This is a genomic window from Meiothermus sp. Pnk-1 (assembly GCF_003226535.1).
Taxonomy (GTDB): domain Bacteria; phylum Deinococcota; class Deinococci; order Deinococcales; family Thermaceae; genus Allomeiothermus.
Map to the genome: position 1 here is coordinate 1 of NZ_QKOB01000009.1, position 55,553 is coordinate 55,553.

Here is a 55,553-nt window from a genome sequence, read left to right on the forward strand (position 1 = left end):
CCCCCGCGTTTAGCGTCTGGCGTTTTGCGTATTGCGTAAGACGTACAACGTACGACGTATGACCTAAGTCGCGTTTAGCGTCTGGCGTTTTGCGTATTGCGTACGACGTATACCAACCCCACCCCAGCCCTCCCCTGCTAGGGGGGGAGCACCCCACGTTCAGCGTCTGGCGTTTTGCGTACAACGTGAGGTGATTTACCCGGACGCTAAGCTCACGGTTCGAACAGCTCTTGCGAGGCTGGCAGAGGGTAGCCCAGGTGATGATAGGCCCGCTCGGTGGCGACCCGGCCCCGCGGGGTGCGCTTGAGGAAGCCGAGCTGGATCAGGAAAGGTTCATGGACTTCCTCGAGCGTTGCGGGGTCTTCGGAGAGGGCGGTGGCCAGGGTCTCGAGGCCCACCGGCCCTCCTCCGAAGCGCTGCAAGAGGGTCTCTAGGATCACCCGGTCGCGCCGCTCGAGGCCCATCGAATCTAGGCCCAAAGCATCCAGGGCTTCGCGGGCCCGCTCCAGGGTCACGGTGTCTTCCCCGGCCACCTCGGCGTAGTCGCGCACCCGGCGGAAAAGGCGCTTAGCGATGCGCATAGTACCCCGGGAACGCCGCCCGATCTCGTGAGCGGCCTCCTCGGTGATGGCAAGCCCCATCAAGGCAGCGTCGCGCACGATCCCTTGGGCTAGCTCTTCCTCGGTGTAAAACTCGAGGTGCTCGATGATGCCAAAGCGGCTACGCAAGGGGCCAGAGATCAGGCCGGGGCGGGTGGTGGCTCCGATTAGGGTAAAGCGCGGCAAATCCAGCCGCAGCGTGCGAGCGGCAGGCCCCTGGCCGATGACGATATCGATCTTGAAATCTTCCATCGCCGGGTAGAGGTGCTCCTCGGCAGCGCGGGAGAGACGGTGAATCTCGTCGATAAACAAGACGTCGCCCTCCTCGATGGAGTTGGTCACGATGGCCGCCAGGTCTCCGGGCTTCTCGATGGCCGGGCCGCTGGTGACCCGGATGTTCACCCCGAGTTCGTTGGCGATCACGTGTGCTAGGGTAGTTTTGCCCAGCCCAGGGGGTCCGAAAAGCAACATGTGGTCGAGCGGCTCCCCTCGGTTTTTGGCCGCCTGCAAATACACCGCGAGCTTTTCCTTGAGCCGCCGCTGGCCCACGTAATCCTCGAGACGCTTGGGCCTTAGGGTTAGATCGCCTTCCACCCTAGCATCATACTCCGAAACACGATTATGATTGCAACATAATCAACGCGGCCCTAGTGCACTGGCAACTTATTTGTGCTGACTCAGACGTCGTACGTCGAACGTCATACGAAGGGGATCGGTCCCTCGGGTGTACGGGCGTAGCCCGTCCCGACAGGGGATCGTCCCCTAGGTGTACGAGCTTTGCTCGTCCCGACAGGGAATCTACCTCTAGGTGCACGGAGCTTGCTCCGTCCCGAAGGGAATCTACCCCCGCGTTTAGCATAAGACGTACGACGTAGGACGCAAGTCGCGTTTAGCGTATAGCGTACGACGTATGACCTAAGTCGCGTCTGGCGTTTTGCGTATAGCGTACAATGAAGTTACCGGCGCACTAGCCCTCTCCAGCATCTAGCACGTCTTTTCCCTCCCACTCGAGCAGAAACCGCTGTACGAACGCTTCCATGTACCGATGCCGCTCTTCGGCAATCTTCCGGGCGGTTGGGGTATGCATGCGGTCTTTGAGCAGAAGGAGCTTTTCGTAAAAGTGGGCTAGTGAACTGCCGGACTTGTTGCGGTACGCCTCAAAAGAGGCATGGAGTTCGGGCAGCTCCTCGGGGTCGTACAGGGGGCGCTGCTTGAAGCCTCCGTAGGCGAAGGCCCGGGCAATCCCGATGGCCCCGATGGCGTCGAGCCGGTCGGCGTCTTGCACCACCTGGCCCTCGAGCGTGGGCATCTCGTCGGGAACCCCGGCCCCCTTGAAGCTCACCCGTTGGCAAATATCCAGGACCTGCCGGATCGTCGGGGGAGGCACCCGAAGCTCGGTCAACAAGGGCTCGATTACCGGATCGTGGGGGTATTTCCAGTCCTCGAGGTCGTGGCAGAGCGCGGCCAGCTCGACCAGGTAGAGATCGGCCTGCTCGGCTGCGGCGATCCGTTTCGCCATCCGCCACACCCGCCAGATGTGCCACCAATCGTGGCTGCCTTCGCTCACCGAGCGGGCCTTGACCCGCTCGGCCAGGGATTGGATGTGCTGCTTTATCCTCACCCCGTAATCGTACTTGGGTGGGTAAGCTGTTACTCGTGCTGCGCTTTACCGCTCAAGGCGTTCGCCTCGACCAAGCGTTGGCCTACGAGGCTAAAACCTCGAGGGTCAAGGCCCAGGAGTGGATCGAAATGGGCCTCGTGCGGGTGGACGGTAAGCCGGTAACCAAGGCCTCTTACCGGCTAAAGGGGGAGTGGGTGGAGGTCGAGCCTCCCCCCGAACGCCCCCCCAGCGTCGAGCCGGAAAATGTGCCGCTCGAGGTTCTCTACGAAGACCAGGACCTGGTAGTGGTCAACAAACCTGCGGGCATGATCACCCATCCCGCCCCAGGGGTTACCTCGGGAACCTTGGTGAACGCAATTCTGGGGCGTTATGCCGAGCTAAGGGGGGTGCTAGCGACCCAGCTCGAGGACGAAGAAGCACCTTCACGACCCGAACTCATCCGGCCTGGCATCGTTCACCGGCTCGATAAGGACACCTCGGGGGTGATCCTGGTGGCCCGCCACGAGGCCGCCCACCGCCGGCTCTCCGAAGCTTTCCGGGGTCGCAGCGTTTACAAGCGCTATCTGGCGATTACCGCGGGCCACCCTAAAGAGGGAACCTTCGCCGCCCCTATCGGACGCCACCCGGTGGACCGCACCCGGATGCACGTGGGAGGGATCGCCGCCCGCTACGCCGAGACCGACTTCGAGATCCTGGCGACTTCCGGCCAGTACGCCTTGGTAAGCGCCGTCCTGCACACCGGGCGGACCCACCAGATTCGGGTCCACCTCAAAGCCTTGCACGCCCCCATCCTGGGTGACGAGGTGTACGGCAAGCCCTCAGGGTTGATCGCCCGGCAGGCCCTCCACGCCTACGAACTGCGCATCCAGCACCCCCGCACCGGGAAGTACCTCGAGTTCACCGCCCCAGTGCCCGCCGATATGGTCGGGGCCTGGGAGGCTTTGGGTGGAACCTGGCCGGAGATGCTTGTTTCGGCGTAAGCCGTGAGGCTACAGCTTCAGCTGGGCCAAAGCTTGGTGGGTTAGCTTGGGCGGGTGCTGGCTCGAGTCCTTGGCTACTACAAGAAGCGGGGTCCACTCCTGCTGCTTCTCTTCTTGGGCATCCTGCTCCCCCTCATCGTCTTGGGGGTTTTGTCCGACGAGGTCTTAGAGCGTGAGGACATCCGCCTCGACCGCTGGGTCATCGGTTTGATGCACCCGCTGGCTTCCCCGACCCTGCAGAAGATCGGCCTGGTGTTACGGTTTTTGGGCGGGGTAGAGGTGCTGGGGGCAGCTTCGCTTTTCATCGTGGGGTACTTGTTCCTTAGAAAACGCTTCTGGAAGGCCGTGTTTTTCGCCCTCGCGATGGGGGGTGCGGTGGGGCTGAACCTGCTGGCCAAGGCTTTTTTTCGCCGTGACCGCCCGCTCGAGGCCCTCTTGCATGAGCCCAACTACAGCTTCCCCAGCGGCCACGCCAGCGGAAGCATGGCCTTCGCGATGGCGGTGATCGTCCTCCTCTGGCCGAGCCGCTGGCGGTGGTGGGCGGTGATGGTGGGTATCGGCTTTACGTTGCTGGTGGGGGTTTCCCGGATTTACCTGGGCGCCCACTACCCCTCGGACGTGCTGGGCGGGTGGATGGCCTCGCTGGCCTGGGTGCTCGGGTTGCGTCAGGTGTTGCGCTCGAGGCTCAGGCCCTCGAGACCTGAGCCTCACTAGGGGCTTCGCTCATCCGCCCCCGCATGCTCTCCAGCCTCCCCCTCACCTTCACGGCTTTGGTCGCCTGTGCGAGGCCGTAGGGCGGCATGTTGATATAGACGTTCTCAAAGGCTCCGGCCTCGACCTGGTACGTTTCGTGCCAGATCCCCACCGCGCCCCCCTTGAAAGACTGGCGGAAAAACTGCTTCCAGGCTTCGGGGTGCAGATCGGGCTCCTGGCGGGCGAAGCGCTCCAAGTCCTCGGTGCTCCTCCAGTACTGCACCATGACGGTCTCACGAAAGTTCAAGCTGAGGAAGGGGCCATTCGCACCCAGAAACCCGCTCTCGGGATGCTGGTAAAGATATCTCACCATGGGCTCCATGGCCCTCGCTACCGGCAGCCAATCGCGCCAGCGCAGCCAGTTGTTGACCCGCATTCCGATGAGGAAAACCACCAGCGGGCCTTCGTGTTTTGCCGTGAAACGTCCAGTTTGGGGGCTCATGCTGACTCCCGGGCAGTTTTCAGGGTGGATGGGAGGGGGTGCCGCCGGTACCACTCGAGCGTCCGCCGTAGGGCTTCTTCCATCGGCGTATGCAAGTCTCCGAAAGCTGTTGCGAATTTTGACGAATCTACTACATAGGGCCGCTCGAACTGATAAAGCATCTCCTGCATCTCTTGTAATACCGGCATGAACCTACTGACCACCCTCAAGGCTAACCCCCCTAGGGTGCGAATTCTGAGCGGTTTCCCGGCGAGACGGGCAGCGAGTTCCAACACCTCGCGCCTAGTCTGAGTGGGGGGATTGGGCACGTGCCAGACTTTCCCGAAAGCCTCTTCGTGTTCACCTAGAGTGACCAGGGCCTTTCCAAAATCTTCTATGTAGGTAAGGGTGTGGGGCAGATCGATATTGCCGATTTGCAAAACCGCTTGGCCGCGCAGCAGAGCGGGAAATACCCGACTCCCCAAGATAGACTGATCGGTGGCGTAGGGGCCGAAGAAGTTTGCGCCGCGTCCGAACGTGACCCGGACTCTACCTTCACGGTGAGCTTGCAGCATCGCCTCCACGGCCTTGGCCCTGGCCCGGCCTTTGCGGGTGGTCGCGTTCATGGGCCGGTCTTCGCGGATGGGGCCTGCGGCCTGATCGTACATGTAGAGATTGTCCCCGATCACTAGCCGGGCTCCGGTCTCTTTGGCGGCTTCCAGAATGTTCTTCCACATCCGGGGCAGGTCGGTTTCCCAGGCCGCGCCGGAGTAAGCCGGGGCCACACAGTTGTAGATCACCGCAGCTCCGTCCGCAGCCACGCGAGATTGTGTGGGGTCATATACGTCTACGGCCACCACCTCGACCCCAGCAGGCAGGTCACCCATGCGACCGCTGCGGTTGACCATCCGCACCTTTTGGCCGCGTCGTAGCAGCTCCCTCATAACCGAGCGCCCTAAGGGGCCAGTGCCGAACACCACATGCAGTTCCTTCGACATGTTTCCTCCTTAAGCAGGTTTGCACACCATGAAGTAGAGATTCAGCAGCGGCAAGACCGTGGCGACAATGCCGAACACGCCCCATAGGTTGGCCAGCCGCCAGTACGCTGCGGGGATGCTCTCCTGGTTGGCAAAAGCCCTGGCCATGCGGGCCTGGACGAGCTGGATGGGGACGAGCCAGATTACCCCCGAGGCCACGAACAGTGCCCGGCCCCAGCCCACCCAGGTGGCCCCCTCCCAGCGTCCGGCCATCAGCTCGCCGGTTACGATGATCAGCCCCACGCCCAGCGCGGTGAAAGCGAAATCGGTGATGGTCACCAGCCGCTGGGCATGGGCCACGATGGTCGAGTGGCGGGTGCGGTCGGCCAGCACCTTCCACAGGGCGCTGACGAGGATGTTGCCCAGGAAGATGACCGCGCCGAGCACGTGGAGCGACTTGAGCAAAAGGTAGCCATCCATGGTGTTTTCCTTTCGATTGATTACCGCATTCACGCAACTTAACACCGTAAACCTCGCGGGCAAAAAAAGAGCTATGGACCCAGGCCCCGGTCGGTCATCTCGAGGTAATTCCTCATCAACCGCCGGGCTTCGGACTCTTCCCATTTAGGGATGACCCCTCGCATGGATAGTGCCAGCGAGACGATCCCGTGGACCCCTGACCACAGCAGGTTGGTGGTCTCTATGGGGTCACCCATGCGAATGGCCCCCGCTTTCATCGCCTCGATGACGGCATTCATCAAGATCGTGTAGGAGTTGGAGCCCTGCACCTCCCCCTTGGAATCGGTCGCTTTGGTCACCCAGTCGCTCCTTTGCATGAACATCACCTGGTAGTGCAGGGGGCGGGAAAGGCCGAACTCGAGGTAAGCCCAGGCTAGAGCATGCAGCCGTTGGAGGGGGTCGGGGTTTTGCCGATAGGCCCTGCCCAAGGCTTCGGTAAACTCGGTGAAGCCTTGCTGGCAAACAGCAAACAGCAGATCCTCTTTGTCTTTGAAGTACAGGTAGATGGTGGTGGGGGTATAGCCTATAGCTTCGGCTACCTGACGCAGGCTGAAACCTTCGTATCCTTCCCGCTCGAACAGCTGAGTGGCGGCCTCGAGGATGGCCTGGCGCGTCTCCTGCCGCCGTCGCTCGCGACGTTCTACGCTTTTCTGGCGGATGCGGGTTTGGCGAGTGGCGGCAGCTTTGCTCACGGGTTCAATTTACTTTACAATGTTATTTTCGTCAATCCCTCAGCGCCTGCAATAGCCCCCAAAGTTCCCTCGCGTCTATAAGATAGCATTTTCCCAACCCAAATTTCGCGTTGTGGGAGTATCGGGTAAACAAGCCGACGTAGAGGGAAAACAGCACAGCAACAATTGGGGGCCCCAGTCTCTCTGATAGTAGGGGAGGCCCAGCGACGATTGTGTGGTAGGAGCTTTATGGCTCTACGGGCCACCCAAGGCGGGGTTCTGCTCACCCTCCCTACCCCGTGTCGCCCACCAGACTACCATCAACCCGAGGATCGCCGCCACCACCGAGGAAGCGAGCACACCCAGCTTGGCCTGGTCCAGCAGCGCCGGTGCCTCGGCAAATCCCAGGGCGGCCACGAACAGCGACATGGTGAAGCCAATCCCACCCAGGAACCCCGCGCCCAGGATCATCTGCCAGTTGACCCCGGCGGGCAAGGCGGCCAGACCTAAGCGTACTGCAAGCCAGGACACCAGGAAGATACCGAGGGGCTTGCCCAGTAACAGCCCCCAAAAAGCCCCCATTCCCACGGCACCGAGACCCGCCCCGGAAAGCGTCACCCCGGCGTTGAAAAAAGCGAAGACCGGCATGATGAGGTAGGTAGACCAGGGGTGTAGAGCGTGCTCGAGCCGGTGCAGCGGGCTTTGTGCCCGCGCCAGGGTTTTTTCCAGGTGTTCCATCTCGGCTTCGAGCATCTCGGGCTCTTTTCGGGCAGCTTCGTCGAGCTGGCTTTGCAGGTCGGGCAGGCTGATACGGCGGGTCACCGGCACCGCCAGGGCCAGCAGCACCCCGGCCACGGTGGGACTCACCCCTGACTCAAGCATGAAGTACCACATGAAGGCCCCGATCAGCAGGTAAATGCTCAGCCGGGTCACCTTGAGGCGGCCCGCCAACAAGGCTAGAGCGAAAAAGCCTAGCGAACCGAGTAGGGCCACGAGGTTGAGCGAGGAGGTGTAGAAAAAGGCGATCACCAGCACCGCCCCCAGGTCGTCCACGATGGCGAAAGCGGTCAGAAAGACCTTGAGCCCCAGCGGCACCCGCTTGCCCAATAGGGAAAGCACCCCAAGGGCGAAGGCTATATCGGTGGCCATCGGCACCCCCCAGCCTGGCTGCCCCGGCCCCCCCGCGTTGAGGCTGGTGTAGATCAGTGCGGGCACGATCATCCCGCCAATGGCTGCCACAATGGTGAGGGCCGCCCGGCGGGGGTTGGAAAGCTCGCCCATCACGATCTCGCGCTTGATCTCGAGCCCCACCAGCAAAAAAAAGAAGGCCATGAGGAAATCCTTGACCCAGGAAGCCAGCGTCTTTTCCAAGCTCCACCCACCCACGCTCAGGCTTATGAGCATCTTTTTGAGGTCGAAGTACCAGCTTGAGGCTGGAGAGTTGGCCAGAATGAATGCCGCCAGCGCGAACCCAAAGAGGATCAGTCCACCCCGGGCCTCGCTGTCCCAGAAGCGCTGGATCGGACTGAGTAGGGTTTGGATCATACCTCACCTCGCTGCTTTGCAATTAAATTAGGGGGAAGACCTTTGACAGTCTCCACCCCACCGGCTGTCGGAGGCCGGACTCCTGCTGCGGGCAATAATACCCTGGCAGCACGTTTGTTACAAAAGAATATACCATAGACCCCAGGATAAGGAGCTTTGTGGGGCGAAATTGGGCGATGAGCAATGGGCCAAAGAAATTTGGGGGTGCGGCATGACCAATGCCCTGCAATCGAACCATGCGCAAGGATAAGCTCCAGCGAAAGCTGGAAGAAATCGCCCGGCTGCGTGAGGAAGGCCCCTCGGCCTCGGCCTGGGTCGCGCTCGAGCGGGTACTCGAGAAGGAGCCGGGGCTGGTGGTGGCGAAGGCCGCCCACCTGGCCGCGGAGTGGGAGGCCAGCGAACTCGGCGGGGGACTGGTAGCCGCCTTCGACCGGCTCATCATGGGTGGTTCCGCCCTCGATGCCCAGTGCTGGGGCAAGGTGGCGCTGCTCAAGGCCCTACGCCAACTCGAGTGGCCCGATTACCGGGTCTACGCCCGGGGCTGCCGGGTGCGGCAGATGGAGCCGGTATGGGGCGGGCGGGAGGACAGCGCGGCCAGCCTGCGAGTCCTCGCGTTCCAGGGCTTGGCCGATTGCCTGAGCGCTCCCGAGCAGGCGGTGCTCGAGGCCCTGGCCGACCTCTTGGCGGACCCGGTGGGGTTGGTGCGGGCCGATGTAGCCCGGGCGGCTCCGGGCACCGGATACCTGGCTGCCGCTTACCCACTCCGCTTGAAGGTGCGGCTGGGGGAGGAAGACCCTCGGGTGCTGGGCGCTTGTTTCGATAGCCTGCTGGCCTTGCAGCGTTCGGACGCGGTGGGGTTCGTGGCTGAGTACGCCCAGACCGAAAAGCCCGAGGTCCGGGCCGAAGCGCTCACGGCGTTGGCTGCTGCCGATCTCGAGGAAGCCGTGAACGTCGCTCGGGAAGCCTGGGGCCGACTGTCCGATCCCCGGTTCAAAAAAACCTTGCTCTTGGCCTTCGGGAGTTCTCCGGTCGCATCGGCACGAGAATTTTTGCTGGGGATCTTGGCGGAAGCACCGCTGCCACTGGCCGCCCAGGCCCTCGAGGCTCTACGGCCTCGCGCCGACGCCGAAACCCGCCGGGTGATTGGGGAGAAAGTGGAAGCTCGAGGGGACGAACGGCTGCTCGAGGCTTTCCACAAACAGTTCGGGTGAGGCCCTTGACCCCACCCGATGGTATCTTCTAGCTTTCAGCCTTTTGCCGTGAGCAGCATCGAGCGTACCACCTGGCCCAGCCGCTCGATCCCCACCCGGATGTCCTCCGGCGAGGCATTGGAGAAGGAAAGCCGCATGGTGTTGGCCCCCGAGCCGTCGGGGTGGAAGGGCTGGCCGGGTACGAAGGCCACCTTCTGCTCTACCGCTTTCTTGAGCAACTCGGCGGAGTCGAGGCCCTCGGGGATCTCGAGCCACAAGAACATCCCTCCCTCGGGCTTGTTCCAGTGGGCTTCCTTGGCGAGGTGCTGCTCGAGGGCGGCGAGCATCAGGTCCCGACGCTCGCGGTAGGTGTTGCGGATCTTCACCACCAGCTCCGGCAAGACCGTCTGGGCCAGCTCGTACAGCAGCATCTGGTTGAGGGTAGGGGTATGCAGGTCGGCACCCTGCTTGAGCTGCACCAGACGGCTTACCACCTCGCGCGGCCCTACCACCCAGGCCACCCGCAAGCCCGGCGAGAGGGTCTTGGAGAAGGTGCTCTGGTAGATGACGTTGCCGCCGCCCAGTTCCTGGTCGAGCTCGTAGAGGGTGGGCAGGATCTGGCCGGAGAAGGCCAGGTGGTGGTAGGCGTCGTCCTCGAGGATGGGCGTCGCGTAACGGCGGGCTACCTCCACCAGCTTCTTACGCCGGGAGAGATCCATGTGCCGCCCAGTGGGGTTTTGGAAGCTGGGCAGGGCGTAGATGAACTTGGGCTGGTGTTGTTTTAGGATCTCCTCCAGCGCCTCCACCACCATTCCGCCCTCGTCCATCGGCACGCTGAGGTATTCGGGTTCGTAGGGGGTGAACGACTGCAAGGCGCCCAGGTAAGTGGGAGACTCCACCACCACCGTGTCCCCCGGCCCGAGGAAGAGCTTGCCCACCAGGTCCAAGGCCTGTTGCGATCCCGTGGTGATGAGCACCTGGTCGGGCGCGGTGTGGGGTAGCCCGGCAGCTACCCACTCGCGCAGGGGCGGGTATCCCTCGGTGGTGCTGTACTGCAAGGCCAGGGTTCCGTGCTGGCTGAGCACCTTGTCGGCGGCTCGTCGCATCTGCTCCACGGGGAAGAGATCGGGCGCGGGCAAGCCCCCCGCGAACGAGATGATCCCGGGCTGTTGGGTTACCTTGAGGATTTCGCGGATGGCCGAACTTTTGATCCGGCCCATGCGCCCCGCGAAGCGCGATTCCCAGTTGTCCATGCCTCGAGTATAAACCTAACGGGCGTTCGTTGTATTTTGGAGGCTATGACCAAGGGTCGAAGAGGCGGCTGTATTCCTCCAGGGCGAATCGGTCGGTCATGCCCGCGATGTAGTCGCACACTGCCCGGTGTAGCCCTTCCCGCTCCGCGGCTTTACGTACATTTGGCGGCAGCATCTCGGGGAGTTCGGTGTACTGGCGGAAGAGCTCGGTGAGCACCCGCTTGCTCTTGCCGACCTCGCGCACGACGAGGTGATGGCGGTAGAGGTTGGCGTAGAGGAAATCCCTCAGCTCAACGAGCTGATCTTTTAGCTTTGGGGAGTAGCAGGCCAGCGGGGTGGCGTGGTTGCGCACGTCCTCGAGGCTTTGGATCTTGCCCGCCTCGAGCGCTCCCTGGGTCGCCAGGATAGTATCGGTGATGATGAGGCCCAACAGCTCGCGGATGAAGACGCGGCGGTGGAACTCGGAAAGCCTCTCCAGGTCTAGGCCCAGTTCCTCGGCCAACTCGCGCAGCAGGGAAACCTCGACGAGCTGGGCGGGAGAGAGGATGCCTGAGCGCAATCCGTCATCGAGATCGTGCGCGTTATAGGCGATCTCGTCGGCCAGGTTGACGATCTGGGCCTCGAGGCTAGGCCGTTTGTCGGGCTCGAAGGCGCCATCCGGCACGTCGTAGGCGGTTTCGTGCTTCATGATGCCTTCGCGGGTCTCCCAGGTCAGGTTGAGCCCGCGAAAGCCGGGGTAGCGCTCTTCCAGCTGGGTCACGATGCGCAGGCTCTGGCGGTTGTGGTCGAAGCCGCCGTGCTCCGCCATCAGCTCGTGCAAGACTCGCTCTCCGGCATGTCCGAAGGGCGGGTGGCCCAAGTCGTGGGAGAGGGCGATGGTTTCACAGAGATCCTCGTTGAGGCCCAGGGCGCGGGCGATGCTCTTGGCGACTTGGGCTACCTCGAGGGTATGGGTGAGCCGGGTGCGGTAGTAGTCGCCTTCGTAGTTGACGAAGACCTGGGTCTTGTACTCGAGCCGCCGGAAAGCGGTGGTGTGGATCACCCGGTCGCGGTCTTTTTGAAAGGCGGTGCGGTAAGCCGACTCCTTTTCGGGGAACTCGCGCCCCCGGCTCTGGCCGGACTTGGAGGCGTAGGGGGCTAGGATTTGGGCTTCGCTTTGCTCGAGGCGTTCACGAGGAAAAAGCATGGCCTGGGTGTGGGAGTTCTGGGCGATACTAAACGCGCTTGAATAGCAGCGAGGCGTTCATCCCCCCGAAGGCGAAGGAGTTGGAGAGGACATAGTCCACCTTCTGTTCCCGTGGGGTGTTGGGGATGAAGTCCAGGTCGAGTTCGGGATCGGGGTCGGTGAGGTTGATGGTAGGAGGCAGTACCCCGTGGTAGAGGGCTTGGATGCTGGCGATGGCCTCGATGGCCCCCGCTGCCCCCAGCAGGTGCCCGGTCATGCTCTTGGTGGCGGTGATCGGGATACGGTAGGCGTGGTCCCCGAAAAGCTGCTTGATGGCCTTGACCTCGGCCTTGTCCCCCACCGGGGTAGAGGTGGCGTGGGCGTTGATGTGCCCCACTTGCTCGGGGCGGATACCCGCGTCGCGGATCGCGGCTCGCATGGCCAGCGAGGCCCCTAGCCCTTCGGGGTGCGGCTCGGTGACGTGGTAGGCGTCGGCGCTGCGGCCAAAGCCCACCAGCTCGGCATAGATGCGGGCTCCTCGGGCTTTGGCGTGCTCGTACTCCTCGAGCACCAAGATGGCTGCCCCCTCCGAGAGCACGAAGCCGTCGCGCGAAGCGGAGAAAGGGCGGCTAGCTTTTTCGGGTTCGTCGTTGCGGGTGGAGAGGGCCCGCATCACGTCGAAGCCACCCATGGCCATCGCCGTCACCACCGCCTCGCTTCCCCCGGCTACCATCACCTCGGCCTCGCCAAGCTGGACGATCCGAAATGCGTTGCCAATGGCATCGGCACCGGTGGTGCAAGCCGTCACCGAGGTGGAGGAGGGGCCCATGAAGCCATAGCGCATGGCGAGCTGTCCAGAGGCCATGTTGGCGATGATCATGGGGATGAAGAAGGGAGAGAGGCGGTCCGGGCCGCGCTCGAGGAATATCCTTGACTGTAGCTCCCAGGTCTCCATCCCGCCGATCCCCGAGCCCACCAGGGTGCCGATGCGGGTTTTGTCTTCTTTTTCCAGATCCAATCCAGAATCTTTCAGGGCCAGCTCCCCCGCGATCAGGGCCAGCTGGACGAATCGGTCCAGGCGGCGCAACTCCCGCTTGTCGATGTACTCCTCGGGGTTGACGTCTACCTCTCCCGCGATCTGGCAGCGCAATTTGGAAGGGTCAAAGCGGGTAATGCGGCGGACGCCGCTTTTACCCTCGAGCTGGGCTTTGTGAAAGGCCTCGTTGCCGATGCCGATCGGCGAGACCGGCCCCATGCCCGTGATGACGACTCGTCGCATAGAGAAGATTATAGCCGAATGCCCGAGGCCCGGCGCTGAACAAAAAAGCCAGGGGTGGGTCCGCTCCTGGCGTACGAAGCAAGGGGATCTAGCCCTTCTTGCTTTGGATGAAGTCGATAGCGTCCTGGACGGTACGAATTTTCTCGGCCTCCTCGTCGGAGATCTCCAGGCCGAACTTGTCCTCCAGGCCCATGATCAGTTCTACCGTGTCGAGGCTGTCGGCCCCCAGGTCCTCGATAAAACGGGCTTCCGGCGTGACCTTGTCGGCTTCCACGCCCAGCTTGTCCACGATCACTTCCTTAACGTCGTCGAGAATGGCCATGATTAAACCTCCATTTCCTGTTGGAGCCACGGTCGAGCCCCCGGCTCGACTTGAACCACGAGCCTCCGGCGTGGGATTCTACCATAGCGCTAAGAAAAGTATGGTAAGGGGTAGGAGGCTGGGGTGCAAGTGTCTTCAGTGCGGAGTCATCCCGCCATCCACACAGAGGGTCTGCCCGTTGATATACGCGGCTTCTTCCGAGGCCAGGAAAGCCACCGCCGCTGCGACTTCCTCCGGCTTACCAAAGCGGCCTGCGGGGATCTGTTTGAGGTATTCTTGCCGCAGGTTTTCGGGGAGCTTAGCGGTCATGTCCGACTCGATAAACCCGGGCGCCACGGCGTTGACGGTGATTCCTCGGCCAGCGTATTCCTTGGCGACGACCTTGGTAAAGCCGATCAACCCGGCCTTGGCCGCCACGTAGTTGGCCTGGCCGGGGTTGCCCAAGATACCCACCACGCTGGCGATGTTGACGATGCGTCCCCACCTGGCGCGCATCATGATCTTCACCGCCTCGCGGGTGGCGTGGAAGATAGCCGAGAGGTTGGTCTCGATCACCGCGTTCCAGTCTTCGTCCTTCATGCGGATGAGCAGGGTATCGCGGGTGATGCCGGCGTTGTTAACCAGGATGTCTAGCCCTCCCAAGGCGGCGTGAGCCTCGGTGACGAGCTTACCTGCCGTGTGGGGGTCGGATAGGTTAGCCCCCAGCACCACCGCTTGAGGCGCGCCAAGCTCTCTGGCCTCGGCCGCTACGGTTTCCGCGGCTTCCCGGTTGGAGCCGTAATGAATGGCGAGGGCGTGGCCCCGCCGGGCGAATTCCAAAGCGATGGCCTTGCCGATCCCTCGTGACGAACCGGTGACAAGTGCTTTACGCATACCCTCTCCCTAAGGCTTCGGCAATTTCCGCCGGGTTGGTCAGGCTGTTGGCCTCTACCCCCTCGAGCGTCCTTTCGACCAGCCCGGTGAGCACACGCCCCGAGCCAAACTCGAGGAACTTCGCTACCCCATGGGCCTTGAGGCTTTGCAGGATCTCCACCCAGCGTACTGAGTGGGTGATCTGTTCGAGCAGCAGGGTTTTGATGCGCTGCGGATCGGTCTCGGGTTGGGCGCTGACGTTGGAGTAGACCGGGAACTTGGGGGAGGAGAAGGGCACCCCCTCGAGGTCTCGAGCCAGCCGCTCGCGGGCCGGGTGCATCAGGGAGGAGTGAAAGGGCGCCGACACCGGGAGGATCACCGCCCGCGCCCGCCGGGCCTTGAGCCGCTCTACCGCTTGGTTCACCCCCTCCGCCCTTCCCGAGATCACGGTCTGTTCGGGGCTGTTTAGGTTAGCCAGCTCCACCCCTGCTATCCCTGCGATCTCCTCCAGGATGACCTCGAGGGGAACTTTGAGGATGGCGGCCATGGCCCCTTGGCCTAGCGGTACGGCCTCCTGCATGTATTCGCCGCGTTTACGCACCAGCCGCAGGGCATCCTCGAGGGCGAGGGTGCCTGCGGCCGCATGGGCCGTCCACTCCCCCAAAGAATGCCCGGCGGCGTAGGCGGGCTCCGGGCCTTCGGCCTCGCGGTAGGCCTGATAAGCAGCGTACCCTACGGCTAAAAGCGCAGGCTGTTGGTTGGCGGTGAGCTTGAGCTGGTCTTCGGGGCCCTCCCACATCAGCCGGAGGAGCCCGGGAAGGGTAGATTCTGCGCGCTCGAGGGCTTCTCGGGCCGCTTTGGAGCCTTCATAAAGGGCCTTGCCCATGCCGACCTCTTGCGAGCCCTGGCCGGGGAACAGCGCTGCGATCATCGTCCCCCTCCGCCCCACCACGTCAGCACGCTGGCGGCCCAGGTGAGCCCGGCCCCGAAGGTCACGAAGAGGATATGATCACCATCTTGGATCCTTCCGGCGTCGAGGGCCTCCTGCAAGGCGATGGGCATCGAGGCGGTGGAGGTGTTGCCATAGCGGTCCACGTTCACCACCACCCGCTCCCAGGGCAGCCCTAACCGCTCGCGGGCCGCGTCGATGATGCGCAGGTTGGCCTGGTGGGGGATGAAGACCTCGATATCCTCCGGGGTGAGGCCGGCTTTCTCGATGGCCTCGAGGGTAGCAGTGTTCATCACCCGCACCGCGAACTTGAAGACTTCCCGCCCGTTCATGTAGGTGTGCTTGGCCAAAGCAGTACCGTCGGGCAGGCGGGGAGCGATACAGGCCATGGAGAGCTCCTTGGCTCCGTCACCGTCTGCGCCGAGCACGAAGCTCTTGAAGCCGTACCCCGGCGGTACCCGACCTACCACGGCAGCCCCGGCTCCATCGCCGAATAGCACCGCGGTAGAGCGGTCGTTCCAGTCTAGAATCTTGGAAAGAGCCTCCGCCCCGATGGCCAGCACCTTACGGGCCAATCCGGAGTGCACCATGGCGTACGCCTGGGCTAGGGCGTACCCCCAGCCGGGGCAGCCCGCCAGCAGATCGTAAGCCCCGGCTTGCAGGCCGAAGCGGGCTTGTACCAAGGCTGCCGTTGCGGGGAAAAGGGCATCTGGGGTGTTGGTGGCGACGATCACCAGATCCACCTCTTGCAGGGCTTCCCGGCCATGCCGCTGAATGAGATCCTCCACCGCCCGGAAGGCCAGGGTCGAGGTGAATTCGTCATCGGTGGCAAGCCGGCGTTCCTTGATGCCCGTACGGCTCACGATCCATTCATCGGAGGTATCCATGATCGCCTCAAAGTCCTGGTTGGTCATGACTTTGGGGGGAGCGTAGGTGCCGAGGGCGAGGATGCCGATGCCCGAGCGGTTCTCGCTGAGAAAAGGCGTCTCTTGGGCGGATGCGTTCATAGCTCTAAAAAGTATACCGGGCGGCCCTGCCAGCGCCGACCCGGTAAGCTTGAACCCGGTTTAGACTTTTCCCGCCTAGACCATAAAGACACCAGCAAAACCCCCATGAGGGGATTGCCGTTGGAGGCCTTGGCTGTTTTCCGATAAGTTTAGACCTCGAGCACCTTTCTCCCGTCGTAATACCCGCAGCTGCTGCAAACGGTGTGAGGGGGCTTGAGGGTTTTGCACTCGGGGCAGGCCACCAGGGTAGGGGGGGTGAGGGCGTGGTGGCTGCGGCGGCTATCGCGCCGGGCCTTTGAGGTTTTTTTCTTCGGTACAGGGTGCTTGGCCATTGCAGTCCTCCAACTTTACGAGCCCTGGGGCAGCCAGGGCTGCTTCGGGCACACGGCTTGCTAGTATAGCAGACTCGAGGGGTTTTGTCAGACCTCGTCGAGGAGCCGTCTCAAACCAGCCAGCTGGCCGCTTCCGTGGGCTGGCTCATGGCCGCAGTCCAGCACGTTTCGGTTGGCACCACAAACCGGACATAGCCCCTTACAATCCTCCTTGCAGAGCACCGTAAAGGGCATCGCGGTGATGTAGGCTTCACAGAGGAAAGGGGAGAGGTCGAGGTCGGGATGCCCAAAGAGGTATATCTCCTCCTCGTCTTCCTCGATGAGCTCTACCTGATCCCGGCCCGGTTCGTAGCGAAGCATGTGTTGGAAGTAAGCTCGCACCGCAGCCGGGGTGGGCTCGAGACAGCGAGCGCACTCCATCACCACCTTCCCCGCGATCTCGCCCGACAGCCAGAACTCTCCATCCCCCAAGGCGGTGACCGAAGTTTTCCAGAGGGTGCGTCCGTCCAGCTCGAACCTCTCTTCTCCGGCGTGTATAGCCCCTTGCATTTCTCCCCTGCTCTCGGCGGTGCCCCCTTCGCGCAACAACCGGGACAGGTTGATGCTCTGTATCTCGAGAGGATCCATAGCTTTCGAGTCTACTCCCTCGCCCTGCTTTGGGTCAAGAAATGTGTGTAGATATGCATAACTGAATAAAAAAGATCCAGACGGCAAAAACCGAGATTATAGTGGGGGCATGGGTAAGCGGATTGGCGTGCTAGGGGTACCGATGGACCTGGGGGCTGGGCGGCGTGGGGTGGATATGGGGCCCAGCGCGCTGCGGTATGGGCAGCTTCACGAGGCGCTAGAGGCTCTGGGCCATGCCGTGGACGATTACGGCGATATTGATGTGCCGGTGGTGGAGAGCATTCGCTCTGAGCACGGGCGGAATGGCCTGGCCTACCTCGAGACCATCCGTAAGGCCTGCCAAGACACCCTGGAGAAGCTCCTAGAGTTCCCTGCCGATGTCTTCCCCATCGTGCTGGGGGGAGACCACTCGATCGCCATGGGCTCGGTGAGCGGGGCCAGCCGCAGGGAGCGCATCGGAGTGATCTGGGTGGATGCTCACGCCGATTTCAACACCCCTGAGACCTCCCCCAGCGGGAACATCCACGGTATGCCCCTGGCCGCCTTGTGCGGCCTGGGCGACCCCCGCTTGGTCAACCTGGGTTGGGAAGGTCCCAAGGTGCGCCCGGAAGATGTGGTACTTATCGGCGTCCGCAGCCTGGATAAGGGCGAGGTGGCCCTGCTGCGCGAGCGCGGGGTGACGGTATACACCATGAAGGAAATCGATACCCTGGGCATCTCCGCCGTCGCGGGGGCCACTTTGGAAAAGCTTAGGGGCATCTCCAGGATTCACCTCTCCCTGGATGCCGATGTTCTCGACCCCGAGGTAGCCCCTGGAGTGGGCACGCCGGTCAAGGGGGGGCTGACCTACCGCGAAGCGCACCTGCTGATGGAACTGTTGGCCGACGCGGGGGTCGTCACCAGCTTGGACTTGGTGGAGGTCAACCCCATCCTCGACCGGGAGAACCGCACCGCGCAGATGATGGTAGAGCTTGCGAGCAGCCTTCTGGGGAAGAAGATTTATTAGCGGTTTGACCGTAGCCGACCAGGCCGAGGGCCAGGAAGGCTAAGCAGGGGAGGGTTGGGGTTGCGTACGCAAAACGCACGAGAGACCGGCGCGAGCGTTTCCGGTAGAATCCCGTTGTGTTGGTGATCCCTGCCGTGGACATCCAAGGGGGCCGCGCGGTGCGGCTTTTGGGGGGCGACCCCGAGCAACAGACCGTTTACTTTGAAGACCCGCTCGAGGCCGCATTGCACTGGCAAGGCCAGGGGGCGCAGTTCTTGCACTTGGTGGACCTGGACGCGGCCACCGGGAGAGGGGAGAACCGGGCTGTCTTGCGGCGGATTGCCCAACACCTCTCCGTTCCCTTTGAGGTGGGGGGAGGGGTGCGGAGCTTGGAAGCTGCCCGTGAACTGCTTGCTTTGGGGGCCGCGCGGGTGGTGGTAGGTACGCTAGCCGTGAAAGCCCCTGCGCTGCTCGAGGCCATGCTGGCCGAGTTCGGCCCCGAGCGGGTAGCGGTGAGCTTGGATGCCAAGGGCTTGGAGGTAGTCGTCGCAGGATGGGCTGAGGGCACTGCCCAGGACGTGCGGGATCTAGCCAAAACCATGTACCAGATGGGGGTGAAGACCCTCATCTATACCGACGTCCGCCGCGACGGCACGCTGGCGGGGCTCGACCTGGAAATGGTAAAGAGCGTCCGGGCGGCCTGGCCCGGCTTCCTAATCGCGGGCGGGGGAATCGCCAGCGACGCTGACCTCGAGGACCTACACAAGCTGGGGGTGGAGGGTGCCATCACCGGCAAGGCCGTGTACGAGGGGCGGATTGATTTGCGGCGATGGGTGTAAAGGAGTATAGGACGTGCGGCTATTCTAAAACGTTTAGACTAAGGCCATGAAGATCCTCAACTGGCTGACGGTGCTGCTCACCCTGGGGGTGATCGGGACGAGCTATGGCCTATATCGCCTCGAGCCAACCCTGGTGATAGGGACTCCCTGGGGGAGTCTGCACGTGGCCTACCTGCTGGCCGGGGGTTTCGCCGCCGGGGGGTTGGTGATGGGGTTTTTTCTGCTGGCCAACTGGTGGGGTTTTCAGCGCGTTTTGCGCCGCCGGGGAGCGGAATTGCGTAAGTTGAGGGGCGAGCTCGAGGCCTTGCGCCAGGCCCACCCCGAGGAAGTAGTGCGGATCCCGGATCGTCCCGAAGCGCCGTGAAAGGCCATACGCCCTGCGCCGCAGGCCGTACCTCCAAAGACTGCTCGTCGCCGACCGCGTAGTGTGTCGCTATCCCTGCCGTACGACCCCCTGGAGTGTTGGATGATCTGGAAGTTCCGTCCCTGGCCTGCTCGAGCCGAGCTCGAGCCCCTGATGTTCACCTTGGGAATTCCCCCCTTGGCGGCGGCCGTGCTCTATAACCGGGGCTTTCGCGATCCTAAGCTGCTTGACCCCCCCCTGGAGTTGCTGCCGATTAGGGGCTTGGAGGAAGCCGCTGGGCGGGTGATTCAGGCCCTTGAGAGGGGGGAACGCATTCGCATCCACGGCGACTACGATGCCGACGGCCTGACCGGGACCGCGATCCTGCTGGGCGGGCTGGCGCGGCTGGGGGCTAGGGTGCACGCCTTCGTACCTCACCGGCTCCACGAGGGCTACGGGGTGCTGATGGACCGGATCCCCGAGCACCTCGAGGCCTGTGAGCTCTTCATCACCGTGGACTGCGGCATCTCTAACCACGCCGAGCTCAGGAGTTTGGTGGAAAACGGGATCAGCGTGCTCGTCACCGACCACCACTCGCCGGGCGAGGTCCTGCCCCCCGGCCTCATCGTCCATCCGGCCCTGACCCCCGAGCTCCACGGGCTTCCCCACCCGACGGGGGCGGGGGTGGCCTATTTGCTCTTGTGGAAAGTCAGGGAGTTGTTGGGGCTGGCGGCCCCGGTGGAATTCGCCGATCTAGCGGCCATCGGAACCATTGCGGACGTGGCTCCGCTGTTGGGTTTCAACCGGGCGTTGGTTAAAGAGGGGTTGCGTCAGCTGCGCCAATCGGCTCACCTGGGTTTACGTGAGTTGGCTGGCCAGCACTGCAAGGACTACACCGCGGTGGAGGTGGCTTTCCGCATCGCCCCTCGAATCAACGCCGCTTCGCGGCTGGGAGAGGCTGAACTCGCCCTCGAGCTGCTCACTACCGATAATCCCTGGGCCGCTCGACGGTTGGCGGAGGACCTGAATATCCTCAACGCCCGCCGCCAGAGGATCGAGGAGGAGATGCTCAACCGGGTGTTGCCCACCCTTGACCACGCCGCCCCGGCCTACGTAGTGCACGATCCAGAGGGAAATGCAGGGGTGATGGGAATTGTGGCCAGCCGGATCTTGGAGCGGTTTTACAAGCCGGTCTTCATCATCGCCGAGGGAAAGGGCAGCGTGCGCTCGACGCCCGGCATCAGCGCGGTGGGGGCATTGCGGGCCAGCGCTGGCTTCCTCAAGCGCTTTGGTGGGCACGCGCAGGCTGCGGGGTTTGCCATCGCCGAGGAGAACATCCCCCTCTTTCGGGAAGCCGTCTACCGCTACGTGGCCCAGCATCCGGCCCCGATCCCCGAGGTTCACCTGGACGGCAGCCTCAGCGGAGAGGACTTCGCCGAGCTGTACGAGGCTTTGCAGTTCCTCGAGCCTTTGGGTCAAGAAAATCCCGAGCCCCTTTTCTACCTCAGGGGCAAGCCGGAGAGGGTGGCCACGATGGGCGAGGGCCGTCACCTGCGGTTTTACCTGGATGGGATCAAGGTGGTGCGCTGGAAAGACTCGGGCGAGAATCTGCCGCAGGCCGAAGTCGAGCTAGCGGCCAGCCTGACCGTTAACGAATGGCGGGGAGAACGGGCGCTCGAGCTGCGGGCCCTCGCCTACCGCGCTCCACAGCCAGACGAGGCCCCCCCCGACGACGCGGGCTGGGCCAAGCCGGTCGCCTTTCGGAGCGTTTTGCAGGAGGTTGTAGCGGCGAAGTTACCCGTGTATGTGGCCCCCGAGGGAGCAGCCTGGTTCGCCGCTCGAGGGGTTCCAGTGGTCTGCCCAGAGGAAGCCGAAGTGTGGTTCGGCCTCCCGGAGTCGGCGGTTTCCCCCCCCAGCGTCGTACGGGTTGCCCTTTCCGAGAAAGCGCTGAACGGGCTCGTTCCCCAGGTAGGTAAACCCCATTTCCGCAAGGTTGTCGCAGCCTGGGAACGGGGTTTGGCCCCGGGCGAACCCTGGGCCACGGTCTTCCACGAGCTGGGCCTTAGGGATCCGGCTTTGGCGGAGGGCGCCAACCTTTACGCCTCCGCTACCTATCGCTGGCTCAGCTTGCGGGCGGCGTTGGGGCGGCGACTGGCGACGGCTTACCGAATCCGCTCGGTGGAGATGTTGTCCGAGGCCATTGAGCGTTGGTGGGAGCTTGCAGTCAACTTGAAGGAGGGCAGGCGTGTACCGGCGCTTCCGTGAGGCCCACGAGGTCCGTATCCACACCATCCACTACCGGCTATACGGGATGATGTACCTGATTCCCGGCGGGGGCACCGCAGACCTTCTCAACGCCGAGGGGAAAGACTACCTTCCCACCACTGGGGTCTTGCTCTATGAAGCCGGTTACCAACACCCTCCCGACCCCAAAGACCTCAAGGCCAGCGCCGACTTCGTGGCGGTGCAGAAGGGCCATATCCGCTGGCTTGTGGGAGGGCGCCCCGCCACCTTGCGCACTTCGCGGGCCATGGTCGAGCGGCGGCGGCTGGCCCTGCTCTACGCCGGCTATTTCCTTGCGGGGGAGCTCGAGCTTCCCAAAGGGGTCCGGCTCTCGGACTTTCTCTCCACCACTAAGCCCTTTCAGACCCTGTACGACGTAGGGCTCTACCTCCTGCAACCCCGGCGCCCGGTGATTGAGCTCGAGCCTTACGAACGCTTTGAGTTCGTGACGGTAAACCTGGCCCAGGTCGAGGGGGTGCTCGAGGCTCCGGCGGGCTCGCCTGAGGATACCCGGTTGACGCTCTTCGGGTGAGGAAAGAGCGCCTCAGCGGTTAGGGTCGCCGTAGGGGAAGATGGGGTCGCAGTGGGGGTCGCTGCTGGGGGTGATGGCGTTGTCGGCCCTTACGAAGGCGCTGCCCTCGGTTCCGTTGAACCCGCGCACCCACAGCCGGTGAGCGACCGGAGTCACCACGATGGTCTGGGCTTCCACCCCGAGGCGCTGGATCTGCCCGTCGCCGTCGGTATCGGCGGCGATGTAGGAGACGATGTTGTTGTTGCCCAGATCGAAAAACTGCACGTCGCCTAAGTATTTGGCCTCGGGGTCATCGGTGGGAGTCTTCAGGTTGGGGTCATCCTTGGTGACGTAGACCTCGAGCCGGGTCAAAAGCCCGCTCTTGTTGAAGCGGAAGTCAATCAGGGTATCGCGGTTGGTGCAGAATGTCGCTTGGCTTTGAAGGTTGCTGATGACCGGAGGAACCAGCTTGACCTCAACCACCCCACAGCTCGCCAGCAGCGCGCCCACAATGGGAAGCAAGAAGGCTTTTTTCATGCTTCTCAGGCTATGCCTCGAGCGTGAGACGGCCTTAGGCGGGGTGTTAAGTCAGGGTGCGGCTTCTCTCACCCCGCTTTTTCGCAAGTCCAGCACCTCTTTGCGCAGGTTCTGCCGGGCTCTGGCCTCGAAGCGTTGGCGGAAGGGGGCGGTGTGGTAGATGTAGGGGCGCTCGAGGAAACCCATCAAAATCCGCGCTCGCCCCTCTTGGTAGCGTTCCTCGGGCATCCAGGCGTACTCGAGGCGGATGGCCCGGGCGTAAGCGGCGTAGGCCCCGGGCGGGAAACCCAGGACCGCTAGATCCGCGTCGAGCAGCCAGGCGGCGGCCTCGTCGGGGGCCTGGTGGGTCTGGGTCGCCAGGATTAGCCCTCCCACCCGCTCGCCCAGCGCTTCCTCGAGCCCCAGAGCGTTCAGCTGGGTTTGGGCTAGCTCGGCGCTGCGCTTCTCGTTGTCGGTGCGGGCGGGGTCATATACGGCATCGTGAAACCACCCCGCCAACTCGACGGCGGAGCGCTCCGGGATGGCGTATCCCTCTAGCAGAGAAAACAGCACCTCGAGATGGGACAGGTTGTGGTAGGCCCGGTGGATTTCGCTGTAGCGTCGGCAGAGGTCTTCGAACACCCCCCCGGCGGTGCCCTTCGCGAGGCCAAGGGCGTCCATCAGCCGGCGCCACCGCCAGGCCAGCTTGTTACGGATGCGCACAGCCGGGCCTCCTTTGCCCCGAGTGCGGCTAGCCTGAACCCCGCCTACTGGAGCCGGGCCAAGTTGTCGCGGATGCGCTCGAGCTGGGCCCGGTGCTCGGCCAGCCGCTCGCGTTCGGCCTCGACCACCTCGGGCTTGGCCCGCTCCACGAAGCCAGGGTTGGCCAGTTTGCGCTCGGCGCTCTCGACAGCCTTCTCCAGCTCGGCTAGGCGTTTTTTCTGGCGCTCGAGGAAGCCCGATAGGTCCCCCTTCGGTTGCAGGTAGACGGTCACGCTGGGGGTCACCTGGGCAATGGCCTTCTCGGGGGTGCCCAGCGTGGCCTCGGCCCTGGCGAGAAAGCGGAAGAGGGCCAGGTTCTCCATGACCAACCCCGCGCCCGGGCCGTCGAGGTGGATCAAAATCTCCTGCTGGGGGGCTACGCCCAGCTCCGCGCGCAGGTTGCGGGTGGCGGTGATGGCCTCTTGCAGGGTCTCGAAGGCCCGCTCGGCCTCGAGGTCGCGCCCGCCGGGCGTGGGCCACTCTTGCAGGGCGAGTTGCTTGGGGTCGCCGGTCAATGCCTCGTATAGCTCGGAGGTGATGAAGGGCATGATGGGGTGCAGCAGCTTGAGCAGCGTGGCGAGGGTGGTCTCGAGGGCCTGCATCGTGGCCTGGTTGCCCTCGCGCAGCGCGGGTTTGGCCGCCTCGAGGTACCAGTCGCAGAACTCGCTCCAGACCAGCTCGTAGATCAGGCGGGCCGCGCGTCCCAGGTCGTAGGCCTCGTAGGCCTCGGTGATCTCGGCGATGCCCCGGTTGAGGCGGGAGGTCATCCAGCGGTCGGCCAGGGTCAGGTCTTCGCGTTTTGCGTCTTGCGTTTGGCGTATAGCGTCTTTGTTCATCAGCACGAAGCGCGCCGCGTTGTAGAGCTTGTTGGCGAAGTTGCGCCCCTGCTCGTAGCGCCGGGGGTCGTGGCGGATGTCCTGCCCGCCGGTGGCCAGGTAGTCCCAGGCGAAGCGGCAGGCGTCGGCCCCGTACTGGTCGATGAGCTCGAGGGGATCGATGCCGTTGCCCTTACTCTTGGACATCTTCTGGCCCTTGGCGTCGAGGTAGAGGCCATGCAGCACGATGGTGTGGAAGGGGGCTTGGCCGGTGAACTGGTAGCCCGACATCTGCATGCGGGCCACCCAGAAGAAGAGGATGTCGTAGCCCGTCACCAGCACGTCGGTGGGGTAGAACTTCTTCAGGTCCTCCGTATCGTCGGGCCAGCCCAGGGTGGAAAAGGGCCACAGCGCCGAGGAGAACCAGGTGTCGAACACGTCCTCGTCGCGCCTGAGCTTGAGCCCGGCGTAGCGGGGGTCTTGGTCGCAGTCGAGGTCGGGGTTTTCGGGGTCGGGCACGTAGACGTTGCCCTCCTCGTCGTACCAGGCGGGGATTTGGTGGCCCCACCAGATCTGCCGCCCGATGGCCCAGTCGCGGATGTTCAAGAGCCAGTCGCGGTTCACCTTCTCCCAGCGCTCGGGCACCAGGCGCATCTCGCCGCGCTCGAGCCCCTCCAACACCTTCTGGGCCACCGGCTTCATGCGCACGAACCACTGCGTCAGCAGCATGGGCTCGATGGGCTCCTTGGTGCGCTCAGAGAGGGGAAGCTGCACGGTGTGGGTCTCCACGCCCTTGAGGTAGCCCTCCTCCTCGAGCCGCCGGGCCACCTTTTCGCGCGCCTCGAAGCGGTCGAGGCCGCGGAACTCCTCGGGCACCAGCTCGCCCGTCAGCTTGGCGTTCAGGTCGATGACGCTGGGCATCTCCAGGCCGTGTCGCAGGCCGATCTCGAAGTCGGTGGGGTCGTGGGCCGGGGTGATCTTGAGCGCGCCGGTGCCGAACCCGCGCTCCACGGCCTCGTCGGCGATGATCGGAATGAAACGGTCGGTGAGGGGGATGCGCACCCGACGGCCCACCAGGCCTTTATAGCGCTCGTCCTCGGGGTGCACCGCCACCGCCACGTCGGCGAAGATGGTCTCGGGGCGCTGGGTGGCGATTTGAATTCCACCCGGCTCGTCCTCGAAGGGGTACTCGAGCACCCAGAGCTGGCTAGGGCGCTCTTCGCGCTCGACCTCGAGGTCGGAGAGCACCGTCTGCGCCACCGGGTCCCAGTTCACGATGCGCTTGCCGCGGTAGGCCAGCCCCTGGTGGTAGTACTCGATGAAGGCCCGCCGTACCGCGCGGGAGAGGCCAGGGTCCATGGTGAAGCGCTCGCGGCTCCAGTCGCAGCTCGCCCCGATGCGGCGAAGCTGATAAAGGATGGTGCCGCCGTTCTTCTCCTTGAACTCCCACACCCGCTGCAAGAACCTCTCCCGGCCCAGGTCGTGGCGGCTCTTGCCCTCCTTGGCCAGCTCGCGCTCGACCAGCACCTGGGTGGTGATGCCGGCGTGGTCGGTGCCGGGGAGGTAGAGCGCTTCGTAGCCTTGCATGCGCTTGAAGCGGATGATGGTGTCGATGAGGGTGTTGTCCAGCGCGTGCCCTAGGTGCAGGTTGCCGGTCACGTTGGGCGGGGGGATCACGATGGTGAAAGGCCCCTTGCCCTTGCCCGCGTTGAGCTCGGGCCTAAGCGGGTTTTTGGCCCACTCCTCGGCCCAGCGGGGTTCTACTGCGTGTGGATCGTAGGTTTTGGCTAGCTCTGCGTGTTCGGTCATAGCCCCTCCTCGTGGTTGAGCCTCGAGCGCAGCGTCTCGAGCTTGGCCTCCAAATTCCAGTTCGGCCGAACGTCCCCGAGAGGTACGAAGCGCTGGAGATAGGCCAACCCAGCGCCTTCCTCTCCGCTCAGGACAGCCCACTTCCAGGCGTTCGGGGTAGCTGCTGGCGCCTCCAGCCAGAAGAAATACCAGCGCTCCGGCTGGTTTCGCCCGGAAGGTGAGTTCAGGGTCGAGCTTCCCAAAAAGCGGGGGTTCTCCGGCTTTAACCCGGCTTCCTCCCAGCTCTCCCGCACCGCGGCTTGCGCAGGGGTTTCTCCTGGCTCGATGCCGCTTGCGACGACCGACAAACCGGCTTCCAGGCTGGCGTCGCCGTGCTCAAAGACAAGCCCCTCGCTTCGACCCCTGGTGATGTAGCAGACTGCCCGGTTGCGCATACCCCCTCCCAAAGCGAAAACGCCCGCACAGATACCCTGCACGGACGAGGAAACCCCCGCGGTACCACCGCGCTTCTCGGGCCTTAGCCCAAGCACTCGGACGTGCTGTGACGGGCACTCCCGGAGGGCTCTACTTGGCCAACGGCCTTTCTTCCCCCTGGCTCGCGGGCGACGTTCGGTCTCGCAACCTTCGGATTCTCTCTCAGCCCCCCTCGCGGGTGGAAGAATCCTCTCTGTGAAGTGGGAGAGACCTACTCTTCCCGGTCAACGCCTGAGTTCAGTATACACGGAGGGTGACCCGAATGCTGCGGCTGGTGGGCGGATCTCGAGGGCCTATCGGGCTAACTTTATTTCATCTCCACCATGCCGCAGGCGATGCTGGCTCCCACCGGTTGGGGGCTGTTGGAGTGGACGTTGACGTAGGTGGTGCCCGAGGGGTACTTGACGCTGGCCGGGAGCTTGGTGAAAGCCACCGCGTTGCCGTTGGCATCGGCTACCAAGCTGGCGAGACCGAGGAGCTTGTCGCCGTTTTGGGCTTGGCAGTTGGCGTCCCCCTTGTCGTTGTAGTGGATGTGGTTGGCGTAGCTGCCGGAGCTTGGCTTGAGGCCCTCGAGCCGCACGAAGACCTCATGCTCGCCCGAAGGCAGGGTCAGGATCACCGCGGTACCCTTGAGCCCCCCCTCTCCGGTGAGCATGGCGTAGCGCACCTCCGGCTTGCCCATCTGGGCCAGGGCAAAAATCCCCACCATCCCTGCTATCGCCAAAATTGCCATGATCCGCTTCATGCTGGACCTCCTTCCCCAAGGGGGCCTTACCTTGGCTGGGCCAGGTGCTATAGGATGCTCGAGGTCTGGCTCAAGCTTCAGTGTCTCAGAATTTGCCCTTGACGAATGTGGGCCAGCTCGAGGTAGAGGCCCGCGGCTTTGCCTTGCCCTTCGCTGTGGAACCCGAGCCCCCTTCAATGTGACCCCCCCCCCTGTTAGCGGGCGCACCCTCTGTTTAGGCTGATCCCGATGGGTACGATTAGCGAAGCCTCGGTGTTGGAGGCCCTCAAAACCGTCAACGATCCTGAGCTGCACAAGGATCTGGTGACCTTGGGAATGGTCGAGAAGATCGTGGTGGAGGGGGCTAAAGTGGGGGTAAAGATCAACCTTACCACCCCCGCCTGTCCGCTCAGGGAGCGGATCGAGTCCGATGTGCGGACGGCCCTCGCCAAAGTGGGGGCCCACCACGTGGAGATTCAGTTTGGGGCGCAGGTGCGCTCCCCCGGGCAGATGGCCTTGCCGGGGATCAAACACGTCATCGCCATCGCCTCGGGCAAGGGCGGGGTGGGGAAGAGCACCGTGGCGGCTAACCTGGCGGTAGCGCTGGCCCAGGAGGGGGCCAAGGTGGGTTTGCTCGACGCCGACATCTACGGCCCCTCGCAGGCTCAGATGTTCGGTACACAGTCCCAGAAGCTCATGGTGGACGACCAAAAGCGCATCGTGCCGCTCGAGCGCTACGGGATCAGGCTTCTCTCCATCGCCAACATTGTGCCCGCTGGGCAGGCTTTGGTCTGGCGCGGACCTATCCTGCACGGCACGGTGCGGCAGTTCTTACAGGACGTGGCTTGGGGTGAGCTTGATTACCTGATCGTGGACTTGCCTCCCGGTACTGGAGACGTGCAACTCTCGCTCTCCCAGCTGGCTAAACTCTCCGGGGCGGTGATCGTCACCACCCCCCAGGATGTAGCCCGCATTGACGCAGAGCGCGCTTTGGATGGGTTCAGGAAAGTCCAGGTGCCGATTTTGGGGATTGTCGAGAACATGTCGTTCTTTGAACAGGCGGGGCAAAAGACCTATATCTTCGGGCAGGGGGGTGGGCGCAGGATGGCCGAGACCTACCAGACCGCCTTTTTGGGGGAGATTCCCCTGGCCCCCTCGGTGCGCGAGGGGGGGGACGCGGGCACCCCGGTGGTGGTATCGGCTCCCGATTCCCCGGAAGCTCAAGCCTTTCGCCAGATCGCGCGCAACCTAGCGGGGCAGATGTCGGTGCAGACTTTTATGTCGCTGCCGATGGCATAGCAACCCGGCTTCCAGTTACGAATTGGAGTTGTGGAACAATAGCTAGGGTAGAGGTACTCACTCTGCCATTTGCGCTTTATGGGCCAAGCCCATAGCGGGAGCCCTGAATGGTTGGTCTGGGTGATACCAAGCTGAAAATCCTCGAGCGCCTGCGTACCCAGGCGGCCAGTGTCACCGATCTGGCCGATGAGATGGGGATTAGCCGGGTGGCAGTGCATAAGCACCTGGAAGACCTTATGCGCGAGGGCTTGGTGCGGGCTAGAGTGGAAAAGTGCGAGGGGCGGGGTCGCCCTAAGCAGGTCTTCGTAGCGGTAGACGAGCAGGCCGGTTATGTTCGGCTATGCGATGAGGTGCTCGTACACCTCAAGGAGCTGTTCGGCGCCGGGGCGGTGCTTCAGGTGCTCTCCCGGCGCAACGAGCGGCTGGCCGAGACGCTAGCCCCGCGGCTTGCGGGGCTTTCTTTGGAGGATAAGCTGTGCGTGCTCGCAGGCTACCTCACCGAGCAGGGGTACCAGGCCCGCTGCTACGAGGAAAATGGGCACTGGTACCTAGAGCAGGGCCGCTGCCCCAAGCTCGCCCTCTCCTCTGGCCACGCAGAGCTATGCCAGGCTGAGCTACAGCTTTACGAGCGGCTCCTAGGGGTTCCGGTGGTGCGGGAAGAGCGCATTGCGGCGGGGGGAGAGTGTTGCCGGTACCGGATTGGCTGAGCAGGGCTTTAGCCATCCGATGGTGTGGGATCGGATCCTTTCGCCTGCAACATGAGGCCTGGAGCGTCTAGAGGTTATGACCCACAAAGCTAGGTTCTACGTGGTCTGGAAAGGCCGAAACCCCGGTATTTACGCCACTTGGGTTGATACGGAGGCTCAGGTCAAAGGCTTCGCTGGCGCCAAATTCAAAGGTTTTGATTCGCTGAAAGCCGCACAGCTTGCTTTTGAGGGTGCTGCCCAACCTAAAGCCGAGCAGGGGGCCCTTTGGCACCTGACTTCGCCCGGCGGAGAGATGCCGGAGCAGCCCATCCCTGACTCCCTCTCGGTGGATGCCGCTTGTAGTGGGAATCCGGGATGGCTCGAGTACCGCTGCTTGGATAACCGCACCGGTCGGGTCGTGTTCAAAGAAGGCCCTTTCCAGGATGGCACCAACAACGTGGGTGAGTTTTTGGCCATCGTCCAGGCGCTGGCTTGGTGTAAGGAAAAGGGCCTGAAGCTGCCCGTCTATTCGGACTCGAGGGTGGCGATCTCCTGGGTTCGCCAAAAAAGGTGTAAGACCAACCTAAAGCCCACCGAGCACAACCAAAAGCTCTTCGCCCTGATCCGCTGGGCCGAGCGCTGGTTGGCCGAGAACCCCTACGACAACCCGGTGCTCGAGTGGAACTCCAGGCTATGGGGCCAAATCTCCGCCGACTACGGGCGGAAGTAGGGGCCCTAGGGTTTCGGCTTGCCGACCTCGAGCGCTTTAGGCTGGCCTCTCAGGTTGCGAATGGCCGTCCAGATCAACACTGCGGCGAAGGTCACCCGCAACCAGACTTCGGGCAGCTGGTTAGCTACCAGCCCCCCTGCGAAGGCCCCCCCGATGATCCCTATGACCAGCCCAGGCACCACTTCGCGGGCCAGGTGGCCGTGTTTGTAGTGGGTGTAAGAGCCTACCAGGGCCGAGGGAATCATGGCCAGAAGCGAAGTCCCCTGGGCTACGTGCTGCTCCAGGCCTGCCAGCAGGACCAAAATCGGCACGATGATGGTTCCGCCTCCCACTCCCAACAGCCCCGAGGCAAACCCGGCCAGCAGCCCTGCCGCTCCCATCGGCAACACCCGAAGCCACCCCTGGAGCGGTTCTTCAACGTGGGGGATGTAGGGTTTGAGGATCAACAGAAAGGCCACGGCGATCAAATACCAACCGAAGATGCGCTTGAGCCGCCGTTCGGAGAGCTGGTTGGCGAAGAGGGCTCCGGCCCTCGCGCCGATCATCGCGGTAGGGATGATAAACAGCGCTGCTACCCAATCCACGGCTCCCTGGCTGGCGTAGGTGAAAGCTCCGGCGAAGCCGGTGAACGCCACGGCTACCAGGCTGGTGGCGGTGGCCCGGTGCTGGCTGAGCTTGAGCAGGCTCACCATCAAGGGTACCGCGATGACCCCGCCGCCCAGGCCCACCAACCCGCCGAAAATTCCCGATAAAAGACCGATCCAGAGGCTTGGCAGATTCACCCGTTCGTTATACCACTTTTAGATTCAAATTCAGGGTGCAAGAGGAAGGGGATCAAGTGCTGATGCAGAAAATCTTCCACCTGAGCATCGTCCTCGAGCTGCCCGGCTTGCTGATATAGGTCGGCCACCGCATCGGCGTAGCGGTCCGGGTAATCATCCAAGGCCAAACCTTGGGGTTCCCACTGGGCCTCCGCCTGACGCACGGCTGCGTTGTGTTGGGCCACGAACTCGGCCCAGCCGGCCAGCAGGTCTAACAGCATCTGCACCTTAGAAAGCGCCATGCCTTATCCTATCCCAGCTCCCAGGCCGCGGGCACATCACCGCCAGCCAGGGCAGCCCCCGCGCCTTCATTCAGCGCTCTGGTGCGGGTTACACCACGGGGTTGGGGGGTTCTTGGCCGGATAGAACCGCCAGCAGGTTCCTTACCGCGACCTCGGCCATGCGCTCGCGGGTTCGGCGGCCCGCCGAGCCCAGGTGAGGGGTCACCACGACGTTAGGGAAAAAGAGCAGGGGGTGATTCGCCGGCAGAGGCTCGGGGTCGGTTACGTCGAGCCCGGCTCCGCCCAGATGCCCTGAGCCAAGCGCCTCGAGCAGGGCTGGGGTATCCACGATGGGGCCTCGAGCGGTGTTGACCAAAATGGCCCCAGGTTTCATCCGAGCGAAGCGCTCGCGGTTTAGCAGCCGGTGCGTATCGGGAGTAAGGGGGGTATGGAGGGATACGAAATCACTGTCGGCGAGCAAGCCCTCGAGGTCGCGGTACTCGGCGCCCAGCGCCAGGGCCTCGGGTTTGGGGGTGCGCGAGTGGTAGAGAAGGCGCATCGAGAATCCCCTAGCCCGCCGGGCCATGGCCTGCCCGATGGCGCCAAACCCTATGAGGCCCAAGGTAGCGCCGTGAAGTTCGCTTCCGAGCAAAAGCTCGGGATGCCAGGTCTTCCATTCGCCTCGGCGCACGTAGTCCACCCCCTCCACGATTCGCCTGGCCACCGCGCACAGCAGCGAGAAAGCCAGATCGGCGGTGGCCTCCATGTTTACCCCAGGGGTATTGGTGACCCGGATGCCCCGGGCTTGGGCCGCGTTGAGATCTATGTTGTTGACCCCTACGGCGTAATTGGCGATCACCCGCAGGCCGGGCCCCGCCGCGTCCATCACGGCGGCGTCAACGAAGTCGTCCACGGTGGGAATCAGGCCGCAGATACCCTGTACCCGCTCGAGCAAGACTTCCCTCGGCGGCGGTAGAAACTCGGGCCAGATGTCGAATTCGAAGCCAGCCCGCCGAATCTCTTCCAGGGCAGGACCAGGGAGGTGGCGGGTGATGAGTACGCGCATCTTCACCCCCGGTTGGCTTCCTGCCAGAGGGTCTGCCCGACCATCCGCACCTGCAAGGCCCGCAGCAGATCGGTCTTGGAGAGGATCCCCACCATCTGGCCGTTTTCCAGCACCACCAGCCGGGAGAAGTGGCACTCGGCCATCCGCTTGAGGGCCTCCAGGGCGCTCGCATCCGGGGAGATGGCCTCGAGCTTACCCATCCGCTCGAAGACGGGGGCTTGCGGGTCGGCCCCGTGCAGGTTCTCCAAGCTCACCAGCCCCAGCACCCGCCCCTCCTCCACCACCGGGTATCCCATGTGGCGCTCGAGCAACATCCGCTGGAGCAGCTCACCTATAGGTAGGGTCGGGGGTACGCTTTTCACCTCGCGGGTCATCAGGTCGCGCACCCGCACCCCCCTTAGGGCCTCGCTCGAGACAGCCTGCTCGGCTTCGCTGCTAGCCGCCATATACACGAAGAAGGCCACTAGCACCAAGAAGAGGTTGAACACCAAGAGTCCGAAGAGGCCCAAGGCGAAAGCGATCAGACGGCTGATCCCGGTGGCGATGCGGGTGGCCTCGAGGTAGGGGCGAGAGAGGGCCAGCAACGAGCGCAAGACCCGCCCACCGTCCAGAGGAAGCGCCGGGAGCAGGTTGAACAGGGCCAGGCTCAGGTTGATAAAGGCCAGGTACCCCAACAGAAACTGCCACCCGGCGGCCTCCGGTAGCACCCCGCGCAGCAAGGTGAAGACCCCTGACAGGGCCAGGCTCACCAGCGGCCCTACGATGGCGACGACCGCTTCGGCCCCACGGGTACGGGGCATATCGCTGAGCTGGGCTACCCCACCCAAAAGCCAAAGGGTGATCTCGCGGGTCTCTACCCCGTACATCCGCGCGGTGACGGCGTGCCCCAGCTCGTGGATGACCACGCTGGCGAAGAGCCCCAAAGCGGCTAGTAACCCCAGCAGGTAGGGGGTGTAGCCCTCGAGCAGGCCAGGGTCGGGCCTGACCCCTAAGAGTTGCAGGTAGGTGGGAAGCCGGCTCCCGATCAGGAAGGCGAAGAGGGGCAAGACGACCAGAAAGCTCACGTCCAGCGAGATTGGAATGCCAAGGAGCTTGAAAGGGAGCCGCAGGGCACTTCTGGACATAACCTCAGTCTAGCGAAGTCCGGGCGGGAATAGCGGAAGAGCGCAGGGCTCGAGCTATGCTACAATGCGCTCGAGCGTATGACCCAGCCCACCTAAACTTCCCAAACCGGGCATCGGCAGCCCCTAGATGGGGCGGGTTCTGGTTTGTTTGGGGGTTTGTGTGTGGAGTTTGCTGCGGGACTCTACTATCCGTATCGTTTGGGTTGGGGAGGTTGTCAACGAGTTTGGTAATGCCCTCCACTACTGGGCGCTGGCCTGGCTGTTATTCCGGGCTTACCCCGAGCGGCCCTGGGTGGCGGCTAGCGTGTTATCGCTGCAGGCTTTGGGCCTGTTGGTCGGCGCCACACTGCTCGGCCCAAATCTAGATCGCTGGAACCGCCGGAGGCTTTTGGCCGGGAGTAACTTCGGGTTGGCGGCGCTGGTAGGGCTGATTCCGCTTTTAATCCAGGCCGATTTTGGACTGGCGGGGTTGTTCGGGGCAGCCTTGGGGATCGGCTTTTTAACCAGCCTGAGCGTTCCCTTGCTGCAGGCCATATTGCCCTCGCTGGTTATCCCGGAGCGCCTGCAACCCCTGCAAGCCCTTTTCGGCCTGACTGCCTCGCTCAGCAGCCTCACCGCGCCCTTGATTGCGGGCCTGCTCATTGCTGCCATAGGGGCGGGGCCGGGGATGTGGATCAATGCGGCCACGTTCGCCTTCGCCGGGCTGTGCTACCTCTGGGTGCGGTTTCCCCCGCAGCGCTACCCCGAGCGTTCCGAGGGTTCGGCTTTCCAGCGGTGGTGGGGGCAGGTACGGGTGGGGCTGGAGTTTGTTCGCTCGAGGCCCGCCGTGTGGGGGATCATCCTGATGGTCGCGGGGCTCAACGCCTTCGCCGACACCTACAACTCCTTGTTCTTGCCCCGCCTCGCCGAACGCTTTTTCACCGACCTCCAACTCCCGGCTTGGCTCGGTTCCGACCCCCAGGCAGCGGGGCGCAGTTTCCTGAGCGCAGCAGCGGTTCGCTATTTGTGGGCAGGCGCTTGGCTAGGTGCGGGGCTAGCCCCGAATCTCGCCCTGGCACTGTGCTTCTGCTTTTTGCAGGGGCTGGGGTTTGCCCCGGTCTCGGTGCTGGTCGGCACGCTCTTGGGCCGACTGGTGCCCGAGGAGCTTCGTGTACTCATCTCCCCGCTGGGGCTGGGAGGGGCGGTGCTATGGTTGTTCTTGGCGGTGGCCCTGCCGGTGGGGGTCGAGCGGCGAAAGCTTTACAGCCAGCTTCTGAGCCAGCGTAGCCAGTTTTCGCCCAGCACCCCGGCCCTGGCCCCCTCGGGCAACAAATCCCCGATCTTGGCGAGGTCGCCGGGCTGGTCTAGCCCCTCGGGGTTCTCGTCCCGGCCAAATCCCCCGTCGAAGTCCGAGCCGATGCCGAGGTGCGCCCACCCGGTGAGCCGGGCGTTGTGCTCGAGGTGGGTTTGCACCACGCGCAAGGGCACCCGCGGCATCCCCCGGTGCCAGGCGGGGTCGAGGAAGAGGTTATAAAGCACTACTCCCACGATCCCCCCCCGAAGGGCAATGGTTCGGATCGTCTCATCGCTCAGGTGACGGTTGGCTAGGGGTGAATCCCATCCGCCCATCAGGGCCCGAGCGTTGGAGTGCGTGGCGCAGAGCGGCCCCCGCCAAAGCTCGAAAGCCTCCCCTACGGCCTGCTCGTCCATGTGCGAGAGGTCCAGGGCCAGGCGGTGTTCTTGCATCGCCGCCAGGAGTTCCCGCCCCAACTCGGTGAGGCCGCCAGGCTCGCGGGTTCCTCCGGCGTAGCGGGTGCGGTTCCAGGAGGGGCCGATGAGCCGCACGCCCTGCTCGGCCCAGAAACTTACCTCCTTGGGTTCGCGCACCGGTTCCGCCCCTTCCATCAGCACCACCAGGCCGGTCACCCGGTCCGATTCCCAGGCTGTGAGGTGAGCCTCGAGTTCGGCCTTGTTCGTAACCAGCCGCACCCACCCGGCCTCCTGCCAGCGCCGGTACACGTCCAGCTGGGCCAGCGCCGCCCGGTGGGCCGTTTCGGGGTCGGAGCACTTCCTCGGCGGGGCGAACAAGGTGGCAAAGACCAGCGCCACGCCGCCCTCCTGCAGCGCCGGGAGGGTAACGGTAGGCATACCCTCGGTACCCGGGTCGCGCTTGCGGATCTCCGCGAGGGGCAGGGTGAGGTCGCGGCCAAGCTCGAGGGCGCCATAAGCGAGGTCGAGGTGAGCATCCACGATCATGGGCCTATGCTACTAAACGCAGGGGGAGGCTTTGGCTATGTTTCGGTGTACCGCTAAACGCGACTTGCGTCGTACGCTATACGCTGTACGCAAAACGCTAAACGCGGGGTGCTCCCTCCCCTAGCAGGGGAGGGCTGGGGTGGGGGTGGTATACGCCCTACGTCGTACGCCATGCGCAAGACGTGACTTAGGTCCTACGTCGTACGTCGTACGCAAAACGCTAAACGCGGGGGACGGGCGGTGCCCGTACACCCGGGGGGCGATCCCCTTCGAGCCCTCTGCGCTCCCTAGGCGCGTCGCTTGACCCCCAGGGGGGCAGGTTGTAACCTAGCCTGCAGTAGGAAAGGAGGCCCTATGAAGCGCGTTGTTCTATACTTGGCTACCCTCGCCTTCGCCTTTGGCTTAGGGATGGCCCAGGACGCTCGCCAGACCACCCTCATCTACGGGGGAGACTGGTCAGACTTGATTACCCTCGACCCCCAGGTGTCGTACGAGTTTACCGGCGGGCTCATCACCGATAACCTCTATGAGACCCTGGTCAAATTCGAGGGCACCGACCTCAGCACCCTCAAGCCGGGGCTGGCCGAGAGCTGGAAGGTAGAGCGGGGCGCCAACGCCTGGACCATCACCTTCAACCTGCGCAAAGGGGTGAAGTTCTCCAGCGGTAACGAGTTCACCGCCAAGGACGTGGTCTACACCTTCGAGCGGGCCTTGGCCCTCAAGGGGCCGGGGTCGTTCCTCTTCACCGACATCGCCGCCCTTCAGCCGGGGGCCACCAAGGCGCTGAGCGACTACGTGGTACAAGTAAGCCTGCCCAAGACCTCCTCGCCCAGCACTTTCCTCTCGATCCTGACCTTCAACATCGGGGGCATCGTGGACTCCGCCGAGGTGCAGAAAAACGCCAAGGGGAACGACTACGGCAAGGAGTGGCTCACCGATCACTCCGCAGGCTCCGGGCCGTTCCGCCTGGTGCGCTGGGACCGGGGCTCGCAGGTGTTGCTCGAGGCCAATCCCAATGCGCGCAACAAGCCTAAGCTCCAGCGCATCATCATGCGCGAGATCAAGGAGGCCACCGTGCTGCGCACCGCGCTCGAGTCCGGCGAGATCGACATCGCCGAGGGTCTCACGCCCGAGGCGGTCAAGGCCCTCTCGGGCAACCCCCGCTTCAAAATCATCAAAGCCGACAGCCTGCGGCTCAACTACCTGGGCATGAACGTCAAGGAAGGGAGCCCCTTTGCCAACCTCAAGGTGCGGGAGGCGGTGCGCTATGCCATCAACCAGGACGAGCTGGTGAACGGGCTGGTGCAGGGCAACGGCACCAAGATCCAGACCATCATCCCCAAGGGCCTCTTGGGCTATAACCCGGCTACCCCCTACAAGTTCGACCCGGCCCGGGCCAAGAAGCTCCTGGCTGAAGCCGGTTACCCCAACGGCCTCGAGTTTGAGCTGCTGGTGAGCACCGGCATCTGCGGCGGAGGGGTTCCCTGCGCCGATATCGCGGCCAAGCTGCAATCGGACTTCGCCAAGGCCGGGCTCAAGGCCAACGTCAAGGCCATCGCCAACGCCGAGGTGCTGCGCACCTACCGCGCCCAAAACCACCAGATGGTGCTGGTGGGCTGGAGCCCCGACTTCCCCGACCCCGACGGCAACGCCACCCCGATGGCGGACTTCGCCGCCAAGAGCATCGCCTGGCGCAACGTCTGGAACAACCCCACCGCCTCCAAGCTGGCCAACCAGGCCTCGCTCGAGACCGACCCCAACAAGCGGGCCGCGCTCTACAAGCTCCTCACCGAGCTGGTGCTGCGGGAGGGCCCCTACGCGATCCTCTACCAGCCTGCGGTGCCCATCGGTATGTCGGCTCAGGTCCAAGGCTTCGTGCGCAGCGCCATCGGCACGGTGCGCTTCGAGAACCTCAGCAAGGCTCAGCCCTAGCGAGGCTCCGTATGGGAAGCCGGAGGTGAAGGCTGCTCCGGCTTCTGCTTTCTAAGTCTATGTTTTCCTACCTCGTTCGCCGGTTGTTTTTTGTCATCTTCGTCGTGTGGGGGGTCACCTTCGCTACGTTTTTCATCGCCCAGGTGGTTCCCATCGACCCAGCGGTGGCTGCGCTGGGCGATAACGCGCGGGAAGAACAGATCCAGGAGTTCCGCGAGCGCTACGGCCTGAACAAGTCCAAGCCCGAGCAGTACCTCATCTACATGAAACGCCTGTTCGCGGGGGACTTGGGTAACTCCCTACGCACCCAGCGCCCCGTACTCGAGGACCTTCGGGAATTCTTCCCGGCTACTGTCGAGCTTTCCGTGGCCGCTTTTTTGGTCGCGCTCGCCCTGGGAATCCCTATGGGGATCTGGGCAGCCATTCGGCAGAACTCCTCGGTGGACGTGGGGGTGCGGATCTTGGCGCTGTTCGGCGGGGCTACCCCGGTCTTCTTCCTGGCGGTGCTGCTGCAGTATGTGCTGGCCCAGCGGCTTGATGTACTGCCGGTGCAGGGCCGCCTGGACGGCTTTTTGTTCCCTCCGCCGCGCGTCACTGGAATGGTGGGGGTTGACGCTTTGTTGGCTCGAGACTGGACGGCCTTTTTTGACTCGCTCAAACACCTGATCCTTCCGGCTTTCGTGCTGGGGGCTTTCTCGGCGGCCATCCTAACCCGCATGACTCGGGCCACTATGCTCGAGGTGCTCTCGCAGGATTACATCCGCACCGCCCGGGCCAAGGGATTGGCGGAGCGGGTGGTAATCTTTCGCCACGCCCTCAAGAACGCCTCGCTGCCGGTGTTGACCCTGCTGGGCGGGCTTTTGGGCGGTTTGCTCTCGGGGGCGGTGCTCACCGAGACCATCTTCAGCTGGCCCGGCATCGGGCGCTACGTGACCCAGTCCGCCACCAGCCTGGACTTCCCGGCAGTGATGGGCGTGACCTTGCTGGTGGGGCTGGTCTATGCCCTCATCAACCTGGTGGTAGACCTCCTATATGCCTTTCTCGACCCCAGAATTCGCTACGCTTAGGTGAAGCATGGCCGTCGCTATCCAAGCCCCGACCTCTCGACGTTCCCGCCCGCTGCGGCGCTTCCTGCGCAACAAGGGCGGGTTGATCGGCCTGGGACTTTTGGTATTGCTGGTGCTGGTAGCCGTGCTGGCTCCGGTGATCACCCCCGACCCCATCGCGCAAGACATCTCCGCCCGGCTCCAGCCGCCCTCCGCGCAACACCTCCTGGGCACCGATCAGCTGGGCCGCGACGTGTGGGCTAGGGTGGCCCACGGGGCGGGGATCTCGCTCAGGGTGGGCTTTGGGGTGGTGATCCTGTCGGTGTTGATCGGGGTGGTGGTGGGGCTGTTGGCCGGTACCCTGGGCGGGGCCTGGGACAACCTGCTGATGCGCTTTACCGACATCTTCTTCGCCTTTCCTTCGCTCATCCTGGCGATGGCCATCGCTGCAGCCCTGGGTCCCAACCTCAACAACACCGTGATCGCGGTGGCGTTGGTGAGCTGGCCGATTTATGCCCGGCTGGTGCGGGCCAACGTGCTGGCCCTGCGCGAGCGCGAGTACGTGGAAGCGGCGCGGGCCTTGGGGGCTAGCAGCCTGCGCCTGATGCTGCGCCATCTCCTGCCCAACACCCTCACCCCCGTTTTCGTGCAGGCCAGCTTTGATGTGGGCGGGGCTATCCTCACCGCTGCCGGACTCTCCTTCATCGGTTTCGGGGCCCAGCCCCCCACCCCGGAGTGGGGTGCGATGGTTTCCGAGACGCGCAATTTCATCGCCGAGGCCATCTGGGCTCCGACGGCCCCAGCGGTGGCGATCCTGCTGACGGTGCTGGCCTTCAACCTGTTGGGGGACGCCCTGCGGGACGTGCTCGATCCCAGGGCGAGGGACTGAGCGCGATGGCGGGAATTTTTCAGGGCTCGAGCACCACCTTCCCGGTGCTGGCCCGTTGCAGTACGTACTGGAAAGCCTGAGCGGCTTCTTCTAGCCGGAATACCCGGCCCACTACTGGCCTCACGTGGCCCGCGGCCAGCAGGGGGGTGAGGAACTGGGTAGCCTCCAGCATGGCCTCGCGGTCGGCCAGGAAGGGCACCAGCCACACCCCGATCACCGATAGGTTCTTTTTCATCAGCTCCACCGGACGCAACGTGGCCTGCTGCTGGCTGGCCGAGCCGATCACCAATAGACGCCCGCGCGGAGCCAGCATCCGCAGGCTTTGGGCGAAGCCTTCCCCGCCGACCAACTCCATCAGCACATCCACGCCCTTGCCGCTGGCCTCGCGGACTTTGGCCTCGAGCTCGGGGTCGGTGGAGAGAAAAGCGTGATCGGCCCCCAGGCTGCGGGCTAGCTCGAGCTTCTCCTCCCGCGAGGCGGTGGCGATCACCTGCAAGCCCATCGCCTTGGCCACCTGCACCGAAGCCGTGCCCAAGGCCCCGCCCGCGGCCTGGATCAGCACGCTCTCGCCCACTTTGGCCTGCCCCAGGCTGTGGAGGGCGAAGAAAGCGGTGTAGAAAGAGACTGGCAGGGCAGCCGCTTGGTGGGGGCTCAGGTTGGGAGGAACCGGCAGCACGGCCTGGGCCGGCACGGTCGCGTATTCGGCAAAAGCCCCGCTCCCCAGGGCAGCTACCAGCTGGCCGGGCTGCAAGCCCTCCACCCCTTCGCCCAGCTCCTCGATCGTCCCGGAGAACTCCATTCCCGGCACGTAGGGCAAGCGGGTGCGGGTGAGGTACTCCCCCCGCACCGCCAAGATGTCGGCAAAGTTGAGCCCGATGGCCCGCACCCGAACCAAGACCTCGCCTGCTTTGGGCGCGGGCTTGGGGAGCTCAGCCAGCTGCAACACCTCAGGGCCGCCCAGTTTTTGCACCACGATGGATTTCATCTTGCCTCCTCTGCGATGCGCTCGAGCTGCCCCAGGTGGTTGAGATCGTGCCCGGCGACGAAGCGCAGGAGCATCCGCAGGCTTTCCCACTCCTCCCGCTCGGGGTGGTAGTAGGTGCGCTCCAGGTCTTCCTCGCTCAGGCCGCGCAAGAGTGCGAGGTTCCAGGCCCGCAGGGCCTTAAAGGTCTCATAGGCTAGCCCCATGGGCAAGCCCCCGTAGCGTACGGCCCAGGCGTCCTGGTCGAAGGGCTGTACCGTGTGGTTGTCCTGCGCGAGGGTCTGGCGGAAGCGAAAGCCCATGGCTAGCTCGGTGTCGGCCAGGTGGCACAGAATTTCGCGCGCGGTCCACTTACCCGGAGCATAGCTCCTCTCGGGCTCGAGCCGGGGCAAAAGTGCCTCGAGCTGCTGGGGGGTGTCTGCTAGGCAAGCTAGCGGGTCACGCTCCCCCAGCAGGCCGATTATGCGGGCAAGATAGGGATTCATGCTTCCATGCTATCGCGCCGCTAACCCCTCGCGTCTTGCGCTCAGCTACGCCCCCGCAAACGACAGCTCCGCCACCTCGACCATGGGGGCCCCCAGGGCCATGCCCCAGTACTCCCACTCGAGCTCACCCCCTACCGCGCTGATGCTTTGCAAAAGCGTGAGCAGGTTTCCGGCCACGGTGAAGTTCTCCACCGCGTAGGCCACCTCACCCCCCTCGAGCTTGAGGCCCAGGGCCTGCAGGCTGAAGTCGCCCGAGATGGGGTTGGCCCCGGCGTGGAGGCCCATCATCTCGGTCACCAGGACCCCCTCTTCCAGCCGGACCCCGGATCCGGGCTTGAGGAAGAGGTTGGAGTAGCCCACCCCCAGCACGCCCTTGTAGCCGCGTTGGGCGTGGCCGGTGGACTCCACGCCCATCTTCCGCGCGGTCTCGGAGTTGTGGGCAAAGCCCTTCAGCACGCCCTGCTCGATGATGACCAGAGGGCGCGAAGGCGTCCCTTCGGCGTCGAAGGGGCGCGAGGCGATGCCGCCCGGCAAGGTGGGGTCGTCCACGATGGTCACCAGCCCGGAGGCCACCCGCTCCCCCACCCTGTCCGCCAGCAGGCTCTTGCCCTCGAGCACGTTCTTGGCCGAGAACAAGAAGCTGATGACGCCCAGGAGCTGGGCGAAAGCCTTGGGCTCGAAGTAGGCGCGGTATTTCCCGGTCTTGAGGGGCCTAGCCCCCAGCAGGCGGGCGGTGCGCTCGATGAGTTCCAGGGCGGTCTTGCCGGGCTCGAGGGCGTGGAACTCCCGGCTCACATCGACGTTCCAGCTCTGCTTGGGTGCCCCGCCCCTCTCGAGGATGGCCGAGCCCATCAACACGCTCACCCCGGTACGGTAGCCTCCGCTGGCCCCTTGGGTCGAACCCAACACCACCTCGACCTCCTGCTCCCGGTAGGCGGTGCGGGGCACCTGCTTGACCCGCGCGTCCTGACGCAAGGTGGCCTCCACCGCCAAGGCCGCGGCCTGCTTCTTTTCCAGGGGGGCCGAGAGCCCCTCGCCCAGCAGGTCGTGCTGTCCCAGCGCCTGCCCTGCCGGGATAAAAGCCTCCCCTCCGGCCTGGAGCAGGGCGTTTTCGTAGGCTTCCTGCATCGCCCAGTCCAGGGCCTCGGGGGTCTTCTCCTCGGTGTAGGCGTAGCCCACCTTGCCCTCCACCACCACCCGCACCCCGAGGCCGCCCTGGGTGGCCTGGGTGATCTCCTCCAGCCGCCCCTCGAAGGCGCTGAGGCTCATCTCGCGGGTCTCGGTGGCCAGCACCTCGGCCTCGAGGCCTATCTGGCGGGCTTTTTGCAGCAGGTAGTCCTTGGCTTCTTCGAAGTTCATGCCTGACCTCCCACCACGATCTCGGAGATCAGCAGGTGGGGCTGGCCTACCTCTACCGGCAGGCTCCCCGAGAGGCTGCCACACATGCCGGGAGCGGTCTCGAGGTCGCTGGAGACCGCCGCGATCTTCGAGATGCTGTCGGGGCCCTTGCCCACCAACATGGCTCCTCGCACCGGCTCCTCGATGCGGCCACGACGGATGATGTAAGCCTCCTTGACCCCGAAGTTGTACTCCCCCGAACCCGGCTTGACCTGCCCCCCGCCCATGTCCTTGGCGTAGAGGCCAAACTCGATCCCCTCGAAGAGCTTCTCTTTGGGGGTGTCGCCGGGGGCGATGAAGGTGTTGCGCATGCGGCTGGTGGGGGCGAAGGTGTAGTCCTGGCGGCGTCCGGAGCCCGTGGGGCGCAAGCCGGTACGCAAGGCGCCCCAGCGATCGACCATGTAGCCCTTGAGCACGCCGTTCTCGATGAGCACGGTACGCTCGGTGGCCAGGCCCTCGTCGTCGAACTCGGAGGAGCCCCAGCCGTGGGGGGTGGTGCCGTCGTCGATGTAGGTGACGCAAGAGCTGGCCACCTTCTCGCCCAGCCGGTCGGAGAGCACGCTGGCCTTCTTGGCTACCGAAGTGGTCTCCAGCAGGTGCCCCAGCGCTTCGTGGAAGATCACCCCGCCGAAGGCGTTGCCGATGACCACCGGCATGGTGCCCGCCGGGGCAGGCTTGGCCCGCAGGTTGGTCATGGCCTGCTCTCCGGCCTGGCGGCCCACCACGCTGGGGGGGTAGAGTTCGAAGAGCTCGAGACCCACGCTCTTCCCCGGCCCCATGCTCCCGGTCTGCATCCCACCCTCACCCTGGGCGATGGCGGTCACCACGTAGCGGGTGCGCACCCGGCGGTCTTCGACCCACTTCCCCTCGGAGGTCGCCACCAGCACCTCCTGCTCCCACTCCAACAGTTGGGTCTGCACCTGTTTGATCTCGGGGGCCACGCGGGCCGCCGCCTCGGCCTCCAAGAGCCGCTCGAGGCGGTAGCGCCGGTCCTTGGCCAACAGCGGGACCTCGGGCGCGTGCAAGCCCTGCGCGGCCTGCTTGCGAAAGTCCAACCCGCCCCGCCCCTGGGCGTCCACCTGCCCGGCCCGACCCTTGAGCTTGACCAGGGTCTCGGTCAGCTCCAGCAAGCTCTCAGCCGAAAGGTCGTTGGTGTAGGCGTACACCACCTCGGTGCCGTAGAAGAGGCGCAGCCCCGCGCCGTACTCGAGGCCGCTGGCGGCCTCCTTGACCTCGCCGTTCAAGACCCGCATGCCCCGCCGCTTCCAGCGCTCCACGTATAGCTCAGCGAAGTCCGCCCCCCCGGAGCGGGCCGTGCGGAGTACGTCGCTGACCAAAGTTTCCGCTAGCATTGGTTCTCCTTTCGCCTCAAAATCCCCTAGAGTCTACTAAAAACTGACCCGCCGGTCATCCACCGGGAGTACGATTGGAGCGGCTGTACGCGCGCTAAACGCGGTGGATCATCCGCGTGCACCAGCGGGATACCGTCCTCGGATAGGGCCAGTGCGCCAGGCGGCTGGCCCGAAGGGAGCGGGGCTATGGCGGCGAGGAACCGTATGGCCTGAGCCGCCGGACCTGGGCCGATAGCTCGGCCACGGCTTTCTCCAAGGCCAGCCGGGAGTCGCGCCCGGTCTTGGCGGCTTGCTCGGCTTTGACCAGGATCTCGAGGGCTTGGTCCAGCACCTCTGGGTTGACGGTCTTGGCGAGGGCCAGGGTCTGCTTGGCCGCGTAAGGATGCATCCCCAATAGGCCCGCGGCCTCACGCTCGCCCAAGAGCGGGTTCTCGTAGAGCTGTGCCCAGGCCTGGGCCAGCTTGGCGTACTGCCACGACAGCGCGCCGAGAATCCGAATGGGATCCTCCCCGCGCTCCATGAGCCCCCGTAGCTGCCGGAAAGCTGTCGAGGTCTTGCCCTCGGTGACCGCGCGCACCAGGTCGAAGCCGGAGAGGGGGGCCTCCAGCGCAACCAGGGCTTGCACCTTCTCAAGCGTGACCGGTGGGGTAACCAGGGTGAGCTTGTCGAGTTCCCGCTGGAGTGCTTCGAGCCCCAACGCCGGGTTCTCCGCGGTGCTTCGGCCCCCTAGCAAGCTGGCCAGGTACTGGTGGATGGCGGCGTTGGTCTTGAGGCCCATGGCCTTGGCCCGGTTCTCTATCCAGCGCACCAGGTCTTTGCCCTGAGGGGTGGGATGCTCGCGGATGCGTTCTTTGCCGTACCACTTGCTCCGGGCGGCGGTGGGCTTGGGGTCTAATAGCAGCACTATGGCCATCTCCGGGAGGGGCTCGAGGGCCTCCTTGAGGAGCTTCCACTCCCCCTCGCCGATCTCGCGCAAATCCACCAGCGCCCCGCTCGGCCCGAACAGGCCGCCGCTGGCCTCTTGCGCCACCAGCGCTGGCTCCGGGGGCAACAGGCGGGGGGAGAGGCCCCGCACCCTGGCCTCTTGCAGCAAGGCCTCCCGGGCCAGCAAGGGATCGCCGGTAAACGCCAGGAGCACGGCTCGGCCACCCCTTCCCGCGATGATCAGCCGAGCGCGTTGTGCCCGGTGAACTCCCGCCCCAGGATCAGGGTATGGATGTCGTGGGTGCCCTCGTAGGTGTCCACGGTCTCGAGGTTCAGCATGTGCCGGATGCTGTGGTACTCGAGGGTGATCCCGCTTCCGCCCAAGATCTCTCGGGCCGAGCGGGCCGCGTTCAGCGCCGAGCGCACGTTATCCCGCTTGCCGAGGGAGACCTGGGCCGGGCGCAGCTTCCCGGCGTCCTTGAGCTGGGCCAAGCGCCAGGCGAGCAAAAGCCCCTTGGTGTGGTCGGCGGCCATCCGCACCAATTTTTCCTGCACCAGTTGGCGCGCGGCGATGGGTTTGCCGAAGGTGGTGCGGCTTTGGGCGAAGGCGAGGGCTTCGCTGTAGACGGCCTCAAGCGCCCCCAAAGCTCCCCAGGCGATGCCGAAGCGGGCTTGGGTGAGGCAGGAGAGCGGGGCCTTGAGCCCTTCGGCCTTGGGGAGCATCAGGCTAGCGGGGAGGCGCACCTCCTGGAGCACCAACTCGCTGGTCACGCTGGCGCGCAGGCTCATCTTGTGCTTGACCTCGTTGGCCGCGAAGCCCTTGGTATCGGTCGGCACGATAAAACCGCGCACCGCCCCGGCTTCGTCCTTGGCCCATATCACCGCGATGTGGGCCAGGTTGCCGTTGGTGATCCACATCTTGCTGCCCGAGAGGACGTAGTGGTCGCCATCCCTATAGGCCCGGGTCTTCATGTTGCTGTCGGGGTCGGAGCCCCCGTCCGGCTCGGTGAGGCCAAAGCAGCCGATCATCTCGCCGCGGGCCAGCTTGGGCAGGAACTCGCGCTTTTGCTCTTCCGAGCCGTAGGCGTAGATAGGGTACATCACCAGGCTCGACTGTACGCTGGCGAAGCTCCTGAGGCCCGCGTCGATGCGCTCGAGTTCGTAGGCCATCACCCCGTAAGTGGCGCTGCTGGCCCCACCGCCCCCGTACTCGGTGGGGAGGGTAGGGCCGAAGAAGCCCAATTCGGCGAACTTAGGGATGAGGTGACGGGGGAATTCCCCCGCCTCCCACCAACGGTTGATGTGGGGCAAGGCCTCGGCCTCGAGGAAGCGCCGGGCCGCTCGCTGAACCTCGCGCTCCTCGGGGGTGAGGAGCTCTTGCACCTGTAGGAAGTCGAACATAGCAGGAGAATACCAAAGGGGGTACACCCTCGTAGAGCCCCTATTCCCCTTAGCCGGAGCCAGGCCCGTTGTACGCGGCACAAGGCATTGCCCCAACGCGAGCCATCTTTGCCACGCTGCGAAGCTCAGCGCTGTGCATCCTGAGGATTTGGGCTATGGGCGAGCTCCCGCCGCAGGAAGAAAAGCAAGCACGCTACCAGCGGAACGAAGCCCATCCACAGATTGGGGTAAGGGTAGAAGAGGGACATTGCCAGCAGGCCCATGGCCCAGCTTTCCCAGCGCCGCAAGGGACGGCGGGTATAGCCTACCGTGGCGGCGGCCAGGAAGAATATGGCCATAGCGGTAAAGAAGAAGCGCTCGAGGATGATCAGCCACCCCCCGAGGCCCGGTACGTTTTGTAGCACCGGCAGGATCAGCAGACCGGTGCCGGTGAAGGAGAGCAGGAAGAAGAAGCCGATGATGTATTTGGCCAGCGCTACCCGCGCGGCGTAGACTCCGGTGGTGATGGGGTCGGTCTTGAACACCGAGGCCGAGGCGTACGCCGAGAGCGCCACCGGGGGAGTCACGTCGGCCAGCACCGCGTAGTAGAAGAGAAACATGTGGGTGGCCAGGGTTGCGGCCAGGGCAGCTTGCTGCTCGGGCAGACCGTAGCCGGCGAAGTTGGCCTTGGCCAAGTTGATGATGGCTGGGGCGGTGAGCGAGGAAGTGAGCACGTAGGTGGCGGTGGGGGGCACCCCCATCCCCAGGATCAGGCTGAAAAGGGCCGTCACCACCGTGGCCAGGATCAGGCTTTCCCCCGAGATCTGCCCCAAAAAGATGGAGAACTTAGAGGGCAGCCCGGTGATCACCATCATGGCGAAGATCAGGTTGGCCGCCACGATGGCGGCGCCGATAGGGACGAGCTGGCGGAAGCCCTCGGCCAGGCCGTCGGCGATGGGCGCGAAGGCCGCCATGAACTTCCCTTCCATCGCCGAGGGGAAGGCAAACGTGCCCAAGATCAGTCCCAAAAAGGCCAGCGTGAGGTGAAAGAGGGGGATTTCGCCGTATCCCACACCCAGTAAGGGAGGCAGAAAGAACCCCGCCAGGGCCAGCAGGACTCCTAGCCCCAGCCCCAGCGGATACCAGCGGCTTTTCATGGCTTGGCGGAGCGGTTCGGGGCGCAGGGTGGGGTCTAGGTAGCACACCAGGATGAAGGCCAGCGCGGCCAGGTACACCGCAGTGGCCACCTCGGCCCCCCGGTATAGCAGGACCACGATGACGAGGATGGGCAAGAAGATCGTGCTGTAGCGCAGAGCGTAGCGACGGTGCAGGCTTTCGTCGGCCCCCACCGGAGGTAGCTGGGCCTTGCGGGCATAGAACTCGTTGTAGGTGAGGATCGAAAACAGGTAGAGCAAGCAAGGGCCGATGGCCATCACCATCACCCACAGGTAGCTGATCTGCAGGATTTCTACCATGATGAAGGCGATGCTGCCCAGCACCGGAGGGGTGATGAGGGCGATGGTCCCGGCGGTAGCGACCAAGCCGGCGGCGGTCATGCGGTCATAGCCCGCCTTCTCGTACAGCGGTTTGGTCAGGGTGGCTACAAACTGGGTGTCGGCAGCCCCCGAACCGCTAAACATGCCCATAAAGACCGAGGCGATACCGGTGACCCGGCCTGGGGTCTGCGGGGTGCGGCCCACCAGCGCCAGGGCGATGTTGGCGACTACCCGGCCCAGCCCCAGCGCCCCGATCAGTCCCGAGAGAATGGTGAAATAGACCAGGTACTTCGCCGACACCCCGGTGATGAGGCCGTAGATCCCGGCCTCGGTCTCGTTGTAGGTTTTGCCCAGCAAGAGGTCGATGCCGTTCTTGGCCCCGCGGAAGGTGCCGGGGACCAGGTGGCCGTAAAGGTTATAGGCTAGGAAGATCAGCACCAGCGAGGGCATCACCGGCCCCAGCAGGCGGTAGACCAGCCCCAGCACCAGGATGATCAGGCTAAAGGACATGGTCATATCCCAGCCGGTAGGGATTACCGCGCGGTAGACCAGTTCCTCGTAGAAGCGAAGCTGGTAGGCCAGCGGGGCGATGGAGAGCAGGGCCGCCAGCAAGTCGGTGTAGCGACGGGTGGTGGGGAGCAAGGCTGGGAGCACCGCCAGGGCCCAGGCCAAAGTCCCGGCCAGCCGGCCCTCGAGCGGGATCGCTACCCCCGGCACGTTGGGCACCCAGAAGGTATAGAGGAAGGGCAGGGTGAGCGCCACGAAGACCCACGACCCCACAGTGCGCCGCTGGGGGAGCCCCTGGGCGGTGAGCAGGTATCCGGCGAAGACCAAGAAAAACACGTGCACTGCCCGCTCGAGCTGCACCACGTCGAGGATCGAGATGTCGCTGCGGGAGAATGGGGTAAAGGGGTGAAGGACCAGATAGAGGCTGTAAAGGGCGGCCACCAACAGCACCACCCAGGTGAACCGCCGTAGCGGGGTCTTTTGCGTGCTCTCCTGAGATAGCTCCATATACCTCACCTCTGTTGGGGTAACTGAGCCGATTGTACTCGCTTGCTAAAGAAAGCCTCCTCGCCCTGAGCAAGCGAGGAAGGCCCTAAGCGCTGGAGGTCGGCTACTTGATAGCCCCCACCTCGCGGAAGTAGCGCACCGCCCCCGGATGGAAGGGAATCACCGTCTTGGCGGCGTAGAGATCGGCGCTACTTTTGAGGGTGGTGTCGCGGGCCGCGGTGGTGGCGGTCTCGAGGGTTTTGATGTTGTCGAAGACCGCTTTGGTGATGGCATAGGCTAGGTTATCGGGCATCGAGGCCGGGCATACGAAGACGTTGCCGGTGAAAAGCGCAGGGGTATCGGTGGCGGTACCGTAGACGCTTTTGGGCACTACCCCGGTGCTTACGATGCCGGGGAAACGCTTGAGGAGAACCTGAGCGGTGGTGCTTTGCGGGGTTACGGGCACTAGGCGGATGCGGTCGCCCTTGCGCAGCAGGGACTGGCCCAGCTCCACGACGCTGGAGGTAGGCACCCCGCCGACCCAGAAGTAGGCGTCGATGGTCCCTTCGGCCAAGGCCTTGGCGCTCTCGGCAGCGGGCAGGCGTTCGCGCTTGCTGAAGCTCTCCGGTTTGACATTGGCCCCTTCGAGCACCAATAGCGCCAGGTTCTCGGTGGAGGAGCCCGGCTGCCCGGTGGAGACCCGTTTGCCCTTGAGGTCTTGCACCACTTTGATCCCGGTCTTCTCGGTGGTCACGATGTGGATGAGGCTGGGGTACATGTAGAAGAGGATCCGTTGGCTATCGGCTCGCTTCTCCTTGAAGCGGGGTTCTTGGCCGGTATAGGTGACCAGCGCCGCATCCGTGGTGGTGAGGGCGCAGTAGTAGGTGTTGGCGGCGGGATCGGTGCGGTCACGCAACAGGAGCAGGTTGTCGTAGGAACCGCCGGTTTGCTGCGCGGTGGCATCGGCTACGCCGGTTTCGCTCAAGATCTTGGCGACCGCTTGGCCGTAGAAGAAAAACACCCCGCCGGTGCTGCCGGTAGGCACCACCACGCGCGGCTTCTGGGCCAGGGCGGCCCCAGATAGCAAGCAGAGGGATACACCGAGAAGCACTCGCGAAAACCCGTGTTTCACACTTCACCTCCAGGGTATAAATGCACCCCCACACTACGGTTCGGTAACCGGGCTGTCAAGGGTGAGGACGCGGCTCTGCGCCTGATGTTTTGTGAGCTGGATCTTCGGGCTGTGAGCCCCCACACTGACCCATCGGTCAGCATCGGGTGTAGCATGGGGAGGTGCTTGTCTGGCAACTACTAGGAGACCCCCGCTACCGCACCTACTGGCTGGCCCTCTTCACCTCACAACTCGGCACCTGGATGCAGTCCGCTACCCAAGGCTGGTTGGTGCTCGAGCTGACCGGTTCGGCCGCCAAGCTCGGGCTGGTGGTGGCCTTACAGTTCCTGCCCTCGCTGTTGTTTTCCCTTCCCGCCGGGGTGCTCTCGGATCGCTACCCAAGGCGCAACCTCCTCTTCCTCACCCAGGGGGGGATGGGGCTGTTGGCTTTTGCTATGTTTGGCCTGATCATCACCGGGCTGGTGCGTTACGAGCACGTTTTGGTGTTTGCCTTTCTCTACGGGGTGTTCAACGCCATGGACCTGCCGGTGCGCCAGGCCTTCACGGTGGAGCTGGCGGGGAAAGATCGCTACCCCGGAGCCATCGCCCTCAACTCTTTCGGCTTCAACGTCTCGCGGCTTACTGGGCCGGCCCTGGCCGGGATCCTCATCGCGGGGGTAGGGCTGGGCTGGAGCTACTTGGCCAATGCCCTCTCCTTTCTGCCGCTGCTGTGGGTGCTGCTGGGGGTACCCCGGGTGAGCCAAGAGGTCAAGCGGGGCGGGGTGTTGCAGGATGCGCTCGAGGGGGTGCGCTACGTCTGGCAAGAACCCCTGGTGCGCCAGATCGTGCTCTTGGTGGGGCTTACCAGCATGTTCGGCATGAACTTCCAGACTATCGTTCCGGCCTACGCCCGGTTGGTGTTGGGGCTCGAGGCCCAGGGCTTCGGCTTTTTGATGTCGGCGGTGGGGTTGGGCGCGATCGTCGCGGCGCTCATTCAGGCCATCGCCTCCCAGGTCAGGCCCTTCCGCTCGATCCTCGGCAGCTTCGTGCTGGGGATCGCCCTGCTGGTTTTGGCCCTGCCTATATCGGCCTCCTGGACAGCTTTCTTTTTAGGGGTGGCCGGTTTCGGGATGATCACTACCCTCATCAATTGCAACACCACCGTCCAGCTCATGTCCCCCGATCGCATCCGGGGCCGGGTGATGTCGGTGTACTCGATGGTGCTTCTTGGGGTGGGGCCGGTGGGGGCTTACCTGTCGGGCCTTTTGATCGACCTCTTCGGCGGGCGCTGGGGGGTGGCGGTGATGGGGGGCCTCACCCTGCTCTCGGCCTTGGCCCTGGTGCGCTTCCCCTGGCCGCGCAACCTGAACCCGGTGCAGGCGGAGCCTTCCCCGGCTTCGGATTAGCGGGAGGCGCAAGCAGCTAATACCCTTTCATGCAGATTCCCTCACCCCCCGGGTGCACGGAGCTTGCTCCGTCCCGACAGAGGATCGTCCCCCGGGTGTACGGAGCTTGCTCCGTCCCGTAGGGGATCGTCCTCAGCGTTTAGCGTCTGGCGTATTGCGTACGACGTACGACTTCGCTCGGCTACGGTCACGAAGGGGTATAAACCCAACCAGAGGGGCCCGCTTCCTTCCACCGCGTAAAACGCCCCAAAATGCGTTCACCCCCGCGCTGCAATGCTGTCAGCAGAACCGAGGAGTGCCGAAGGGGCCGGGGCGTACCGCGGGTTTACGGTTATCGCCCAAGTTCGCCGCCGTCGGCGGGGTTTGCCGAAGCTCGAGCAGGGTCTCGCCCAGCCCATGGCAAGCCTCACGGCTGCCAGTCCTCCGGGCGCTCGGCCAAGCCCAGCCGCCAGGCTACGCCCTGGGCTACGCGCTGGGCAGCCTTACCATCGCCGTAGGGGTTCTTGGCGCCGGACATCCTCTTTCGCTCCGCCGCATCCGCCAAGAGCCCGCTCACGATCTGGTACACCTGTCGGGGATCGGTCCCGGCCAGGCGCAAAATGCCCGCTTCTACCCCTTCAGGGCGCTCGGTAACGTTGCGCAACACCACCACCGGCACGCCCAGCGCGGCCCCTTCTTCCTGTAGGCCGCCGGAATCGGTGACGATGAGATCGCTCTTGCCCATCAAAGCCGACATCGGGCCGTACTCGAGCGGGTCTAGGAGAAAAAAGTTCGGTACCCCCGCGAGCACCGGCCACACCGCCTCGCGCACCACCGGGTTGAGGTGCACGGGGAAGACAAAGGTATAGTCGGGGTGGTCGTAGGCAGCCTTGGCCAAGGCTTGGGCCAGCTCGCCCAGCACCTCCCAATTTTCGCGGCGGTGGAGGGTCACGGTGACGAGCCTCTCGCGGGGAATTCCTTGAGGAAGCTGCCCCACCTTGGCGGCGAAAAGCACCGCATCCACCCCGGTCTGCCCGGTGACGAGTATCCGCCGGGGGTCTTTGTGCTCGGCCAGGAGGTTTTGTTTGGCCAGTGGGGTGGGGGCTAGGTCGAGATCGGTGAGGGTATCGGTGAGGCGGCGGTTGGCCTCCTCGGGGAAAGGCTCGGCCAGGTTAAAGCTGCGCAAGCCCGCCTCCACGTGCCCCACAGGGATTTGCTGCAAGAAAGCGGCCCAGGCCACCACGAAGGTTGTGAGGGTATCACCGTGCACCAGCACGTAGTCAGCCCCCAGATCCTCGAGCGCCCTGGCCGCCTGCGGCAGAATGCGGGCGGCCAGTTCGGGCAAGGTCTGCCGCTCGGTCATCACGTCTAGGTTGCGTTCGGCGGGCACCTCGAACAGGGAGAGGGCCTGGGCGAGCTGCTCGCGGTGCTGCCCAGTGAGCAGCACCACCGGCTCGAGGCCGGACTGCCCTTTGAGCGCGTGGTACACCGGGGCCATCTTGGTGGCCTCGGGGCGGGTTCCAAAAGCGAGTACGACGCGTTTCATTTTAGCCCCCCTCGGCCTGCGACTCTCGCCACACTGCCCGCAGCTTGCGCCATACCGTAAACGCCAATAACCCCGCGGTAATCAGAGCGGTGACCGCCACCACCCGCCCCGGCACGCTGGGCTGCACGGTCATGGCGATCAGGTTGAAGACCAGGGTCAGGGTCCACAGGGTAAGGGTGGTGCGCCGTTGGGAAAAGCCGCGCTCGAGCAGCCGGTGGTGGATGTGGTCCTTACCGGGGGTGGACATGGGGTTTTGCCCGCGCAATAGCCGCCGAATGACCACCTGAGAGGTATCGAGGATCGGCAACAGCAAGAACAACACCGTAGGGATCAGGCTAAACACCGTGGTGAGCTTGAGGTTGCCCAACAGGCTGGTGGCGGCCAGCACGTAGCCGAAGAAATAGGCCCCGGCGTCGCCCATGATGATCTTGGAGGGGTGGAAATTGTGCCGCAAGAACCCCAGCGCGGCCCCCGCCAGGGCGGCCAGCACTAGCGTCCCGGCGGCCCACTCGGGATTTTGCGCCGACACCGCCAGCAGGCACATCGCGGTGATGTAACTAATCCCCCCGGCGAGCCCATCTACCCCATCCATCAGGTTGATGGCGTTGGTGATGCCCACAATCCAGAAGACGCTCAAAAACACCGAGAGCACCGGATCCAAAGCGGTGCCAAAAGCCGCGTTGAAGCGGATTCCCACCGCGATCAGCAGCAGCGCCGAGAGCAGCTGGACCACGATACGGAACAGGGGGGGAAGCCCGAACTGGTCATCGATAAATCCCACCATCACCAGGATGGCTCCGCCTAGCAAGATCGCCAGCACTTGCACCTGGACCTGCTGGATCAAGATCGGTCGAAGCGCGGTCGCTACGGTCAAAGCGGCGATCACCCCGGCAAAGATAGCTAACCCCCCCGCGTTGGGCAAAGGCTCTTTGTTGAGCCTGCGGGCGTTGGGTTGGTCAGCCCAGCCTACCTTCAGGGCGAACTGCCGCACGCGAGGGATGAACCGCCAGGTCACCGTCCAGGCCACGATAAAGGTGAAGATCACGATCAGCCAGCCGGAGCCGCCGGGATCGGCGATGCCCAGGGATTTGAGAAAATCGGTCATACGTTATTTGGGATCGCGGGCCTACTTGGTTCCGTAGATTCGATCCCCGGCATCTCCCAGCCCCGGCACGATATAGCCGTGGTCGTTCAGGTGATCATCGATGGCCGCGACCACCACCTCCACGTCGGGATGCTCGCGCTCGAGGCGAGCGATCCCTTCCGGCGCGGCGATGATGCTCATCAGCTTGATATGTTGAGCGCCGCTATTTTTAAGCACCTGAATGGCGTGCACCGCACTCCCCGCGGTGGCTAGCATGGGGTCGGTGAGGAAGACGCGGCGGCCCCTGATGTCCTCGGGTAGCTTGGCGTAGTACTCCACGGGGCTTAGGGTTTGGGGGTCGCGGTACAGCCCGATGTGGCCCACCCTGGCGGCCGGTACCAGCCGAAGAATCCCATCTACCATGATCAGCCCAGCCCGCAAAATGGCCACCAGGGCCAGCTTTTTCCCCGATAGCATGCGGGCTTCCATGCGGGTGAGGGGGGTTTCGATGGTCACGGGATCGAGTTCCAGGTCTCGCATGGCCTCATAGGCCATGAGCATGCTGACCTCTGCCGTTAGCTCGCGGAAATCCTTGGAACCGGTGTTTTTATCGCGCAGAATGGCTAGCTTGTGCTGCACCAGCGGGTGGTCTACCACGGTGACGTTCATCGGGAGAATCGTAACACCGCCTCCGGGGATGGGCTAGGGGGTGGATCGCCAGAGTTTGGGGGCTTAGGGAGCATCGAATAGCGTGGGAAACTCCTGGTAAAAACGCCAGGCCTTGGGCATCTTGTCGGCCACCGCGGCGGCGAATCCGGACGGTTCCTTGGTGCGAAACCAGTGCATGTCGTGGAGGTAGGTGAGGGGTACCCAAAAGCGCAGCCTGGGCCACAGGGTTTGGGCATCGGGGTAGCCCCGGACGATATGGCGCAGGGCCTCGAGCGCGGCTTGTTCTCCCAATAGGTCCAGCGTCCCGGTGGTGAGGATGGCCAGGTCGCGGGCTGGATCGTCGGGCTGGGCCCGTACCCAGTCCACCACCAGGGCTTCGGGGATCGCGCTGTTTATGCCGGAGTTTTTCAGCAGGATGTTGCCCGCGTGGGGGTCGCGGTGGCAGAAGGCCTGGGGGGTGCCGGCGACCTCGTCAACGTGTCGGTGTAGAGCTTCCACTAGAGCACAAGCTTCGCCTAGGTCGCATAGCGTGCCGCCGAATTGGGCGAGGCGCTCTTCCAGGCGGGTTCGGCTCACCACGCCGGGCTCTTTGATTCTATGCAGGCGGCGAAAAAACTCCGCCAGGGCCTCCAAGGCCGCTTGGCTGAAGCGGTCGGGGTGGAAGTTTTGGCCGGGGTAGCGGCGGGTGACGAGAACTCCGTGCCTGGCGACCTCGAGCGCCTCCACCACCCAGCTTCCCAGGCCAGCTTTGGTCATGTTGAGCGCTTCCAGCCGCGCGGCATAGATGCCCGCCGGTTGGTTGGGGTGGGGGGGCTCGGGAGCATAGATCTTGAACACCAGGCCGTCCCCCGCGAAGGTGCGGGCTTCAGCCCCACCGGCCAGCGGGGTGAGCCGGGTACGGTAGTGTGCCTCGAGCTGTTTTTTGACCTCGGGATTCACGCTGCACAAAGCATACCCTAGCCTCGCGGCGCGGATGTCAGGGAAAGCGAAACGAGCGCCCAACCTCGCCAGTCTGGGCCGTAGCTCGAGCGCCGCAGCGCGTAAAGCCCAGTTCCAGGCTACCCAGCTCGGGTCAGAGTGGCCCTTGAACGCCTCCTCGAGGGGAATCAGGGGTAGGCCTGTGGCTGGCCAATAGACGATGGGCCCCCGTCCGTGATCCAGAAAAGGAGCGGTTCAATGCCGAACCCCATAGAGTTGGAGCAGCGCTACCCCCGCCACGATTAGCACTAGGCCCAGGATCATGGGAAAGTTGATGCTCTCCCGCAAGAGCACCACCCCCAAGAGGGCGATGAGCGCGGTGCCGAGCCCCGACCAGACCGCATAGGCGGTGTTGAGCGGCACCGTTTTCAGGGCCAGGCTCAAAAAGTAAAAGGCCGAGGCGTAGCCCACCACTACTACGATGCTGGGCAGAAGTTTGCTGAAGCCCTGCGAGGCCTTGAGGCCAGTGGAGCCGATCACCTCGGCCAGGATGGCCAAAATGAGATATGTCCAACCACTCATAAGTTTGCCTCCTAAGCACCCCTATCCCGCTTCCTCCCCCGCCAGCGCCCGCAGCCGCTCCAGCACCGCTTGGCGC

General features: G+C 64.1%; 55 protein-coding genes and 2 pseudogenes (1 of these 57 running past the window's edge). 16 read left to right on the plus strand and 41 right to left on the minus strand.

Translation table 11 applies throughout. The features are described from left to right. Positions 1-212: 212 nt before the first annotated feature. Positions 213-1,193 carry a Holliday junction branch migration DNA helicase RuvB gene (gene ruvB, locus DNA98_RS12320; RefSeq protein ID WP_110531144.1) on the minus strand — a complete coding sequence of 327 codons (981 nt, stop codon included), beginning with the start codon at positions 1,191-1,193 and terminating at the stop codon, positions 213-215. A gap of 373 nt (positions 1,194-1,566) precedes the next feature. After that, a complete protein-coding gene (locus DNA98_RS12325; protein ID WP_165363946.1) occupies positions 1,567-2,220 on the minus strand; it encodes an HD domain-containing protein in 654 nt (217 codons plus the stop codon). 35 nt (positions 2,221-2,255) lie between these two features. Between DNA98_RS12325 and DNA98_RS12330 the strand changes: the two genes are divergently transcribed. Together DNA98_RS12330 and DNA98_RS12335 are read left to right on the plus strand one after the other, a co-directional pair. Further along, complete coding sequence (locus DNA98_RS12330) at positions 2,256-3,200, plus strand: RluA family pseudouridine synthase (RefSeq protein WP_110531146.1); 945 nt, start codon at positions 2,256-2,258, stop codon at positions 3,198-3,200. 54 nt (positions 3,201-3,254) lie between these two features. Beyond that, on the plus strand, positions 3,255-3,914 hold the full coding sequence (locus DNA98_RS12335) for a phosphatase PAP2 family protein (protein ID WP_110531148.1): 660 nt from the start codon (positions 3,255-3,257) through the stop codon (positions 3,912-3,914). Here DNA98_RS12335 and DNA98_RS12340 read toward each other — a convergent pair. The 5 genes from DNA98_RS12340 to nhaA all read right to left on the minus strand — a co-directional run bounded on the left by DNA98_RS12340 (position 3,886) and on the right by nhaA (position 8,086). Next, entirely contained in the window at positions 3,886-4,395 is a 510-nt protein-coding gene (locus DNA98_RS12340; RefSeq protein WP_110531150.1) for a DUF4188 domain-containing protein, read from the minus strand. The two genes, DNA98_RS12335 and DNA98_RS12340, sit on opposite strands and share 29 nt — an antisense overlap. Then, positions 4,392-5,372 (minus strand): NAD-dependent epimerase/dehydratase family protein, encoded by a 981-nt coding sequence (locus tag DNA98_RS12345; RefSeq protein ID WP_110531152.1) that lies wholly within the window; start codon positions 5,370-5,372, stop codon positions 4,392-4,394. Before DNA98_RS12345 ends, DNA98_RS12340 begins: the two co-directional genes overlap by 4 nt. A gap of 9 nt (positions 5,373-5,381) precedes the next feature. Continuing rightward, a complete protein-coding gene (locus tag DNA98_RS12350) occupies positions 5,382-5,831 on the minus strand; it encodes a DUF2269 family protein (RefSeq protein WP_110531289.1) in 450 nt (149 codons plus the stop codon). Positions 5,832-5,902: 71 nt separating this feature from the next. Then, positions 5,903-6,562, minus strand: coding sequence for a TetR/AcrR family transcriptional regulator (locus DNA98_RS12355; RefSeq protein ID WP_110531154.1), 660 nt, complete (start codon positions 6,560-6,562; stop codon positions 5,903-5,905). Positions 6,563-6,796: 234 nt separating this feature from the next. Beyond that, the gene (nhaA, locus tag DNA98_RS12360) at positions 6,797-8,086 is read right to left on the minus strand and encodes a Na+/H+ antiporter NhaA (protein WP_110531156.1); all 1,290 of its coding nucleotides are present in this window, start codon (positions 8,084-8,086) and stop codon (positions 6,797-6,799) included. Between the two features lie 236 nt (positions 8,087-8,322). On the opposite strand from nhaA, the gene DNA98_RS12365 reads away from it, so the two are divergent. Next, positions 8,323-9,297, plus strand: a complete 975-nt coding sequence (locus DNA98_RS12365; protein ID WP_110531158.1) for a HEAT repeat domain-containing protein — start codon at positions 8,323-8,325, stop codon at positions 9,295-9,297. Positions 9,298-9,332: 35 nt separating this feature from the next. On the opposite strand, the gene DNA98_RS12370 is transcribed toward DNA98_RS12365, so the two are convergent. The 9 genes from DNA98_RS12370 to DNA98_RS12410 all read right to left on the minus strand — a co-directional run bounded on the left by DNA98_RS12370 (position 9,333) and on the right by DNA98_RS12410 (position 17,062). Beyond that, complete coding sequence (locus DNA98_RS12370) at positions 9,333-10,529, minus strand: PLP-dependent aminotransferase family protein (RefSeq protein WP_110531160.1); 1,197 nt, start codon at positions 10,527-10,529, stop codon at positions 9,333-9,335. A gap of 43 nt (positions 10,530-10,572) precedes the next feature. Further along, positions 10,573-11,715 (minus strand): deoxyguanosinetriphosphate triphosphohydrolase, encoded by a 1,143-nt coding sequence (locus DNA98_RS12375; RefSeq protein WP_110531162.1) that lies wholly within the window; start codon positions 11,713-11,715, stop codon positions 10,573-10,575. A gap of 28 nt (positions 11,716-11,743) precedes the next feature. Beyond that, a complete protein-coding gene (fabF, locus tag DNA98_RS12380; protein ID WP_110531164.1) occupies positions 11,744-12,973 on the minus strand; it encodes a beta-ketoacyl-ACP synthase II in 1,230 nt (409 codons plus the stop codon). An 88-nt stretch (positions 12,974-13,061) separates the two neighbouring features. Beyond that, positions 13,062-13,295: an acyl carrier protein gene (gene acpP, locus DNA98_RS12385; RefSeq protein WP_110531166.1), complete on the minus strand. Its 234-nt coding sequence runs from the start codon at positions 13,293-13,295 to the stop codon at positions 13,062-13,064. A gap of 135 nt (positions 13,296-13,430) precedes the next feature. Beyond that, positions 13,431-14,168 carry a 3-oxoacyl-[acyl-carrier-protein] reductase gene (fabG, locus tag DNA98_RS12390; protein WP_110531168.1) on the minus strand — a complete coding sequence of 246 codons (738 nt, stop codon included), beginning with the start codon at positions 14,166-14,168 and terminating at the stop codon, positions 13,431-13,433. After that, complete coding sequence (gene fabD, locus DNA98_RS12395; RefSeq protein ID WP_110531170.1) at positions 14,161-15,078, minus strand: ACP S-malonyltransferase; 918 nt, start codon at positions 15,076-15,078, stop codon at positions 14,161-14,163. The genes fabG and fabD overlap by 8 nt, the downstream gene beginning before the upstream one ends. Beyond that, complete coding sequence (locus DNA98_RS12400; protein ID WP_110531172.1) at positions 15,075-16,103, minus strand: beta-ketoacyl-ACP synthase III; 1,029 nt, start codon at positions 16,101-16,103, stop codon at positions 15,075-15,077. Before DNA98_RS12400 ends, fabD begins: the two co-directional genes overlap by 4 nt. 149 nt (positions 16,104-16,252) lie before the next feature. Next, positions 16,253-16,435 carry a 50S ribosomal protein L32 gene (rpmF, locus tag DNA98_RS12405; RefSeq protein ID WP_110531174.1) on the minus strand — a complete coding sequence of 61 codons (183 nt, stop codon included), beginning with the start codon at positions 16,433-16,435 and terminating at the stop codon, positions 16,253-16,255. Between the two features lie 87 nt (positions 16,436-16,522). Continuing rightward, a complete protein-coding gene (locus DNA98_RS12410; protein ID WP_110531176.1) occupies positions 16,523-17,062 on the minus strand; it encodes a DUF177 domain-containing protein in 540 nt (179 codons plus the stop codon). 109 nt (positions 17,063-17,171) lie between these two features. On the opposite strand from DNA98_RS12410, the gene rocF reads away from it, so the two are divergent. The 5 genes from rocF (at position 17,172) to DNA98_RS12435 (ending at position 22,044) form a co-directional block, all read left to right on the plus strand. Continuing rightward, positions 17,172-18,068 (plus strand): arginase, encoded by an 897-nt coding sequence (rocF, locus tag DNA98_RS12415; RefSeq protein ID WP_110531178.1) that lies wholly within the window; start codon positions 17,172-17,174, stop codon positions 18,066-18,068. A 116-nt stretch (positions 18,069-18,184) separates the two neighbouring features. Continuing rightward, entirely contained in the window at positions 18,185-18,886 is a 702-nt protein-coding gene (gene hisA, locus DNA98_RS12420; RefSeq protein ID WP_110531180.1) for a 1-(5-phosphoribosyl)-5-[(5-phosphoribosylamino)methylideneamino]imidazole-4-carboxamide isomerase, read from the plus strand. A 46-nt stretch (positions 18,887-18,932) separates the two neighbouring features. Further along, positions 18,933-19,250: a LapA family protein gene (locus tag DNA98_RS12425; RefSeq protein ID WP_110531182.1), complete on the plus strand. Its 318-nt coding sequence runs from the start codon at positions 18,933-18,935 to the stop codon at positions 19,248-19,250. A gap of 102 nt (positions 19,251-19,352) precedes the next feature. Next, positions 19,353-21,494 (plus strand): DHH family phosphoesterase, encoded by a 2,142-nt coding sequence (locus tag DNA98_RS12430; RefSeq protein WP_110531291.1) that lies wholly within the window; start codon positions 19,353-19,355, stop codon positions 21,492-21,494. Continuing rightward, positions 21,475-22,044 (plus strand): hypothetical protein, encoded by a 570-nt coding sequence (locus DNA98_RS12435; protein ID WP_110531184.1) that lies wholly within the window; start codon positions 21,475-21,477, stop codon positions 22,042-22,044. Before DNA98_RS12430 ends, DNA98_RS12435 begins: the two co-directional genes overlap by 20 nt. A 12-nt stretch (positions 22,045-22,056) precedes the next feature. On the opposite strand, the gene DNA98_RS12440 is transcribed toward DNA98_RS12435, so the two are convergent. The 5 genes from DNA98_RS12440 to DNA98_RS12460 all read right to left on the minus strand — a co-directional run bounded on the left by DNA98_RS12440 (position 22,057) and on the right by DNA98_RS12460 (position 27,144). After that, on the minus strand, positions 22,057-22,560 hold the full coding sequence (locus DNA98_RS12440) for a hypothetical protein (RefSeq protein WP_110531186.1): 504 nt from the start codon (positions 22,558-22,560) through the stop codon (positions 22,057-22,059). Positions 22,561-22,611: 51 nt separating this feature from the next. Then, positions 22,612-23,262, minus strand: a complete 651-nt coding sequence (locus tag DNA98_RS12445; protein WP_110531188.1) for a hypothetical protein — start codon at positions 23,260-23,262, stop codon at positions 22,612-22,614. A gap of 44 nt (positions 23,263-23,306) precedes the next feature. Continuing rightward, positions 23,307-25,925 carry a valine--tRNA ligase gene (locus DNA98_RS12450; protein WP_110531190.1) on the minus strand — a complete coding sequence of 873 codons (2,619 nt, stop codon included), beginning with the start codon at positions 25,923-25,925 and terminating at the stop codon, positions 23,307-23,309. Beyond that, entirely contained in the window at positions 25,922-26,359 is a 438-nt protein-coding gene (locus DNA98_RS12455) for an NUDIX domain-containing protein (protein ID WP_110531192.1), read from the minus strand. Before DNA98_RS12455 ends, DNA98_RS12450 begins: the two co-directional genes overlap by 4 nt. A 347-nt stretch (positions 26,360-26,706) precedes the next feature. Next, on the minus strand, positions 26,707-27,144 hold the full coding sequence (locus DNA98_RS12460; RefSeq protein ID WP_110531194.1) for a hypothetical protein: 438 nt from the start codon (positions 27,142-27,144) through the stop codon (positions 26,707-26,709). A gap of 228 nt (positions 27,145-27,372) precedes the next feature. Between DNA98_RS12460 and DNA98_RS12465 the strand changes: the two genes are divergently transcribed. The 3 genes from DNA98_RS12465 (at position 27,373) to DNA98_RS12475 (ending at position 29,838) form a co-directional block, all read left to right on the plus strand. Beyond that, positions 27,373-28,422, plus strand: a complete 1,050-nt coding sequence (locus tag DNA98_RS12465) for an Mrp/NBP35 family ATP-binding protein (protein WP_110531196.1) — start codon at positions 27,373-27,375, stop codon at positions 28,420-28,422. Between the two features lie 107 nt (positions 28,423-28,529). After that, complete coding sequence (locus tag DNA98_RS12470) at positions 28,530-29,129, plus strand: metalloregulator ArsR/SmtB family transcription factor (protein ID WP_110531197.1); 600 nt, start codon at positions 28,530-28,532, stop codon at positions 29,127-29,129. Positions 29,130-29,205: 76 nt separating this feature from the next. Further along, positions 29,206-29,838: a viroplasmin family protein gene (locus DNA98_RS12475; RefSeq protein WP_110531200.1), complete on the plus strand. Its 633-nt coding sequence runs from the start codon at positions 29,206-29,208 to the stop codon at positions 29,836-29,838. A 5-nt stretch (positions 29,839-29,843) separates the two neighbouring features. Here the strand turns inward: DNA98_RS12475 and DNA98_RS12480 are convergent, their stop codons facing one another. From DNA98_RS12480 to DNA98_RS12495, 4 genes are all read right to left on the minus strand, one after another. Then, entirely contained in the window at positions 29,844-30,620 is a 777-nt protein-coding gene (locus DNA98_RS12480) for a sulfite exporter TauE/SafE family protein (protein WP_110531202.1), read from the minus strand. Continuing rightward, positions 30,617-30,901 (minus strand): hypothetical protein, encoded by a 285-nt coding sequence (locus tag DNA98_RS12485; protein ID WP_110531204.1) that lies wholly within the window; start codon positions 30,899-30,901, stop codon positions 30,617-30,619. The genes DNA98_RS12480 and DNA98_RS12485 overlap by 4 nt, the downstream gene beginning before the upstream one ends. An 88-nt stretch (positions 30,902-30,989) precedes the next feature. After that, positions 30,990-31,946, minus strand: coding sequence for a D-glycerate dehydrogenase (locus DNA98_RS12490; RefSeq protein ID WP_110531293.1), 957 nt, complete (start codon positions 31,944-31,946; stop codon positions 30,990-30,992). A 2-nt stretch (positions 31,947-31,948) separates the two neighbouring features. Then, positions 31,949-33,070: a CBS domain-containing protein gene (locus DNA98_RS12495; protein WP_110531206.1), complete on the minus strand. Its 1,122-nt coding sequence runs from the start codon at positions 33,068-33,070 to the stop codon at positions 31,949-31,951. Positions 33,071-33,197: 127 nt separating this feature from the next. On the opposite strand from DNA98_RS12495, the pseudogene DNA98_RS18145 reads away from it, so the two are divergent. After that, positions 33,198-34,208 (plus strand): annotated as a pseudogene (locus tag DNA98_RS18145) (MFS transporter); the annotation flags it as partial. A gap of 101 nt (positions 34,209-34,309) precedes the next feature. Here the strand turns inward: DNA98_RS18145 and DNA98_RS12505 are convergent. Further along, positions 34,310-35,305 carry a dipeptidase gene (locus tag DNA98_RS12505; RefSeq protein WP_110531210.1) on the minus strand — a complete coding sequence of 332 codons (996 nt, stop codon included), beginning with the start codon at positions 35,303-35,305 and terminating at the stop codon, positions 34,310-34,312. Positions 35,306-35,659: 354 nt separating this feature from the next. On the opposite strand from DNA98_RS12505, the gene DNA98_RS12510 reads away from it, so the two are divergent. The 3 genes from DNA98_RS12510 to nikC are packed head-to-tail and all read left to right on the plus strand — an operon-like array spanning position 35,660 to position 39,172. Next, positions 35,660-37,237, plus strand: coding sequence for an ABC transporter substrate-binding protein (locus DNA98_RS12510; protein WP_110531212.1), 1,578 nt, complete (start codon positions 35,660-35,662; stop codon positions 37,235-37,237). A 59-nt stretch (positions 37,238-37,296) separates the two neighbouring features. After that, entirely contained in the window at positions 37,297-38,304 is a 1,008-nt protein-coding gene (locus DNA98_RS12515) for an ABC transporter permease (RefSeq protein WP_110531214.1), read from the plus strand. A 7-nt stretch (positions 38,305-38,311) separates the two neighbouring features. Beyond that, on the plus strand, positions 38,312-39,172 hold the full coding sequence (nikC, locus tag DNA98_RS12520) for a nickel transporter permease (RefSeq protein ID WP_110531216.1): 861 nt from the start codon (positions 38,312-38,314) through the stop codon (positions 39,170-39,172). Positions 39,173-39,191: 19 nt separating this feature from the next. Here the strand turns inward: nikC and DNA98_RS12525 are convergent, their stop codons facing one another. The 8 genes from DNA98_RS12525 to DNA98_RS12560 all read right to left on the minus strand — a co-directional run bounded on the left by DNA98_RS12525 (position 39,192) and on the right by DNA98_RS12560 (position 49,314). Continuing rightward, the gene (locus DNA98_RS12525) at positions 39,192-40,157 is read right to left on the minus strand and encodes an NADPH:quinone oxidoreductase family protein (RefSeq protein WP_110531217.1); all 966 of its coding nucleotides are present in this window, start codon (positions 40,155-40,157) and stop codon (positions 39,192-39,194) included. Next, positions 40,154-40,639 carry a DinB family protein gene (locus DNA98_RS12530; RefSeq protein WP_110531219.1) on the minus strand — a complete coding sequence of 162 codons (486 nt, stop codon included), beginning with the start codon at positions 40,637-40,639 and terminating at the stop codon, positions 40,154-40,156. Before DNA98_RS12530 ends, DNA98_RS12525 begins: the two co-directional genes overlap by 4 nt. Before the next feature lie 45 nt (positions 40,640-40,684). Further along, on the minus strand, positions 40,685-41,998 hold the full coding sequence (locus DNA98_RS12535) for a TldD/PmbA family protein (RefSeq protein ID WP_110531222.1): 1,314 nt from the start codon (positions 41,996-41,998) through the stop codon (positions 40,685-40,687). Next, the gene (locus DNA98_RS12540; protein ID WP_110531224.1) at positions 41,995-43,389 is read right to left on the minus strand and encodes a TldD/PmbA family protein; all 1,395 of its coding nucleotides are present in this window, start codon (positions 43,387-43,389) and stop codon (positions 41,995-41,997) included. The genes DNA98_RS12535 and DNA98_RS12540 overlap by 4 nt, the downstream gene beginning before the upstream one ends. Before the next feature lie 184 nt (positions 43,390-43,573). After that, on the minus strand, positions 43,574-44,527 hold the full coding sequence (gene holA, locus DNA98_RS12545) for a DNA polymerase III subunit delta (protein ID WP_110531226.1): 954 nt from the start codon (positions 44,525-44,527) through the stop codon (positions 43,574-43,576). A gap of 26 nt (positions 44,528-44,553) precedes the next feature. Further along, the gene (locus DNA98_RS12550; RefSeq protein WP_110531228.1) at positions 44,554-45,714 is read right to left on the minus strand and encodes an acyl-CoA dehydrogenase family protein; all 1,161 of its coding nucleotides are present in this window, start codon (positions 45,712-45,714) and stop codon (positions 44,554-44,556) included. A gap of 125 nt (positions 45,715-45,839) precedes the next feature. Further along, a complete protein-coding gene (locus DNA98_RS12555; protein ID WP_110531230.1) occupies positions 45,840-48,203 on the minus strand; it encodes a TRAP transporter fused permease subunit in 2,364 nt (787 codons plus the stop codon). Between the two features lie 103 nt (positions 48,204-48,306). Continuing rightward, positions 48,307-49,314, minus strand: a complete 1,008-nt coding sequence (locus DNA98_RS12560; RefSeq protein WP_110531232.1) for a TAXI family TRAP transporter solute-binding subunit — start codon at positions 49,312-49,314, stop codon at positions 48,307-48,309. Between the two features lie 161 nt (positions 49,315-49,475). Here DNA98_RS12560 and DNA98_RS12565 point away from each other — a divergent pair, with 161 nt between their 5' ends. Next, a complete protein-coding gene (locus DNA98_RS12565) occupies positions 49,476-50,699 on the plus strand; it encodes an MFS transporter (RefSeq protein ID WP_110531233.1) in 1,224 nt (407 codons plus the stop codon). Positions 50,700-51,105: 406 nt separating this feature from the next. Here the strand turns inward: DNA98_RS12565 and wecB are convergent, their stop codons facing one another. The 7 genes and pseudogenes from wecB to DNA98_RS12595 form a co-directional block, all read right to left on the minus strand. Beyond that, positions 51,106-52,224: a non-hydrolyzing UDP-N-acetylglucosamine 2-epimerase gene (gene wecB, locus DNA98_RS12570; RefSeq protein WP_110531236.1), complete on the minus strand. Its 1,119-nt coding sequence runs from the start codon at positions 52,222-52,224 to the stop codon at positions 51,106-51,108. Position 52,225: 1 nt separating this feature from the next. After that, positions 52,226-53,329: an MraY family glycosyltransferase gene (locus DNA98_RS12575; RefSeq protein WP_110531238.1), complete on the minus strand. Its 1,104-nt coding sequence runs from the start codon at positions 53,327-53,329 to the stop codon at positions 52,226-52,228. 21 nt (positions 53,330-53,350) lie between these two features. Beyond that, positions 53,351-53,977: a uracil phosphoribosyltransferase gene (gene upp / locus DNA98_RS12580; RefSeq protein WP_110531240.1), complete on the minus strand. Its 627-nt coding sequence runs from the start codon at positions 53,975-53,977 to the stop codon at positions 53,351-53,353. A 63-nt stretch (positions 53,978-54,040) separates the two neighbouring features. Further along, positions 54,041-54,916, minus strand: coding sequence for an aminoglycoside phosphotransferase family protein (locus tag DNA98_RS12585; RefSeq protein WP_165363948.1), 876 nt, complete (start codon positions 54,914-54,916; stop codon positions 54,041-54,043). A 114-nt stretch (positions 54,917-55,030) separates the two neighbouring features. Further along, positions 55,031-55,138, minus strand: a pseudogene (locus DNA98_RS18545) (hypothetical protein); the annotation flags it as partial. Between the two features lie 12 nt (positions 55,139-55,150). Continuing rightward, a complete protein-coding gene (locus DNA98_RS12590; RefSeq protein ID WP_110531244.1) occupies positions 55,151-55,477 on the minus strand; it encodes a multidrug efflux SMR transporter in 327 nt (108 codons plus the stop codon). A gap of 21 nt (positions 55,478-55,498) precedes the next feature. Then, positions 55,499-55,553 carry the end of a TetR/AcrR family transcriptional regulator gene (locus DNA98_RS12595; RefSeq protein ID WP_110531246.1) on the minus strand. It continues 452 nt past the right edge of the window, so the window shows 55 of its 507 coding nt (coding positions 453-507); its start codon lies off the right edge, out of view; it ends in the stop codon at positions 55,499-55,501.

Coding starts and splice junctions, on each gene's coding strand:
- DNA98_RS12550 (WP_110531228.1), bottom strand. CDS start 45,714: ATGTTCGACTTCCTACAGGTGCAAGAGCTCCTCACCCCCGAGGAGCGC.
- DNA98_RS12465 (WP_110531196.1), top strand. CDS start 27,373: ATGGGTACGATTAGCGAAGCCTCGGTGTTGGAGGCCCTCAAAACCGTC.
- DNA98_RS12510 (WP_110531212.1), top strand. CDS start 35,660: ATGAAGCGCGTTGTTCTATACTTGGCTACCCTCGCCTTCGCCTTTGGC.
- DNA98_RS12400 (WP_110531172.1), bottom strand. CDS start 16,103: ATGAACGCATCCGCCCAAGAGACGCCTTTTCTCAGCGAGAACCGCTCG.
- nikC (WP_110531216.1), top strand. CDS start 38,312: ATGGCCGTCGCTATCCAAGCCCCGACCTCTCGACGTTCCCGCCCGCTG.
- DNA98_RS12515 (WP_110531214.1), top strand. CDS start 37,297: ATGTTTTCCTACCTCGTTCGCCGGTTGTTTTTTGTCATCTTCGTCGTG.
- DNA98_RS12340 (WP_110531150.1), bottom strand. CDS start 4,395: ATGAGCCCCCAAACTGGACGTTTCACGGCAAAACACGAAGGCCCGCTG.
- DNA98_RS12375 (WP_110531162.1), bottom strand. CDS start 11,715: ATGCTTTTTCCTCGTGAACGCCTCGAGCAAAGCGAAGCCCAAATCCTA.
- DNA98_RS12590 (WP_110531244.1), bottom strand. CDS start 55,477: ATGAGTGGTTGGACATATCTCATTTTGGCCATCCTGGCCGAGGTGATC.
- DNA98_RS12365 (WP_110531158.1), top strand. CDS start 8,323: ATGCGCAAGGATAAGCTCCAGCGAAAGCTGGAAGAAATCGCCCGGCTG.
- rpmF (WP_110531174.1), bottom strand. CDS start 16,435: ATGGCCAAGCACCCTGTACCGAAGAAAAAAACCTCAAAGGCCCGGCGC.
- DNA98_RS12540 (WP_110531224.1), bottom strand. CDS start 43,389: ATGCTAGCGGAAACTTTGGTCAGCGACGTACTCCGCACGGCCCGCTCC.
- fabD (WP_110531170.1), bottom strand. CDS start 15,078: ATGATCGCAGCGCTGTTCCCCGGCCAGGGCTCGCAAGAGGTCGGCATG.
- DNA98_RS12350 (WP_110531289.1), bottom strand. CDS start 5,831: ATGGATGGCTACCTTTTGCTCAAGTCGCTCCACGTGCTCGGCGCGGTC.
- DNA98_RS12555 (WP_110531230.1), bottom strand. CDS start 48,203: ATGGAGCTATCTCAGGAGAGCACGCAAAAGACCCCGCTACGGCGGTTC.
- DNA98_RS12440 (WP_110531186.1), bottom strand. CDS start 22,560: ATGAAAAAAGCCTTCTTGCTTCCCATTGTGGGCGCGCTGCTGGCGAGC.
- nhaA (WP_110531156.1), bottom strand. CDS start 8,086: ATGATCCAAACCCTACTCAGTCCGATCCAGCGCTTCTGGGACAGCGAG.
- DNA98_RS12530 (WP_110531219.1), bottom strand. CDS start 40,639: ATGAATCCCTATCTTGCCCGCATAATCGGCCTGCTGGGGGAGCGTGAC.
- DNA98_RS12425 (WP_110531182.1), top strand. CDS start 18,933: ATGAAGATCCTCAACTGGCTGACGGTGCTGCTCACCCTGGGGGTGATC.
- DNA98_RS12430 (WP_110531291.1), top strand. CDS start 19,353: ATGATCTGGAAGTTCCGTCCCTGGCCTGCTCGAGCCGAGCTCGAGCCC.
- wecB (WP_110531236.1), bottom strand. CDS start 52,224: ATGAAACGCGTCGTACTCGCTTTTGGAACCCGCCCCGAGGCCACCAAG.
- DNA98_RS12490 (WP_110531293.1), bottom strand. CDS start 31,946: ATGCGCGTACTCATCACCCGCCACCTCCCTGGTCCTGCCCTGGAAGAG.
- fabG (WP_110531168.1), bottom strand. CDS start 14,168: ATGCGTAAAGCACTTGTCACCGGTTCGTCACGAGGGATCGGCAAGGCC.
- upp (WP_110531240.1), bottom strand. CDS start 53,977: ATGAACGTCACCGTGGTAGACCACCCGCTGGTGCAGCACAAGCTAGCC.
- DNA98_RS12495 (WP_110531206.1), bottom strand. CDS start 33,070: ATGTCCAGAAGTGCCCTGCGGCTCCCTTTCAAGCTCCTTGGCATTCCA.
- acpP (WP_110531166.1), bottom strand. CDS start 13,295: ATGGCCATTCTCGACGACGTTAAGGAAGTGATCGTGGACAAGCTGGGC.
- DNA98_RS12575 (WP_110531238.1), bottom strand. CDS start 53,329: ATGACCGATTTTCTCAAATCCCTGGGCATCGCCGATCCCGGCGGCTCC.
- DNA98_RS12370 (WP_110531160.1), bottom strand. CDS start 10,529: ATGGACAACTGGGAATCGCGCTTCGCGGGGCGCATGGGCCGGATCAAA.
- DNA98_RS12460 (WP_110531194.1), bottom strand. CDS start 27,144: ATGAAGCGGATCATGGCAATTTTGGCGATAGCAGGGATGGTGGGGATT.
- DNA98_RS12450 (WP_110531190.1), bottom strand. CDS start 25,925: ATGACCGAACACGCAGAGCTAGCCAAAACCTACGATCCACACGCAGTA.
- rocF (WP_110531178.1), top strand. CDS start 17,172: ATGGGTAAGCGGATTGGCGTGCTAGGGGTACCGATGGACCTGGGGGCT.
- DNA98_RS12535 (WP_110531222.1), bottom strand. CDS start 41,998: ATGAACTTCGAAGAAGCCAAGGACTACCTGCTGCAAAAAGCCCGCCAG.
- DNA98_RS12525 (WP_110531217.1), bottom strand. CDS start 40,157: ATGAAATCCATCGTGGTGCAAAAACTGGGCGGCCCTGAGGTGTTGCAG.
- DNA98_RS12410 (WP_110531176.1), bottom strand. CDS start 17,062: ATGGATCCTCTCGAGATACAGAGCATCAACCTGTCCCGGTTGTTGCGC.
- DNA98_RS12345 (WP_110531152.1), bottom strand. CDS start 5,372: ATGTCGAAGGAACTGCATGTGGTGTTCGGCACTGGCCCCTTAGGGCGC.
- DNA98_RS12505 (WP_110531210.1), bottom strand. CDS start 35,305: ATGATCGTGGATGCTCACCTCGACCTCGCTTATGGCGCCCTCGAGCTT.
- DNA98_RS12455 (WP_110531192.1), bottom strand. CDS start 26,359: ATGCGCAACCGGGCAGTCTGCTACATCACCAGGGGTCGAAGCGAGGGG.
- DNA98_RS12485 (WP_110531204.1), bottom strand. CDS start 30,901: ATGGCGCTTTCTAAGGTGCAGATGCTGTTAGACCTGCTGGCCGGCTGG.
- fabF (WP_110531164.1), bottom strand. CDS start 12,973: ATGCGACGAGTCGTCATCACGGGCATGGGGCCGGTCTCGCCGATCGGC.
- DNA98_RS12470 (WP_110531197.1), top strand. CDS start 28,530: ATGGTTGGTCTGGGTGATACCAAGCTGAAAATCCTCGAGCGCCTGCGT.
- DNA98_RS12475 (WP_110531200.1), top strand. CDS start 29,206: ATGACCCACAAAGCTAGGTTCTACGTGGTCTGGAAAGGCCGAAACCCC.